Raw genomic sequence first — 56,637 nt, forward strand, 5'->3', positions numbered from 1 at the left:
CACGATGACCGAGCACACCCCGAACACACAGTCCGCCTTGTCAGCTCTGTCCGCTCTGCGGGACCGGGCAGCGCACGGCGTCCCCGGCGCGGTCGACGAGCTGATCCAGCTCGCCGCCGAACTCGGCGATACGACCGAACTGCGCCGCCTCGCGGACGCGGGCCACGCCGACGCGGCCGACGAGCTCATCCAACTCGCCGCCGAGCAGGGCGATCTCGCGGAACTTCGACGCCTCTCGGACGGCGGCAGTGCCACGGCCACCGACCAGCTGATCGAACTCGCCACCGAGCTGGACGACTTGGACGAGCTGCGGCGTCTGGCCGACCGCGGCAACGCCACCGCGGCCGAACAGCTCGCGGAACTGACCGCCGAGTGACCTGAGCCTGCCGTCGGCGAACTCTGTCGCGGACGGCGACGACGCAGGACACCATGAGCAGACGGGCGAGTACTCGGACGTACCGGCCCACCCAGGCATGTGCCCAGCGGCGAGGCAGGAATCCGTAAGCCTCAGCGGGCGGCCTGTCGAGCCTCGCGGATGCAGGTGTCGAGGATGTCGACGGCCGTGTCGACGTCGACGTCGCTGTGGTCCGCCATGGCCTGCAGCCGGAAGCGGGCCGCGTCGGAGGCGACCGCGGGCTGCTCGACGAGATGCGCGACGAGACCGGCCCGGGCGATGAGACCGGAGGCAGTACGGCCGGTGGGCGTGTCGCCGATGAGGACCGGCACGACCGGGCAGACCACGTCGCCCATGACCTCCAGACCGCGCGCCGTCAGTCCCTCGCGCAGCCGGGTGGCGACGGCCGCGACCGCCGTACGCCGCCGGGCACCCTCCGGTGAGGTCACCACGGCCAGGGCGGCCAGCGCCACCGCGGTCTGTACGGGGGTGATGGCGCTGGAGAAGGTCTGGGGACCGCCGAACATCCGCACGTACTCCCGCGCGGACGCCGAGGGCGTGGCCAGGAATCCGCCCGTGGTGGCGAACGTCTTGGAGAACGCGCCGACGACGAAGTCGACCTCGCCGAGGATGCCGTGCACCTCCAGCTGGCCGCCACCGGACTCGCCCATGGCGCCGAAGTCATGGGCGACGTCGACCATCAGCTGAGCGCCGTACTCCCGGCAGATGCCCAGCAGTTCGGCGAGCTGCGGGGTGTCGGAGTCCATGGAGAAGACACCCTCGGTGACGACGAGCACGGCGTTCTTGGTGTCGGTGGCGCGGATGCCCTTCAGGTGGCGCCGTACGGCGTCGTTGTCGAGGTGCCGGAAGAACTCCACGGTGGCCCCACTGGCGGCGGCGCCCTGGCGCAGCGAGTCGTGGGAGAGGCTGTCGAGGAGGATGTGGTCGCGGCGGTGCGTCAACGACCGTATGGTGCCGAAACCGGCCGCCCAGCCGGTCGGGAAGAGCGCCACGTGCTCGGTGCGCAGGGCCTCGCCCAGCCTCGCCTCCAAGGCCTTGCTGATCGGGGTGGCGCCGCCCAGGGCCGGGGAGCCGGCGGTGAGCGGGCCGTAGTCGCGCAGAGCCTGGTGGGCGGCGTCGAGGACGGCGGGGTGCGCGGTGAGGGACAGGTAGTCCTGGCCGCCGAAGTTGGGGCCCCGGGTGACCACTCCGGTGTCCGACACGACGGTGGCACGGGTGCTGAGGCCGGTGTCGTAGCGGCGGAAGTACGGCCACAGATCAGCTGCTTGGCGGTCGAGCTGCCAAGCGAGGTAGGCGTCGTTACGCGTGATCAGATCGGGTCCGGACACCGTGCGGAAGCGCATGATGTCCTTCTCGCGGGCATCGGTCCGCCTGCTGCCGAGCGGCCCGGCCGCAGGGGTGGTGGTGCCGGGCACAGTGGTCGTCATGGTCGGTCGTCTCCTCGGGACGGGCAGGTGAGCCCGCTGTGTGCGTGGGGGGCGCCCCGATCAGGGGCTGCCACGACGCTACGACCGGAATGCCGGACAACTCCTGGCCACTGACGGTCCCTTGATCTGCGGGAAGCCTTTCCTGACGCCGGATTGACGCGGCCGGTGGTTCGGATGCCGCGTCTGCCGGTTGCCGGGCCGGGCACGCCGACGGGAACCGCTGGGGCAACGTGATGCTGAACGGCCTGCTTTACGGCGAAGGATGCCGAAGGATGGCGAAGTATCGATTCAGCGAAGGATTGTGCGCAATGTGGAGGAGGTGTGTGCTTGGTGTGGTTGAATCATGCATAACTTGGCCAAATGGCTTGATCTGATTGCCCGGCTGCCCCTGCCCTCTTTGTCCGGCAGGACTGCCGTGCGCCGTGGTCATGGCCGCCCGAGGCCGGGCGGGGGCGTGCGTCACTTCGAGTCGACGGTGCCGCCTGCCCTCGCGCACGTGAAGGGAACTCGCATGACCGCCACCGTCTCCAACTTTCACTACGGTGCCGTGACACCCGTGGCCGCCTACCTGATGGCCTGCCTCGGTGCGGCACTTGGGCTGCGGTGCACGACGCGGTCGCTGCGACGCCCCCACCGAAGAGCCGGCTGGCTGGCGCTGGGTGCCGTATCGATCGGCTGCGGCATATGGACCATGCACTTCATCGCCATGATCGGCTTCAGCGTCCAGGGCGCTCTGGTCACCTACGACCCGACGAAAACCCTCCTCAGCCTCGCGGTCGCGATCGCCGTCGTCGCCATCGGCGTCTTCCTCGTCGGCTACCGGGGCGGCTCACCGGTGAACCTGGGTGTCGCGGGCACGGTCACCGGGATCGGGGTCGCGGCCATGCACTACCTCGGCATGGCCGCCATCCACACCAACGGCGGCCTGGACTACGCGGTGGGGACCGTGGCGCTGTCCGTCGCGATCGCCGTCGCGGCCGCCACCGCGGCACTGTGGGCGGCCGTCTCCATCCACAAGCTCTGGGCGAGCATGGGCGCGAGCCTGGTCATGGGCGTGGCCGTGACCGGTATGCACTACACCGGGATGGCCGCGGTCTCCGTCCACCTCACCGGCGAGTCCGCTGTCTCTCAGTCGTCCACCGCCCTGCTGTCGTTCCTCCTGGCCATGCTCGCCGGCCCACTCACAGTGCTTCTGATCGCCGGCGCGATCGTCATGTTCGACCCCGACATGATGCTCGGCGACGACGAATGGGACCGGCCGGCGTACACACCGAACGGCGCCGGTGCCGACCTTCCCGTACAGCAAGCCGTACAGCAAGCCGCAGGGCCGTCACAGCCTTACCGCTACTGAGGGCCGATCCGGGACCGGTCCGCTCCCCCGCGGAGTTGCTCGCCCACGTCTCCACCAACGACGACCCGCAGCCCGGCGGCCTGATCGGCTCCGGAACCCTGCCTGACGGCTCGGGCCTGGAGATCGACCGGCGGTTCAAACCGGTGGCGCCGTCACACGCCGACCGCAAGGACCCCGGGATTCTCGCCCAGCAGTGCCCCACCTGAGTCGAGCCCCGGGTTCGGTCCGAGACGGAACGCACCGCCCAGGCTGGGCTGCCCCGGCCGACGCTCACGGCGGCGATCGTGAACACTCCGGTCGGCGCGCCGCCGCCGATCGCGGCCTCGGCGGCGGCGATCGGCGGCGTGTCCAGGTCTCGTCGGCGTCAGGTGCCCAGTGCCGCGAGCACCACCGACTTGGCCTCCTCCTGGATCCGGTGCAGATGGTCCGGGCCGAGGAAGGACTCCGCGTAGATCTTGTAGACGTCCTCGGTGCCCGAGGGCCGGGCCGCGAACCAGGCGTTGGCGGTGGCGACCTTGATCCCGCCGAGGGCGGCGCCGTTGCCGGGGGCCTCGGTGAGCACCGTGGTGACCGGCTCGCCGGCGAGGGTGTCGGCGGTGACCTGGCTCGGGGACAACTTGGCGAGCAGCGCCTTCTCCTCGCGGGAGGCCGGGGCGTCGACGCGCGCGTAGGCGGGGGCACCGAAACGGTCGGTGAGCTGTGTGTAGTGCTGCGACGGCGTGCTGCCCGTCACCGCCGTGATCTCGGAGGCGAGCAGGGCCAGGACGATGCCGTCCTTGTCGGTGGTCCACACCGAGCCGTCACGGCGCAGGAAGGACGCGCCCGCCGACTCCTCGCCGCCGAAGCCGAGCGTTCCGTCGGACAGCCCGTCCACGAACCACTTGAATCCGACCGGGACTTCGACCAGTTGGCGGCCGACGTCCGCCGCGACCCGGTCGATCATGCTGGACGACACCAGCGTCTTGCCGATCCCGGCTCCCGCGGGCCACTGGTCCCGGTGCGAGAACAGGTACGAGATCGCCACGGCCAGATAGTGGTTGGGGTTCATCAGGCCACCGTCCGGCGTGACGATGCCGTGCCGGTCGGCGTCGGCGTCGTTGCCGGTGGCGATGTCGAACCGGTCGCGCTGCTCGATGAGCGAAGCCATGGCGTACGGCGAGGAGCAGTCCATGCGGATCTTGCCGTCCCAGTCCAGCGTCATGAAGCGCCAGGTGGGGTCGGCGAGCGGGTTCACCACCGTCAGGTCGAGCCGGTGCTGTTCGGCGATACGGCCCCAGTAGGCGACGGAGGCACCGCCCAGCGGATCGGCGCCGATGCGTACTCCGGCGGACCGGATCGACTCCAGGTCCAGCACGTTCGGCAGGTCTGCGACATAGCTGCCGAGGAAGTCGTGGCGCCCGGTGCCGGGCGCGGCCAGGGCACGGGCGTACGGGATGCGCCGTACGTCCTTCATGCCGCCGGTGATGATCTCGTTGGCGCGGTCCTGGATCCAGGACGTCGCGTCGGAAGCGGCGGGGCCGCCGTTCGGCGGGTTGTACTTGAAGCCGCCGTCGGCGGGCGGGTTGTGCGAGGGGGTGACCACCACGCCGTCTGCGAGGCCGGACGTACGGCTGCGGTTGTGGGTGAGGATGGCGTGCGAGACGGCCGGGGTGGGAGTGTAGCCGTCGGTCTGGTCGATGAGGACGGTCACGTCGTTGGCGGCGAACACCTCCAGCGCCGTGATCCGCGCGGGCTCGGACAGGGCGTGGGTGTCGGCGCCCAGGAAGAGGGGGCCGTCGGTGCCCTGGGCGGCGCGGTACTCACAGATGGCCTGGCTGGTGGCCGCGATGTGGTCCTCGTTGAACGCCGCCGCGAGGGACGAGCCACGGTGTCCCGAGGTGCCGAAGGCCACCCGTTGCCCGGGTTCGGCCGGGTCGGGGTGCAGCGTGTAGTACGCCGTGACCAGGCGGGCCACATCGATGAGGTCTTCGGGCCCGGCGACCTGTCCCGCTCGCGCGTCCTGCATTTCCCGCTCCTCCGCAAGGGTCGACCGTTGGGTACGTGCCCCATTCTCCCCCGTCCGGCCCGCCGGGACGCCCACCGGGCAGCCGTTGTGGCACGCGCCCGGCGGGTGCGACGATGCACATCGGCGAAAGCACATCGGCGAATGAAGGGACACCGACGTGAGTCACGAGGACCAACGGCCGCCTGCCGCTGTGCTGTTCGACGCCCTGGGCCCCGACTACGAGAAGGCGTTCGCCCAGGCGCCCGCGCATCTGGCCGCGCTGGACTGGCTGATCGAGCGGCTGCCGCCCGCCGCGCGAACGCTGGACGTGGGCAGCGGCACCGGGCGGCCCACCGCCGCCGCGCTCGTCGCGGCAGGGCACACCGTGCTGGGTGTCGACGTGTCGCCCGTCATGGTCGACCTCGCCACGCGTCAGGTCCCCGAGGCGGAGTTCCGCTGCGCCGACATCCGGGAGCTCCCGCTCGATGCGGACTCGTTCGACGGCGTGTGCGTGTTCTTCTCGCTGCTGCAGATGACCCGCGCCGAGCAGTCGGCTCTGACACGGCGGCTGGCCCTGGCCCTGCGGCCCGGCGGGCATCTGGTGCTGGCCACCGTGCCCGCGGACGTGGAGGACTTCGAGGTGGCCTTCATGGGGCAGCCGGTCCGCGCCACGAGCTTCGCCGAGGCGGACTTCGTCGGCATGGCGGAGGCGGCGGGACTGACGGTACTGGCCCGCCACAGCACCCTCTTCGCCCCGGACCACCCCGGCGCCGCGCCCGAGCCCCACATCTTCCTGCACTGCCGCCGCGACGAGACCGGCCGCTGACGCAGAGGCACTCTCCCCACCAGAAGGTCACCGACCTCGACCTGCCCGCGCGGCCCACGGCGGACCGGGCGACCTCGTCGGCCTGTCGCTGCCGGTGTGCGCCTCGGCTGCCGGCCCCCATGGCAGCCGAGGCGCTGTGCTCCCGTTGACGGGCGGGATCCCACTGACCTGCTCGCGCTTCGGCCCGCGACGGCTACGCCCCGAAGCCTCCTGCGGACAGGAGGCCGGACCCTGTGACGTCGAAGGCGTCCGTCCTGCCCCCGTGCGACGCACCCCGGAGACGGCAGGTGTGCCGCGGTACTGATGCGACGGGGGGCGCGTTCTGTTTCACGTGCGCTCGTCCGGTGGCCGACCCGCCGTCAGTTCCTTCTTGTCGGCCATCGACGTGCACGACAGTCATCCCTGTGCGCGCAGGCCTGGACCAATGCCGCGCGACCCTCCATGATGACGTTGCCATGACAACACATGTCTCGGGAGGGTGACCGTGCCCCGAACCTTCATCAGGGCCAGGGCCGCACTGGCCGCCGTACTCCTCGTCGTGACCTTCGCGCCCGTTGCCGAGGCAGCAGGCGTACGGGAATCCGCCGCCGAGGTAGTCGCCGAGCCCGAAATCGCCGCGTCCGCGGCGAACTGGACGCCGCCGCTGAGCACGCGGGGTCGTTGGATCGTCGACGCCAACGGCAACCGCTTCAAGCTGCGGTCCGGCAACTGGCACGGAGCCAGCGGCACCTGGAACGGCTCGGGAAGCGCGGACGCGGACGCCGACCACCACGCGGGGGAGAACTCCGGCCGGATGCCGCTCGGCCTGGACCGTGCCCCCATGGCCGAGATCATCGCCGGTTTCCAGGAGATCGGGATCAACAGCATCCGGCTGCCCTTCTCCAACGAGATGATCCACGACAGCCGTCCCGTCACCGACGGTTCCGTGGCCGCCAATCCCGCCCTGCGCGGCAAGACCCCGCTACAGGTGTACGACGTCGTGGTACGGGAACTCACCGCCGCCGGGCTCGCGGTGATCCTGAACAACCACACCAACACCACCCGTTGGTGCTGCGGGGTCGACGGCAACGAACGCTGGAACGCGAGCCAGTCCGCCGAGACCTGGGAGAACGACTGGCTCCTCATGGCCCGCCGCTACCGGAACAACCAGCGCGTCGTCGGCGCCGACCTCTACAACGAGGTGCGCCGCAACATCCTGGACGACCCCAACTGGGGACTCGGCGACGACCACGACTGGTTCGCCGCCTCGCAGCGCGTCGGTGACCGCATCCTCACGGAGGCCGACCCCGACCTCCTGATCATCGTGGAGGGCATCAACTGGACGGGCATCCCCGTCGACGGACTCTCCCATGAACGCCCCACCCTGGAGCCCGTACGCCGCCTGTCGCACACGCTCGTCGACTCCGGGAAGCTCGTGTACTCCGCCCACTTCTACGACTACACGGGCCCGAACCACAGCGGCGCCACCGATGGGGGTCCCCCCGCTCGAACGAAGTTGAGAGTGGGGGAGGGTGAGACCAGCGACCCCCGGTACCGCGACCTGAGCCCCGCCGAACTGATCAAGGTGCTGGACCGCCAGGCGTTCTTCGTGAGCGCGGAGACCAACACGCACTTCACCGCGCCTGTCTGGATCAGCGAGTTCGGTGTAGGCGGCCGGGACGAGACCGGGAACAAGCAACGGGCCTGGTTCGAGAACTTCGTCGACCACCTGATCAGGACCGACGCCGACTTCGCGTACTGGCCGCTCGTCGGCTGGCACGAGAACCGCAAGGGCAACGGCTGGGCCCTGCTGCACTGGGACTCGGCGGGGCACCGTATGGGCGTCTACGACGGCGACGACTGGCGGGCTGCCGCCTGGACCCGGCTCATCGCGGCCCAGGGCCGCACGGGCCCGGTGGCGCCAGTGTCCGACTGGTCGATGCTCAGCCCCGATCACGGCGACTTCGTCGAGTCGCGGCGGATACGGGCCCTGCCCGACTGGGATTCCGGCGCCCGCAAGGCAGTTTGCCCCGACGGGCAGCGGCTGCTCGGCCTCAGTCACACCGGCAACCGGGGCCTGTGCTCGGACGTGTCCGCGGGCCCTCTGTGGGACCCGGCCGGCGGACATGTGGTGGTCGTCGACGAGCGGTATGTCGGGCCGGGCAACGACTGGGCGTCCGGATACACCAAACTCCAGTGCGCCGACGGCTACTTCCTGACCGGCTACAGCGTCCGCGGTTCCGCCGTCTCCGCCGCGCTGTGCGCGGCCGCTCCGGCCGGCAGGCTCGGCACGGCCGGCCGAACCGTCTGGTTCGACCGCGGCGACAGCAGGGGCTCGGCCGCCAAGGGCGGCGACTTCGCACAGGGCCGCTACAAGGGCCAGTGCGCGGACGACGAGTACGCGGCCGGGATCGCGTACACGGCCCGGGTGGGCTCGGCACGGACTCCGGACGCCCTGTACTGCCGAAAACTGAGCTGACCGGCCGTCGGATGCGGACATCGGGCGGGACGGGACCGGAACACCGCCCACGTCGACGCCGTCATCAGCCGTCGGCGGCGTCCGTGCGCGGCTGGCGGTAGGGCCGGACCGCGCGGCGCGCTATGGCGAAACGGTGGGTCTCCGACGGGCCGTCGTAGATCCGGAACGGCCGCACCTCCCGGTACAGGCGGGCCAGCGGGGCGTCGGCGGTCGAGATGCCGAGGGCCCCGCAGATCTGCACCGCCCGGTCGACCACCCGGTTCACCGCCTCGGCCACGAAGGTCTTGGACACCGAGGTGAGCTGCGAGGCGGCGGCGGATTCGGTGTCCAGCTCCCATGCCGTACGCAGGATCAGGGCGCGGCTCGCCTCGATATCGATCTCGGAGTCGGCCAGCATCTGCTGGACCATGCCGAGGTCGCCCAGCGCCGAGCCGAACGCCATCCGGCTCCCCGCCCGTTCCAGCGCGACGTCCTGGGCGCGGCGGGCCGCTCCCAGCCAGCGCATGCAGTGGGTCGTCCGGGCGGGGCCGAGCCGGACCTGCGCACCCTCGAATCCGTGGTCCACCGCGCCGAGCACCTGGTCCTCCCCCACCACGCACTCCTCGAAGACGATCTCGCTGTGCCCGGCGAAGAGCGACTCGTCGAGGGTCTCGATGTTCCGGACGATGCGCATACCGGGAGTTCCGGCGTCGACGAGGAACATGGTGGCGCCGCCCGGGTCACCGGGGCTGCCGGAGGTGCGGGCCATGACGATGGCGAAGCCCGCGCCATGGGCGCCGGTGATGAACCACTTGCGCCCGTCGATGCGCCAGCCGCCGGGCACCCGGGTCGCGGTGGTCCGCAGGGAGCGGGGATCGGCACCCGCACCCGGAGCCGGTTCGGTCATGGCGAAGCAGGACCGTGTCCCGCCTGCGGCGAGCGGACGCAGATACGCCTGCTTCTGTTCTTCGGTGGCCACCTTCTCCAGCAGGTGCATGTTGCCCTCGTCGGGGGCGGCGCAGTTCAGCGCCAGTGGTCCGAGGAGTGAGTAGCCCGCCGCTTCGAACACCACCGCCTGCCCGCGCAGGTCGAGCCCGTGTCCGCCCCACCGCGTCGGTACGTGCGGAGCGAACACACCCGCCGCACGGGCGGCTTTCTGCAGGGTCTGGCGCAGGTCCTCGGGGGCGTCGTGCACGGACCCGCCGCACTCACGCTCGGCCGGAATGACCACCTCGCGCACGAACTCGGCCGTCGAAGCGGCGAGTTGAGCGACAGTCGGATCGACATCGAACTGGATGGGCACGGGACCTCCCGCCGACAGGCGTACGGGCATCGGCTCCCGTCGCGTCCTAGAAACTGTATAGCTTCTTTAGTATCTTGCCGGGAAGCGCCCGGGACGGAAAGTGCCCGGCGAAGAGAAACACCCTGCATCGGCAAGACGCCAGGAGAAACGTCCATGAGCCTCCACGTGACCACCGAACCGGTCCGGATCGTCCGCCACCACGACGGGGTCGTCGAGGTGAGACTGGACGACCCGGGGCGGGGCAACGCCCTGGACCTCAGGACGTCCGAGGCACTGCGCGACGCGACCGCCGAGGTGGCCGCGGACCCGGGCGGCGCGGTCCTCCTGCGGTCGTCGGGCGGCAGCTTCTGCGTGGGCGGCGACCTGCGCGCGTTCGCCGGCCGCGGTGCGGAGACCGGCACCTATGTGCACGCCGTTGCGAGTGCCGCACACGCCGCGATACAGACCCTGTACGAACTGCCGGTGCCGTTGGTGACCGCCGTGCGCGGCGCGGCGGCGGGCGGCGGCATCGGTCTCGCACTGGTGGGCGACATCGTCCTGGCGGCGCGGTCCGCGCGGTTCCGGCTGGCGTACACGGCGATCGGGCTCACGCCGGACTGCGGGGCGTCATGGTTCCTGCCGCGTCTGGTGGGCCCCCGCAGGGCGGCGGACCTGATCCTCACCAATCGGGTCCTGAACTGCGACGACGCCGAACGGTGGGGCCTGGTCTCCCGGTGCGTGGACGACGAGGAACTGGACGAGACGGCACACCTGACCGCGGCCGAGCTGGCCGCCGGCGCCGCTGACGCACTGCGCACCGCGAAGGGCCTGCTGCGGGCCGGCGCCGGTGACGGCCTGCGCCGCCACCTCGCCGAGGAGGCGCGGTCGATCGGCGCTCTGGCGGACGGCCAGGAGGCCCAGAACCGCATCACGTCGTTCCTCGTTCCGAAAAGTGTTTCTTGAGTTCCTCTTCACTAACATGCCCGCCGGGGCGTAACCTCCGGGCAACACAGAACCGAGCAAAAGGTGTGGCGATGCAATCTGCTGCCGTGAACCTTCCGGACGCTCCCGACGAGCCCCTCACCGAACCCGTCGTCGACCTCGTTCTGCGGGGTATGTGGCGTGGCCGGCCGGAGTCCGAGCACCGTCCGCTGGTCGACGCCGGGCTGGCGATGGTGAAGGGGCCGGTGGTGCTGCCGACCGAGCGTGCCAAGGCCGCCGCCGCGCAGCTCCTGCGGGTTCCCGCCGGTTCCGAGCAGGAGGAGCGGATCACCGCTGCGTACGAGGCGTTCCTGCCGGTCAACCGGAAGATCCGCGATGTGTGCACGGCATGGCAGTGCCGCCCCGACGGCTCCGTCAACGACCATTCCGACGACGTCTACGACGCCCGGGTGCGCGAGTCGCTGGAGGACGTGCACGAGGCCATCCAGCCCGTACTGCGCCGACTGGACCTGGTGCTCGCGGGCAGCGGGCAGTACCTGACGGCCCTGGAGGAAGCCCTCGACCGCTTCGACGACGGCGCGCCCGCGTGGCTGGCCTCGCCCCTTTGCGACTCGTACCACACCGTGTGGATGCGGCTGCACCAGGAGCTGCTGCTCGTGCTGGGAATCAGCCGGGCCGAGGACGAAGTCCGCGAAGAGGAGCTGGTCACGAGGAGCCGGGGTTGAGCGTCACCGACCGCGAGGCGGACCCGCTCGCACAGCCCGGAGCTCCCCTCGCTCCCTCCGGCACCCTCGGAAGCTCGGCAGCCACCGCGCCCCCCGGCCTGACCCTGGTGCCGTACGGACAGGGCCGGATCCGGGGCCTCGACGCCGACGAGCTGGGCGCGCACGGCGCCGCGATGGACCGGCTGGTGGCCCTCGGGCTGCCGGTGGTGCCGGGGCTCACCGTGCCCGCCGGCGCCGCCGCGTCGCTGTGCGGGACCGACATCGCCGAAGCCGCCGTGGCCCTCGTCGAACAGCTCGCGGGGCGGCGCATCGGGGACGCGGCCCGGCCGCTGCTGCTGCGCCTGTCGGCGAGCGCGCCCACCGACATCGCCGGACTCCCGCCCGACCTGGCCTGTCTCGGTATCGCCCCCGACCGTGCCGACGACCTGTGCGCCGTCATCGGGCGTTCGGACGCGCTGTACGAGGTGTGGGCCGCCACCGTGCGCATGATCGCCGAGTACGCCCTCGACGTGCCCGGCGCGGTGCTCGACGACGCTCTCCTGGACGCACCCGCGCCACGGGCACGGATCGAGGTGCTGCTGTCCCTGGTGGCGGAGCACGGCTCCCGGCCCTTCCCCGACGACCCGGCGCAGCAGCTCGCGCTGGCCGCCCGCGCTCTCCTCGCCCGGTGGGACTCGCCGCGTGCGAGGAGGTCCCGGCGCTCCCAGCGGCTGCCCGCCGAGCTGCCGGTCGCCCTGCATGTGCAGGCCCTGCGCATCGGCCCGGCGGACCACTCGGGCTACGGCACGGCCGTCAGCCGCGACCCCGAGACCGGGCGCCTGTCCCCTCAGGGCTCCTTCTTCCGGGGTGTGCGCCGCAGCGCCCCGCCGCCGCACACCGGTGAACCGCTGGACCGGCTGGCGGGCGGCACCGCACTGCTGGAGCACTCCCTGCTCACCCTGGAACGGCATCTGCGCGCACCCGTGTCGGTCGACTTCGAGGTGCGCGACGACGAGATCTCCCTGCTCGCCGCCTCCGCGCAGCTCCGCCCGCCGCTTCGGGCCTCGGTATGTCTGGCCGCCGACCTGGCCCGGGACGGGGCGATCGGCCACGAGGAGGCCGTACGCCGGATCACGCCCGCGCAGGTGCAGGAACTGCTGCACCCCCAGCTCCGGCTGACCGGCGGGGAGAAGCTCCTGGTGAAGGGACTGCCCGCCTCCCCGGGGGCAGCGACCGGCGCGGTCGTCCTCTCCAGCGAACGTGCCCTCGAACTGACCGCCGACGGTACGCGGGTCGTGCTCGTGGCCGCCGAGACGACCCCGGCGGACGTCCCCGGGATGCTGGCCTCCGTCGCCGTACTGACCGGCAGCGGTGGCATCGCCTCGCATGCCGCCGTGGTGGCCAGGGGTGCCGGAAAGCCCGCCGTGTGCGGCGCCGAGGGCTTGCGCGTGGACCTGGCCGCCGGAACGGTCCACTTCGGGGAGCGGGTGGTGCGCGAAGGCGACCCGGTCTCGCTGGACGGCCGTACCGGCGCCGTCTACGCGGGGACCCTGAGCGTCAGCGTCGCCGGACCGCCGCCCGAACTGTCCACCCTGCTGGAGTGGGCGGACGACGCGCGCCGACTGGGCGTACGCGTCAACGCCGACACCGCCGCCGAGGTGGAGACAGCTCTCGCCCTCGGCGCGGAGGGCGTCGGGCTGTGCCGTACGGAACACCAGTTCCTCGGCGAGCGGTTGCCGCTGATCCGCCGCGTGCTCCTGGCCGCCGACCAGGTCGCCCGCGACGAGGCGCTGTCGGCACTGGAACGCGCCCAGTACGAGGACTTCCGCGCGCTGCTTACCGCCGTGGGGAACCGCCCGGTGACCGTGCGCCTGCTGGACGCCCCGCTGCACGAGTTCCTGCCCGCCCCCGGACAGGCTCTCGACGCGGCCGAGGAACAGCGGGCCGACACACTGCGCGAGGCGAACCCGATGCTCGGGCTGCGCGGGGTACGGCTGGCGCTGCTGCACGAGCGGCTCTACCCGGCGCAGGCCGAGGCGCTCTTCACCGCCTGGGCCGAGGTCGCCGCCACCGGGGTCCGGCCGGAGCTGGAGGTGATGATCCCGCTCGTCAGCCTGCCGGAGGAACTCGCCACCGCAGCCACGTACGTACGCGGTGCCGCCGACGCGGTCGCCGCCCGCACCGGGGTGGAGGTCCCGTACCGGCTCGGCACGATGATCGAGACCCCGCGGGCCGCGCTGCTGGCCGGTGAACTCGCCGGGCACGCCGAGTTCTTCTCCTTCGGCACCAACGACCTCACCCAGCTCACCTACGGGTTCTCCCGGGACGACGTCGAGCGCCAGGTGCTCGCCAACTACCAGGAGCGCGGGTTCCTCACCACCAGCCCGTTCGCGCGGCTCGACCCGCACGGGGTCGGCGCCCTGATCCGCCTGGCGGCCGAGCGGGCGCGGGAGGTACGGCCCGGCATCAAGTTGGGCGTGTGCGGTGAGCACGGCGGGGACCCGGAGTCGATCGCGTTCTGCGACGACCTCGGCCTGGACTACGTCTCCTGTTCCGCGCACCGCGTGCCGGTGGCCCGAATGGCAGCCGCGCACAGCGCCCTGCGGGAGCGGGAGCAGTACGACGAGAGCGGGAGCGCACGATGACGAGCACCGTCACCGACGGCACGGCCCTGTCGGACACCGAGCTGGACGACCTGCGCGAGACCGTACGGTCGGTGTGCGCGGACGCCGGCGGCACCGCCGCGGTACGGCGGCTGTCCGAGGAGGCACCCGGTGTCGACGCCGGCCTGTGGGACGCCCTCGGCCGGCAGGTCGGCCTCGCGGCCCTGGGCCTGCCCGAGTCGGCGGGAGGCATCGGCGGCCTCGCCGAGATCGCCGTCGTCTGCGAGGAGTTGGGCAGGACGCTGGCACCCGTACCGCTGCTGTCCTCCACCGTGCTGGCCGGTCAGGTACTCGCCGGCTGCGGTACGGCCGACAGGGCCCTGGCCAAGCTGGCCGAAGGCACCGTGCACGCCCTTGCGGTGGCCGCGCCCGACGGGACGTGGCGGGCCGACGCCGTGCCGGTGGGCGTCTCCTGGCAGGGCAGCGTCCCGCTGCTGGACGGCACCGCGCCGTTCGTCCTCGACGGCGCCGACGCCGAGGCACTGGTCGTGGCAGCGGCCGGGACCGACGGCGTGGACCTCTTCCTGGCCGACCCGCGCGAGCCGGGGGTCACGGTGCGCCGGGTGCCCACCCTGGACCTCAGCCGGGGCCAGGCGGTGGTCTCCTTCTCCGGTGCACGGGTCCGGGCGCTGACCGTCGGCGGCGAGGGGGCGGACGTCGTCTTTCGTGCCCTGGACGTGGCCCTGGTGGCGCTGGCGGCCGAGCAACTGGGTGGCGCACAGGCCGCGTTGGACATGACAGTGGCCCATGTGCGCGACCGTACCCAGTTCGGCCGGGCGATCGGCGGCTTCCAGGCGGTCAAGCACGCCTGCGCCGACATGCTGCTCCAGGTCGAGGCGGCACGGTCGGCCGTGGTGCGCGCGGTCCGGGCCGACGGCTCGCCGCAGGCGCTGGCCGAGGCGGCGGCGGTGGCACAGGCGTGGTGCGGCGAGGCGTTCGTCTCCGTCGCCGCCGAGTGCGTGCAGCTCCACGGCGGGATGGGCTTCACCTGGGAACACGACGCCCACCTGTACTTCCGGCGCGCCCAGTCCGACGCGGTCCTGCTGGGCGGCGCCGCACACCATCGGGAACGGCTGGCCGGCCTGCTGGGCTGGTGACGTAGAAGAAGGGAGCGACGGAACATGACCACCAGGCTCATCGACGAGTCGTTGTTCGAGAACCCCACGAACCCCACGAACCCCGAGTCCCTTGTGCACCTTGAGTTCGACGACGGGGATGCACCGCGTCTCGCGGGCGCCCGCTGCTCCGGGTGCGGAACCGTCGTCTTCCCCCGGCAGGAATCGTGCCCCCGATGTTCCGGTCGGACCATGTCCGCGCACGTACTGCCGGTGAGCGGGCGTGTGTGGTCGTGGACGCGCCAGGCGTTCGCGCCGAAACCGCCGTACCGGGCGCCGACCGAAGGCCATCAGCCGTACCACGTGGGCTATGTGGATCTCGGCGAGGTGCTGGTCGAGGCGCTGCTGACGGTTTCCCGCGCGGAGATCCGGATCGGTCTGCCGGTCCGGCTGACCACCGTGCCCGCGTACCGGGACGACGACGGAACCGAGGTGGTGACCTTCGCGTTCCGCCCGGAACGGGACGGGGAGCGATGAGCCGGCGCGACGACGTGTACGTGGTCGGATGCGGGATGCATCCCTTCGGCCGCGACGAGAGCGTCACCGGAATGGACATGGCCGAGCGTGCGGTACGCGAAGCGCTGGCCGACGCCGGTGTCGGCTGGGAGGATGTCGGCTACGCGGCCGGCGGCTCCGACGTGTCCGGCAAGCCCGACACACTGGTCGGCCGCCTGGGCCTGACCGGCGTGCCGTTCGTCAACGTGCAGAACGGCTGCGCCACCGGTGCTTCGACCGTGCTCGCGGTGGCCAACGCGCTGCGCGCGGGCGAGGCGTCCCTGGGACTCGCGGTGGGCTTCGACAAGCACGAACGGGGCGCGTTCCATGTCTCGGCGGCGCGCTACGGCCTGGGCGAGTGGTACGCCGAGACCGGCATGATGCTCACCACCCAGTTCTTCGCGCTGAAGACCCAGCGATACCTGTACGAGCACGGGATCTCGGAGCGGGCACTCGCGATGGTCGCCGCGCGGGCCTTCCGCAACGGCTCGCACCACCCCCTGGCCTGGCGGCGCAAGCCGCTCACGGAACAGGAGATCCTGGACTCGGCCGAGGTCAGTCCCCCGCTCACCCAGTACATGTTCTGCTCGCCCGGACAGGGCTCGGCGGCCTTGGTGCTGGCACTCGGCGACCGTGCGTTCGACCTGTGCGAACAGCCCGTCAAACTGGCCTCGTTGGCCTTCCGCACCCGGCGGTTCGGTTCGTTCGAGGTGTTCTCGCCCTGGCTGCCGCCGGGACCGCATCACAGCCCGAGCATCGACGCCGCCGAGGCCGCCTTCCGTACGGCGGGGGTGCGGCCCGCCGACGTACAGGTCGCCCAGTTGCAGGACACCGACAGCGGCTCGGAGCTGATCCACCTGGCGGAGACCGGGCTGTGCGGCCACGGCGAGCAGGAGGAGCTGCTGGCCGCCGGGGCCACCGATCCCACGGGCCGGATACCGGTCAACACCGACGGCGGCTGTCTGGCCGGCGGGGAACCTGTCGGCGCCTCCGGGCTCCGCCAGTTCCACGAGGTCGTACGACAGCTGCAGGGCCGCGCTCCCGGTGTGCAGGTGCCGGGCGCTCCCCGGGTGGGCTTCACCCATGTGTACGGGGCGCCCGGGATCAGCGCGTGTTCGGTCCTCACGATATGAAAGGCGGCGGGCAAGCCCTGCGACACGGACACAGCGACAGAACCGCACTGGTGACCGGCGGGGCACGCGGAATCGGCCTGGAGATCGGCCGACAGCTCGCGGACCGGGGACTGCGTGTCCTGGTCGGGGCGAGACAACGGAAGGCGGCCGAGGAGGCGTGCCGCGCCATCGGCCCGGCGGCGCTGCCGCTCGCCCTGGACGTGGCCTCCTCGACGAGCATCGGCGAAGCGGTGCGTGAGGCACGGGAGCTGACCGGCGGGATCGACGTCCTGGTGAACAACGCGGGAGTGTCCCTGGACGGGGAACTGCGGCCCCCGTACGTCGACGAGGACATCCTGCGCGCGACCCTGGACACGAATCTCACCGGCGCCTGGCGCGTGGCGGAAGCCGTCGTGCCTGGCATGGTGGAAGCCGGCTACGGCCGGGTCGTGAACATCACCAGCTCGTACGGTTCGCTGTCGCTGATGGACTCCGGCCGGCACCCCGCCTACCGGATCTCCAAGACGGCGCTCAACGCCCTCACGCGGATGCTCGCGGCCGAACTGGCCGGCACAGGCGTCCTGGTCAACGCCGCCGACCCCGGCTGGACCCGCAGCGGCATGGGCGGCCCGTCCGCCCCGCGCGGGCCGGAGGAGGGTGCGGACACCCCGGTCTGGCTGGCGACCCTGCGCGAGGGCGACGGGACGACGGGCGGGCTGTTCGCCGACCGCAGGCCACTGCCCTGGTGAACCGCCTCAGGTCCCTGACGTGGCCGGCTTCTTCTACTACGTCGGCTGCTGCTCGGTGGCGACAATGCGCAGTGCCAGCGCCCTGACCGCCTCCAGGACGGACCGGGAGGGCAGCTGGGACAGCGGGCCTCCCTCCGCTCGCAGCGCGGTGACGAGCATGGTCGTACTGATCAGGGTGCGGACCGCGAGCGCCTGGGCCGCGTGCCGGGCCTTCGCCGCCCGGGGGCTGCGCGTGGTGCCCTCGGGCAGATAGTCGTAGCCACGCTGGATGTGCCGCTGCTCGAACTCGTCCCGCAGCACCTTGACGTTGCCGTTGGCCGAGGCGACCTGGACCTGGTAGAGCCGGGCCTCGTCGGGGTTGCGTTCCACCCACTCCCACACGGCGTCGATGACGCGGACCAGGCCCTCGGCGTCGCCCGGCTCGGACTCCGGACGGGCCGCTTCCACGACCGCGTTCAGCTGGTCGAAGACCCGACGCATGGCGAGTTCGAGGAGTTCGTCCTTGCCGTCGAAGTGGTAGTAGACGGCCGTGGGCACCACCTGGGCCTCGTCGGCGATGTCCTGGATGCTGGTCTCCGCGAAGCCGCTGCGGCCGAACACCCGCACGGCGGCGGTGATGATGTGCTGCCGCCGCGAGGGTCGGTGGGCGGGCTGCTTGCCGTTCTTCGTGGTGGCCATCATGCTCCCTGCCGGCTGCCGTGACCCCACGTCCGTGGGCGCTGCGTACTGACCAGTGTATCCAGTAAGTCCCAGGGGCCGTCCGCATAATTCCTGCTGCTCATTGGCCTCCGGCGTCCCGAGGTCCCGGCATACTTGACAGCATGACGACATCCGGAACGCGCGCCGCTCACCGCCCCTCGCGCAAGCAGTGGGTGATCGAGGCGGCCACGGAGTTGTTCGCCACGCAGTCGCCGGACGAGGTGACGGTGGCCGACATCGCCGCTCGGGCCGAGATGACCTCGGCGGCGGTGTACTACCACTTCTCCTCCAAGGACCAGGTCCTGGCGGCGGCCATGCGGGCGTTCGCCGCCGCGCTGCGCGAGCAGTTGCAGGCGATCACGCAGGCCCACGAACCCGGCTCGGACATCGGAGCGTCCGTCACCACGCTGCTGGCCTGGATGGGCGAGTACCGGTCCGCCGCCACCGTGTTCTTCGTGTCGTCGGCCGGCATGAGCCAGGACGCGGAGGCGCTGCGCCAGGAGAGCCGTACGGAGTTGCTGGAGGAGCTGGTGCGGCTGATCCGCAAGGCCCGCACGTCCGTCACCGACGCCGAGGCGGCGGTGATCGGCCTGGGCCTGCTGGCGCTGCTGGAGACCGCGGCGATCTCGCAGGTCCGGGGTGACGACGTGTACCGGTCGCTGGGGCACCGTTCCTTCGTCCGCGAGGTCGGCGATCTCGCGGAGCGGATCACCGACCCGGCCACATAGGCCTCGCGGACTTCGGTTACCTCGGTTACCTCGGATCACACCAACAGGCGGAGGGGCTTGCTCAGCAGCTCGCCGACCGTGCGGAGGTATTCGGCGGCGGGTGCCCCGTCGACGGCGCGGTGGTCGAAGGTGAGGCTCAGGGTGAGCACCCGCGTCCGCAGCGGCCTGTCGTCCACCCACTCGACACCGTCCCTGAGCCTGCCCACCCCGAGGATCCCGACATTGCCGGGATTGATCACGGGAGTGAAGAAGTCGACGCCGTAGCCGCCGAGCGAGGTGACGGTGAAAGTGGCCCCTTCCAGTTGGGCGGGGGAGATCCGCCCCTCCCGCGCGGCCTGGGCCAGGGCCTTGGACCGGCGGGCGATCTCGGGCAGCGGCAGTGTCACCGCGTCCTCGATCACGGGCACCATGAGGCCGCCCGGAACGGCCACGGCGAAGCCCAGGTGGATACCTTCGAGGAGATGGATGCCGTCCTCCCGCACCGTCGCGTTGAGCAGCGGGTGCTCGCGCAGGGCGAGGGCGGCGGCCTTCAGCAGGAAGTCGTTGAGGCTGGGCACCGGCAGCTCGCTGTCGGCCCACTCCTCCTTGAGTCGGTCCCGCAGGGACACCACGGCGTCCATCCGCACCTCGTAGCCGTGCGTCAGCTGGGCCATCTCCTGGAGGCTGGCGTGCATCCTGCGGGCGATCGTGCCGCGCATCCCGGTGAGCGGGAGGACGTCGCCGGGCTGCGGAGCCGCCGCGTTACGGCGGACAGGCGCCGGAGTGACGGCGTCGAGGTCGGACCGACGGATCCGGCCGCCGGGCCCCGTGCCGTTCACCTCGGAGAGGTCGATGTCCCGTTCCTTCGCCAGCTTGCGGACCAGCGGCGAGGAAGGGGTGACGCCCGGCGGAACCGGAGCGACGAGGTCGGCGGGGAGCGCCGCGAGGAACTCCTCCACGTCCTCGGAGACGATCCGGCCGCCCGGCCCCGTGCCGCGTACGGCGGCGAGGTCGATGTCGGCGACCCCGGCGACGCGCCGGGCGTTCGGAGAGGACAGCAGCCGGTGACCGTTGCCGTTCGCGGAGGGCGCCGCGGCGGCAGCGCCGGTCCGGGGGGCCGCACCCGTGCTCGTGAGGGGCGACGGGGCGCCCGTACCCACAGCGGCGCCGGTGGCAGGAACGGCGGTCGCAACCCCGCCGCCCCCGTCCGGGGCAGGCGCGGCAGTCGTACCCGCACCGCCGACGCGGGCGGGCGGCGCGCCCAGGCCCACGGGGCCACCGTTCGGGGCGGAACCTGCGACCGGGTCCGCGCCGGACCCGGACCCGGCGGGCATCGGCGTACCCCCCGGCTCCGGTGGCTGCTCGCCCTCGGCGAGCAGCCAGCCGATGAGAGCCCCGGCCGGCAGGGTGGCGCCCGCCGGGACCACAGGGTGGAACAGTCCCCCGGCCTCCGCCTCGACATCCACGTCGACCTTGTCGGTGGCCAGCCGCAGCAGCGCGTCGCCCTCGGCGACGGCCGTGCCGGTGGACACCAGCCATTCGTCGATCGTGCCTTCCTGCATGGTCAGGCCGATCTTCGGCAGCAGAACCTCGACCGCCACGTCGGTCACGACCTTTCGAGGAGACGCCGGCAGCCCTGGGCGATACGGGCGCGATCGGGCACGTACGCCTTCTCCAGGACGGGGGAGAAGGGGACCGGCGAGAAGGGGGCGCCGATGCGCAGGACCGGCGCGTCGAGGTAGTCGAAGACGACGTCCTGGATCTGGGCGGCGATCTCCGCCCCGAGCCCGCCGAAGGTGACGGCCTCGTGCACCACGAGCACGCGGTTGGTGCGGCGGACGGAGGCGAACATCGTCTCGGTGTCCAGCGGCTGCACGGTCCGGGGGTCGATCACCTCGATCTCCACGCCCTCGGCGGCGAGTTCGTCGGCCGCCGCGAGGGCCTCCCCCACCATCCGGCCGAGGGCGATCACGGTGACGTCGGAGCCCTGCCGCGCGGTGTGCGCCTGCCCCAGCGGAATGCCGTAGATCTCCTCGGGCACCTCCCCGGTGCTGCCGAGCAGGACCTTGTTGAGCATCACGACGACCGGATTGTCGTCCCGGATGGCCGAGACGGTCAGGCCCTTGGCGGTGTACGCGTCGCTCGGCATCACCACCTTGAGGCCGGGCACATGGGCCAGCCACGCCTCCAGGCTCTGGCTGTGCTGGGCCGCCGCGCCGAGGCCTGCGCCGGAGGCGGTGGTGATGGTGAGCGGCACGGACAGGCCGCCGCCGAACATGTACTTCATCTTGGCCGCCTGGTTGACGATCTGGTCGAGGCAGACGCCGATGAAGTCCATGAACATCAGGTCGACGACAGGTCGCAGACCCCTGGCGGCGGCTCCCACACCCAGGCCGACCAGGGCAGCCTCGGAGATCGGGGTGTCGATCATGCGGCGGGGGCCGAACTCGTCGAGCAGGTTGTCGAACATGCGGAACACTCCGCCGTATCCGGCGACGTCCTCGCCCGCGACGAACACGTTCTCGTCCTCGCGCATGGCCTGCGCGAGGCCCTCGTTGAAGGCCTTGACGTAGGTGAGTTTGCGCGTGGCGACGGCCGGCGCTCCGTTGGTGGTGGTCGTGACGGTCGTGGCTGTCATGGCGGTCATCCCGAGTAGACGTTGAGCAGCAGGTCGGCGGGGTCGGGCAGCGGGCTCGCCTCGGCGTACGCGATGGCCTCGGCGATCTCGTCGCGGGTGCGCTGCCATACGTCGTCCAGCTCCGTACGGGTCGCGGTGCCGTCGGCGACCGCACGGGCCTCGATCAGGTCGATGGGGTCGCGGGTCCTCCACTCGGCGACCTCCTCGGCCGAGCGGTAGGGGTGCCGCAGGCCCTTGACGCCTTGGTGGTCGAAGAAGCGGTAGGTCTTGGCCTCGATCATCATCGGGCCCTCGCCACGCCGGGCCCGTTCTACGGCCTCGACGGCGGCTCGGTGGACGGCGACCGCGTCCATGCCGTCGACGATCACACTGGGCATGCCGTAGGCGGCGGCCCGGTCGGCGACATCGGTGAGCAGCATGTGCGCGGACTGCGGGGTGAACTCGGCGTAGCCGTTGTTCTCGCAGACGAAGACCACGGGCAGGCCCAGGATCGCGGCCATGTTGGCGCCCTCGTGCCAGGCGCCGATGTTGGTGGCACCGTCACCGAAGAAGGTCACGGCGACGTTGTCCTCACCCTTGTAGCGGGCGGCGAAGGCGGCGCCCACGGCGATCGGGACGCCGGCTCCGACGATGCCGTTGGCGCCGAGCATGCCGCGGGTGAGGTCGTTGATGTGCATGCTCCCGCCGCGGCCGAGGCAGGCGCCGGTGACCCGGCCGTACAACTCGGCGTACATCTCGCGGAAGCCGACGCCCTTGGCCACGGCGTGTCCGTGGCCACGATGGGTGGAGGTGATCTGGTCGTCGTCGCGCAGGGCTGTCATCACGCCGGCGGCCACGGCTTCCTGACCGACATAGAGGTGCAGGAATCCGGGCAGCTTGCCCGCCTCCATGAGTTTGCCCGCCTCGGTCTCGAACAGCCGGATGCGCACCATGCGCTCGTGCAGGTCCTTGATGACCCGCGGGCTGATCTGTTCGCTGACCGGCGGGTTCACCTGCGGGGTTACCTGCGGGGTTACCTGCGGGGTTACCTGCGGGGATTTCTTCGACGCCGTCGACGCTCGTTGAGCCATCGTCCGCCCCTTCGTCCGAGGGAGGTTGCCAAGCAATCGGACTTACTTGTACTGGTCTACAGTAACCAGCTTGGGGCACCTTACTGAACAGCGTCTCTAATTACTATGCCCTTGACCCGGGTTGCCGCCCCGCGCGTCCACCAACTCCACGGCATTGCCCTCCGGATCAGCCCAGAAGCTGATCCGCCGACCGCGCGCGAGGACGACGGCCGGGTCCGACAGCGGCCGGGCGCCCGCAGTCGACAGCGCCGCCACCACCGGGTCCAAGCCGTCCAGATGGAAGGTGAGATACGCCAGCCCCGGGCGCCCGGCCGACAAGGGGGGCGCATACGCCGAGACCGGGACCGGCCCCTGGTCCGACCCCTGGTCCGGCCGGGGAAGGATCAACTTGACACACCCCCCGGAGGGCACCCGCAGCCAGACCACCAGAAGCTCGCCGCCGAGCCCGGCCGGACCTCCGATCGACTCCGGTACGCGCGAGCGGCGCTCGACCCGGCAGCCGATGACGTCGCAGTAGAAGCGCTCCATCAGCCGCACGTCCCGCACCACCACTCCCACCTCGAACGGCAGGGTCATGACCATCACACCCACCCCCATGACACACCGGGCGACGACTTCGACACTTTCTATTGACAGAGCACACTAAGTCCTGTTGTCGTTTCGGACACAACCCAGCCGTCGCATTCCGAAGCCGGTCACCGGCTCGCGGCTGGAAGGATTGTGAGGACATCGTGGTCCAGACCAGTTCACCGGAGCTTCGGGAACCAGGTACTGAGCGCAGGTCGCCGACCTCGGCCCCGTCTGCCGCCCCGACCCCCGAATACTCGTCGTGGATCAGCCAGGACCGGTCCACCGACGCGGCGTCCGAGACGATGCGGCGGGAGGCCGCCGAGCTCGTCGAGCGGGTGATGGCGCACTACCGCGCCAACACCACGCACGAGGCCGACGGCCAGTGGACGGAACCCGTGGCCAACTACCTCGACGCCGACCGCTGGCAGCGCGAGACGGACGCCGTCCACCGGAGCGTCCCTCTTCCGCTCGCCATGTCCGCCGAGCTGCCCGGACCGAACACCTACAAGGCGATCGACGTGCTCGGCATCCCCGTGCTGATCACCCGCGACCGGCAGGGCACCGTACACGCGATGATCAACGCGTGCCGGCACCGGGGAGCCAAGCTCCTCGAACCCGGCTGCGGGGTCTCGAAGCGGATCACCTGCCCTTACCACTCCTGGTCCTACGACCTGGCCGGGGAGCTGCGGGGCGTGTACGCCGAGAAGACCTTCGGCGGGGTTCCGCGCGAGGGCCGCAGCCTCATCAGGCTCCCGGCCGGAGAACGCGCGGGCATCGTCTTCGTCTCACTGGACCCGGCGGCCGAACCCGACCTGGACGACTGGCTGGGCGATCTGCTGCCGCTGCTGGAGGGCCTCCGGCTGGCGGAGTGCCACCACTACTCCACCAGCGCGCTGACCAGTCCGAACTGGAAGGTCACCCTCGACGGGTATCTGGAGACGTACCACTTCGCCTCGCTGCACCCGAAGACGGTGTTCGAGACGAACCTCTCCAACATGATGGCCCACGACACCTGGGGCCCCCACCAGCGCATCGCGCCCGCCCTGCGCCCCATCGCGCAGGCGGTCGACCTGCCGCCGGACCAGCGGGACCCCGGGGAGTGTGTCGGCCCCATCTACTGGCTCTTCCCGGGCCTCGCCATCGCCGGCGGCTGGCGCCAGAAGATCGCCGTGTCCCTGGTACTCCCCCGGACGGCTACCGAGTCGGTGACCCAGCAGATCATCCTGCTGCGCGAACCGGCGGTCACCGACGAGGAACGCCAGACCGCCGACAGGTTCGGCGAGTGGTTCCACGAGGTGGTTCGTGACGAGGACTACGCGACCACCTACGGAGTCCAGCAGGGTCTGAAGGCCCTGGCCGGCACCGATTTCGTCTTCGGACGCAACGAGCCCGGACTCCAGCACCTGCACCGCACCATTCACCAGCACCTGGACAGTGGCGCAACAGCAGCCCCCAGAGCCGCCAGGTGAGCAACCAACAAGACTCGCGGGAGAACACCATGGTGGCTACGGGCAGCCTCGACGGACGTGTCGCGGTGATCACGGGCAGCACGCGCAGTATCGGCCGCGCCATCGCCGAGGCCTTCCTGGCCGACGGCGCGACGGTCGTCGTCAGCGGCCGTTCCGAACTCAAGGGAAAGCAGGCCCTGGAGGAGATGGGCGCCGGGGACCGGGCCGTCTTCCACCCCTGCGACGCGAACAGCCAGGAGGACATCGAGGGCCTCGCCGACTTCGCCGCCGAGCGCTTCGGCAGGCTCGACATCTGGGTCAACAACGTGGGCGGCAGCTCCGGCTTCGCCCCGATCCACCAGCTCAGCGACGAGGCGTGGCACGACGCCCTCAACCTGAACATCAACGGCTACTTCTACGGCACCCGCCGGGCACTGCCGAAGATGCTGGAGGGCGGCTGGGGCCGCATCATCAACATCTCGTCGGTGGAGGGCAAGCAGGCCAACAAGCCCGCGATCAGCCACTACATCACCAACAAGCACGCCATCCACGGCCTGACCAAGGCGACCGCCTTCGAGTACGGCACCCAGGGCATCACCTGCAACGCCATCTGTCCCGGCGCCGTCGACACCGACCTCATGCGGGCCGCGGGTCCCGCCGCGGCGGAGGCCGAGGGCATCTCGTACGAGGAGTGGCTGGGCCGGTTCGCCGAGCATGCCGCCACCAAGCAGATCACCACGGTGGAGCAGGTCGCGGCGGTCGCGGCACTGCTCGCGAGCGAGGCGGGCGCGGGTATCACCGGCACGCTGATCAGCGTCGACGGCGGTACGGCACAGTGGTAGGCGGGGCAGTGGCAGACGGGCCAGGCGCGGGTACGGACGGCGGGAGACCTCGGTCATGAAGAGCTGGATCACGGACTGGCAGCGCAGTGAGCGGCTGCCGCACTACACCCGGGCCAACGCGGGCGAGACCCTGCCGGACCCCGCCAGCCCGCTGGGCTGGACCCTGGTCTGGGGGCGCGGCCTGCAGGGCTGGCGCAACGGCTTCGTCGGGTTCGGCATCTACCGCGAGGAGGAGGTGGCCGGCCCCCGACCGCCGTTCGTCGGCATGTTCGGCGGCCACTTCTATCTGAACCTGTCCCACATGCGGCTGTTCGGCATCCGGATGGGCCAGACGGCGGACCAGATCGACGCGGCCTTCGTCGGCCGGCGCTCCGACACGCCGGTGTACGTGGCACACCCGGACGACCAGGACGCGGAGCTCACCGGCAAGGCGGGCGCGACGCTCGGGCGGATGCTCGGCCAGGCCGGCTTCCCCGAGGCCGACGCGGACCGGGCCCGGCTGCGCGCCCTGCGCCACTCGCGCCCCGACCTGACACAGCTGTCCGACGCCGAACTGGTGTCGTACGCACGGTCGTTGCTGGACGAGGTGGAGACGACCTTCCAGCGGCACGTCGAGTCGTCACTGCCCGCGTCCGTCGGACCGGCGATCCTGGATCCGCTGTGCGCGAGCGTGGACCGCCCCGGCGCCATGCTCGACCTGATCGGCGGTCTGGGCGACGTCGACTCCGCCTCCCCCTCGACGGGGCTGTGGACGCTGTCCCGGCAGGTGGCGGCCTCGGCCGAGCTGACCGCGCTGTTCGACCGGGGCACGGCCGCGGTGGAGCAGTCGCTCGACGCCGCGACCGGGGACCTGAAGGCGTTCCGTGACGCCTTCGAGGAGTTCCTCGCGGAGTCCGGCGACCGCGGCCCCAACGAGTGGGACATCCACGCGCTGTCCTGGGAGGCGGCGCCCGTCCAGGCGCTGGCCCTGGTCGACCGGATCCGGCACAGCGCCGCCGACGACTCCCCGGCCGTCCGCCGAACGCGGCTGACCGAGGGGCGTGAGCGGACGGCGCGGGAGATCCGGGCCGCGCTGCCCGAGGAGACGCAGCCCATGTTCGACGCCGGCATGCACGCCTCCCAGGTGTGGATCCCGGCCCGCGAGCGCACCAAGGCGAACTGCGTCACCGTCGTCAACGAGATCCGCATGGCCGTACGGGAACTCGGTCGCCGGGGTGCCGAGGCCGGCCTCTTCGCCCGGCCCGAGGACGTGATGATGCTGCTGGACACCGAACTCGACGACTATGTCGCCGCCCCGGAGATCTTCGGCCCCGTGATTGCCCAGCGACTCGACGAGTACGCGGGCCTGCACGAGCTGGAGCCGCCCTTCTTCGTCGCCGAGGACACACAGACCGAGATCGACACCTGGCCGCGCCGCGCCGAGGAGCGGACCCCGGCTGCCGTCGAGGGCGATGTGCTCGGCGGTGTGGGCGGCAGCCACGGCACCTACACCGGCAGGGTGCGGGTGGTCACCGACCCGGCCTCGTGCGAGGCGCTGGAGCCCGGGGAGGTGCTGGTCGCGCCGATCACGGACGCGGCCTGGACCCCGCTGTTCCTGGTCGCCGGTGCGGCCGTGGTGGACGTGGGCGCGCTCAACAGCCACGCCGTGGTGGTCTGCCGCGAGCTGGGCATCCCGGCCGTGATCTCCGTCGAGAGCGGGACGCGACGGCTGCGGGACGGCATGCTGATCACGGTCGACGGCGAGCGGGGCACGGTCACCGTGGACAGTGTCCCGGTGCCGCTCGGCAACTGAGTACTCCGCGGGCCCGTCGCTGCTTTCCCCGTCAGCGGCGGGCCCGCGGTCACGATCGCGAGAGGAACGCGTGACTCCCATGGCTGAGGAAATCGTCGTCGCCGGCTGGATGGACTACGAGCCCGGCGACCGCGGCACGATGTTGGAAGCCCTCGTCGAGCTGGGTCGGCGGACCCGAGAGGAGGAGCCCGGCTGCCTGGACTACGCCATGACCGCCGATCCCGGCGACGAGCGGCGGATCCGGGTGTATGAACACTGGACCTCCCAGCGGGCCCTCGACGAGCACTTCGCCACCCCGCACATCAAGGAGTTCAGGGCGGCGTCGGCCGGGCTGACCCGGGTGGGCGTCTCGTTGCAGGTCCACACGGTCGCCGAGTCCCGGCCCATGCGCTGAAACGGCTGAGACGGCGCCCCCGTCGGGGGCGCCGTCTCAGCCGTTTCAGTCCCCCAACCGCACCAGCATCTTCCCGACGTTGCCCCCGCCCAGCAGGGACAACAGCGCCCCCGCGGCGTTCTCCAGGCCGTCCACGACCGTCTCTCGCGCGGTGATCCGGCCCTCCGCGAGCCATCCCGCGACCCGCTGCTCGAACTCCGGTCGCAGGTCGTCATGGTCGCGGACGATGAAGCCGCGCAGGGTCAGCCGCTTGAGGACCGCCTGGATCAACTGGTTGATGTCGGCGGACCGTTGGCCGGACGGTCGGTCACCGCCGAACTGCGACATCATGCCGCACAGGGCGACCCGGCCACCGGTGCGCAGCGCGTGCAGGGCGGCGGCGAGCTGCTCACCGCCGACGTTGTCGAAGTACACGTCGATGCCGTCGGGTGCCAGTCGGGCCAGCGCGTCGCGCACCGGCTCGGCACGGTAGTCGGCGGCGGCGTCGTAGCCGAACTCCTTCACCAGCAGGGCGCACTTGTCGGGCCCTCCGGCGGTGCCGATGACACGGTCCGCGCCCAGCAGTCGCGCGAACTGGCCGGCGGCGGTGCCGACGGCGCCGGCCGCCGCCGAGACGAAAACGGTGTCGCCGGGGCGCAGCTCCGCGATCCGGGTCAGACCCACGTACGCGGTGAACCCGGTCTGCCCGAGCAGGCCCAACCAGGTCGGCAGCGGGGCGAGTTGGGGGTCGATGCGGCCGGCGCCGTCGGTGTCCGCCGCGTCCAGCACGGCCCGCTCCCGCCAGCCGAGCTGGTGGCGTACGTACGTGCCTGGCGGCACTGCGGCGCAGCGGCTCTCCTCGACGACGCCGAGGGCACGGCCGTCGAGCGGCGAGCCCGGGGTGAAGTTGTGCGTGTAGTGCTTCTCGGTGCTCTCCAGGCGCCCGCGCATGGACGGGTCGACGCTCATGTAGAGGTTGCGCACGAGCAACTGCCCCTCCCCCAGGGGTGGCAGCGGGCGTTCCTCGACGGCGAAGTCGGTGGTGAGCGGTTCTCCGTCGGGCCGACGCACCAGGCAGACCACCCGGGTCGTACGAGGCGGCGTCACGGGATCACTGCTCCGGCTGCGGAGGCGTACGCCGCTGGGCGAGGCGCCCGACCCAGCCGGCCATCTGGAGGTCGGCGTGGCGCAGTTCGCCCGACTGCCACCGGGCCTGGAAGTCGAAGACCCCCCGCGCCCCGGTCCTGGGGTCGGTGACCTCGACCAGTCCGTCCTCGGTGAGCCGGTACACCTGCCCGGTGAGCGGGTGGATCACTTGCTTGGACACGGGGGCCTCACTCCTGCACTCGGCGGCGCACGCCGCGCTTGGTCACGGTCACCGGGCCCTCGACCCTGAGCCGGCAGGCGAGCCGGGTCAGGCCGTCCACCGGCCTGCGCAGGGCCTCGATGCCCTCGCGTTCCAGCGGGCCCACCGGGGAACAGTTCTCGGCGCCCTCCTCCACCTGGACGAAGCAGGTACGGCAGGTGCCCTTGCCGCCGCAGACGGTGGGCCAGCGGTAGCCGAGGCGCTGTGCGGCGGTGAACAGGTCCTCGCCGTCAAGGACTTCGAGCTCCTCGCCCAGGGGCCTGACCGCCACCCGGTGGGTCACTTGTCCATCCACCGGTCGAGCGTCCGGTTGAAGTGGCGGATGCGGCTCTCCTGGTAGTTGGCGAGCGTGATGCCGGGCTTGCGCATCGCCTTCAGACCCTGCTGGACGTAGGGCAGGTTCTCGCAGTCCTGGTCGAAGACCGGCCCGAGCACACCGAGTTCGGGGATGTCGGCGAAGAGCATGTCCTCCGGCACCCAGCGGATCTTCGCCGGGGGCGGCGTCTGACCGGGCTGCTTCGGGGACGACATGAAGATGATCTCGGCGGTGCAGGAGTCCGGATCGAGGCCGTTGGGCCTGAACCGGTAGATGATGTTCGACTTGGCGCCGCCCCAGGGATTGAAGTTGGGGAACAGCAAGTAGTTGATGGCGTCCATCAGTTCGGTGTCCGGAGTCTTCGAGAAGTCCTGCGTCGAGGTGGCCGCGAGTTGTGCGCGCATCCGCTCGGCAAGGACCTGACGGGCAGTGCCGCCGGTCGGGACCGCCGGCATTTCCTCGCCCTCCCCCATCACCAGGTCGCGGCCCTGAGCGGCAGCGTAGAACGCGCGCGAGTCGTAGAAGGTCTCCAGGACGTCCTGCTCCGTGACGGAGTCCGCCACGTGCGGGCTCGGCGCGCCCTGGATGTTGATCATCCGGTTCCAGTTCGGCTGATCCGCCATGACGTCGTACTGCGAGTTGGCGTCGGCGAGCCACGGCAGCATCTGCGGGTGCGTGGCGATCACATGGAAGGACTCGATGAAAGCGTCCTGCGCGACCTTCCAGTTGCAGGGCAGCACCTTGGCGATGTGCAGCGACTTGTAGCGGTTCTCCAGCGGCCAGATGTAGTACTCGTCGAAGGTGCCGCGGTAGCTGTCGAAGGACTCGGCGTACGGGTCCATGTTGATGAAGACGAAGCCGCGCCAGGTGGCCACCCGGGCCTCGGGGAGGGCGAACTTCTCCGGGGTGACGTGCGGGAAGTCCCAGGCGCAGGGCGGGGTCCGCATCGTGCCGTCGAGGTTCCAGGCGAAGCCGTGGAACGAGCAGCGGAACTCGCCGACGTTGCCGCCGCTCGTGCGCAGTTTGCGGCCCCGGTGCAGACAGACGTTGACGTAGGCCCGGATCTCGTCGGGGGCCGTGCGGACGACGATCAGGGAGTCGTCGCCGATCTCGTAGACCTCGTGGTCGCCGACCTCGGGTATCTCGCTCTCCAGGCAGGCGAACTGCCACACGCGCCGCCAGACCTGCCGCATCTCGCGTTCGGCCCACTCGCGGGACGTGAAGCGGGCGGTGTCGATGTCCTCGCTGCCCAGGTGGTCGTTCCGCTCGAACCGCAGGGCGGGGGGAACGGGGCGGCTGTCCTGGTCGAGGTAGTCCTGGACCGTGGGCCCGGGGCACCGTGCGGTGGCCGGCTCCGATGTTGCGTCCATCATCTCTCCTCCGGCAGAAACTTTAGAGTGAGTGTAGTTACCAGTCACGGCCGGGAGCAACACTCCTGCCGGTGACGAGGCTCGATCCACCCGAGGTCATGACCAGATTCCAGCGTAATCATGGAATTTCTTGCGGCGACCCTCTCCCCAAGCTCGCTGGGGCATGTCACACTCCGACCCACTTGAGGCTGTAGTGCCTCAAAAGTTTCTCGTCCTGGGACGATCTCTTCCCGTCCCGGCCCAGCACCGCGGCGTTCCCGCCCGGGGCACCACAGAATCGGTCCGCCTGACCGAGCCGACCGCCGCGAACGCGCAAGCGACGCGGGTCACGGCAGCGCAGGCGACACACCTCGGGAGTACTCAACGATGAGTTCCAGACCCCGCCGCGCGGTCCGCCGCGCGCTCACCGCGATCGTCCCCGTCACCTCCCTGCTCACGCTGGCGGCGTGCGGCAGCGGCACCACCCCCGCCGCCGACTCCACACAGGCGGCGGCAGCAGGCTCCCCCGGCCTGACGGCGGCCCGCGCGGCCCTGGCGACGTTCTCCGAGCGCCCGGCCGCGATCTCCGTGACCCAGCCCGTCGGCAAGCCGATCCCCAAGGGCAAGAAGATCGACTTCATCCTCTGCGGCGTCCAGTCCTGCAAGGACCTCGCCGACTTCTTCACCGAGGCCGCCGGGGAACTCGGCTGGCAGGTGAAGCAGATCGCCACCCAGGGCACCCCGGAGTCCGTCCAGGCCGCCTACGAACAGGCCCTGCGCGACAAGCCGGACGCCGTCATCGCCTCCGGCTTCCCGCGTGCCGTCTATGCCAAGCAGCTCGCCCAGCTGAAGGCCGCCGACATCCCCGTCGTCCAGTCGAACGCCGACGACGTGGTGGGCGACGGCATCTCCCTGCTGAAGAACGGGCCGGACGACGTCGGCATCCAGGGCGAGATGCTCGCCTCCTGGGTGGTGTCGAACAGCGGCGCCAAGGCCGACACCGTGTACTTCGATCTGCCGGCGTACACGATCCTCAAGCCCGTCAAGGACGCCTTCGCCGCCAAGTACAAGGAGTGGTGCGCCGGTTGCGGGCTGGACAACGTGGACGTGCCGATCACCTCGGTGGGCAAGGACATGCCGGACCGTGTGGTGTCGTACCTCCGCTCGCACCCGAAGGTGACCCATGTCGTCTTCTCGCTGGGACTGCTCAACGTAGGAGTGCCAGCCGCGCTGAAGACCGCCGGCGTCACCGGCAAGCACATCGTCGTCAACGTCGGTGACGCGCAGAACTACCAGTACATCCAGAGCGGTCTCACCGACGGCGCGATGGCGCTGAACTCGCACGAGACGGCGTGGCTCCAGGCCGACGCGCTGGCCCGGCACTTCACCGGCCAGTCCATGGACGTGGACCAGCAGGCGGCGCTGCCCAACCTGCTCGTCACCAAGGACAACCTGCCTTCGGCCGACGGCGACTTCCCGATCGTCGAGGACTACCAGAAGCAGTTCAAGGCGCTGTGGGGACTGAGTTGACCGGGCCCGTGCGGACCGGTCCGGTGCTGCGGGTGGCCGCCCTGTCGAAGAGATTCGGCGGCACCCAGGCCCTCGACGACGTCGACCTGGAGGTCGCGCCCGGCGAGATCCACGCCCTGATCGGGCCCAACGGCTCCGGCAAGTCCACCCTGATCAAGATCCTCGCCGGCTACCACCACGCGGAGCCGGGCGCGGTGGCCGAACTCGACGGCGAGCCCTTCGACCTCGGCCAGGTCACCGCCTCCCGCCACGACCGGCTCCGCTTCGTCCACCAGGAGCTGGGCCTGGTGGGCGAGTTGAGCGCCATCGACAACCTCGCCCTCAGTCACGGCTTCGCCCGCACGGCCCTCGGCAACATCCGCTGGGCGGAGATGGAGAAGCGGACGACCGCCCTCGTCGAGCGGTTCGGCCTCGGCATCGACGTACGCCGGCCCCTGGCGACGGCGACCCCCGTCCAGCGCACGGTGGTCGCCATCGCCGCCGCGCTCCAGGGCTGGGAGGGCCGCCGCGGTGTCCTGGTGCTCGACGAACCCACCGCCGTACTGCCGCCCGGCGAGGTGGCCCGGCTGTTCGACATCGTGCGGGAGGTCCGCGACGCCGGGGCCGGCGTGCTGTACGTCTCGCACCGGATGGACGAGATCTTCGCGCTCGCCGACCGGGTCACCGTGATCCGCGGCGGACGCAGGATCGCCACCCGCCCGGTGGCCGAGCTGACTCCGCGCACGCTGGCGGAGCTGATGGCGGGCGAGGAGATGGAGACCGGCCACCGTCCGGCGCCTCCTTCCGATGTCGCCGCCGAACCCGTGCTGGAGGTCCGCGACCTGTGGGCCGGTCCGCTGCAGGGCGTCGGCTTCGACCTGGCCAGGGGCGAGCGCCTCGGCATCACGGGCCTGGTCGGCTCCGGCCACGAGATCGTGCCGTACGCGGTGTGCGGGGCCCATGCCGGGCGGGTGAGTGGCAGGCTGCGGCTGCCGGAACGCTCCGAGCGGTGGACCGAGGCGCGTGACGCCGACGGACTGGGCCTTCCCCTCGTCCCGGCGGACCGGGCGGGCGAGGGGGTGATCGGCGACTTCTCGGTCGGCGAGAACCTCACCCTGCCGCTCCTCGACCGGCTGCGCGCCCGCTCCGGGCGGCTGCGCCGCCGCCGCGAGTCCGCCCTGGCGGAGGACTGGATCCGGCGGGTCGGCGTGCGTTCGGCCGGTCGCGGGGCCCGGATCACCACGCTCAGCGGCGGCAACCAGCAGAAGGTCGTCATGGCCCGCTGCCTGGCCCAGCGCCCACCCGTACTGACGCTGTGCGAGCCCACGGCGGGCGTGGACATCGCCACCCGCCTCCAGCTGTACGACCTGATAGAGCGTCAGGCCGACGAGGGCATGGGCGTCATCGTGTCGTCCTCCGACACACAGGACCTGCTCGCGCTGTGCACCCGCGTCCTGGTGGTGCGGGACGGCCGGATCGCACGGGAGATCAGCGGCCGGGACATCACCGAGTCCGCCCTCGTGCACGCCATGGAAGGAACCGAGTGACATGACGTCCACCCCGACCCGGGCGGCGGAGCTCCCGCCGTCCGCACCGGAGAGCTCCGCTGTGTCCGTGCCCGAGGCAGTGGTCCGACGGGCGGTGACCGCCCTGTCGTTCCGCAACATCGGCGCCGTGTACGTGTGGCTGGTCATCGTCGTGCTCTTCTCCGCGTGGGCGCCGGACACGTTCCCGACCACCATCACGGTCAAGCAGGTGCTGAACGGCAACGCCGTGGCAGGCCTGGTGGCACTCAGCGTCGTACCGCCGCTGGCCGCACGGGTCTTCGACCTGTCGATCGCCTACACCATGTCGCTCACCAGTGTGCTGACCGCGCATTTCATGGTCTCCAGCGGACTCGGGCCCGGTACGGCCATCGCTCTGGCGATGGCCGCCGCGCTGCTGGTCGGAGTCGTCAACGGAATCGTGGTGGTGGTTCTGCGCGTCGACTCGTTCATCGCCACCCTGGCCACCGGCGCGCTGATCCAGTCCCTGATCACCATGGTCACCAACGACAGCTCGATCACCGGTGTGCAACTGCTCGCCAAGCCGTTCGCGAGCATCGCCCAGTTGGACGTGGGCGGCCTCACCCTGCCGGTTCTGTATCTGCTGCTCGCCGCCCTCGCCATCTGGTTCCTGCTGGAACACACCGCCACCGGACGCCGGTTGTACGCGACCGGCTTCAACGCCGACGCGGCCCGGCTGCAGGGGGTGCGCACCGACCGGCTGCGCTTTCTGACCCTGGTGGCCTCCGCGCTGCTCTCCGGTTTCGCCGGCGTCGTCTTCGCGTCCGCGGTCGGCTCCGGTTCGCCGACCGCGGGCACCCCGTATCTGCTGTCGGCGTACGCGGCCGCGTTCGTCGGGGCGACCCAGTTGCGCGCGGGCCGCTTCAACGCCTGGGGCACGGTTCTCGCGGTCCTGCTGCTCGGCACGGGCATCACAGGGCTCGGGCTCGCCACCAGCGCGCAGTGGGCCGCGAGCCTGTTCACCGGCTCGGTCCTCATCGTGGCGCTGGTCCTCACGGGCGGCCGGATCGCCTTGCCGGCCGTACTTCGCCGCAGAACGGGGACCCGGCCGGACACGACCACCAGTAAGGAGAGTCGAGGATGAAGGCAGTTCAGTACCGACGGGTGGGGCACGCCCCCGAGGTCGTGGAGGTGCCGGTGCCCGAACCCGGCGCGGGCCAGGTGCTGTTGAAGGTGACGGCGGCGGGAATCTGCCACTCCGATCTGGCGGTGATGGGCTGGCCCGAGGAGCAGTTCCCCTACCCGCTGCCCATGGCACTCGGTCACGAGGGTGTCGGGACGGTGGCGGCGCTGGGCGCCGGTGTCACCGGCGTGGCGGAGGGCGAGGCGGTGGCGGTGTACGGCCCATGGGGTTGCGGCCGTTGCGCCAAGTGCGCCGAGGGCAAGGAGAACTGCTGTCCGCACGCGGCCGGGCTCGGCATCCTGCCGCCGGGGCTCGGCTCCCCCGGCGCCCTGGCCGAGTACATGCTCGTGGACTCGCCCCGGCACCTGGTTCCGCTGAACGGACTCGACCCCGTACAGGCGGCGCCCCTCACCGACGCCGGGCTGACCCCGTATCACGCGATCCGCAGATCGCTGCCGAAGCTGCTGCCCGGCAGCACAGCGGTGGTGATCGGCGTCGGCGGTCTGGGGCACATCGCCGTGCAGCTGCTCCGCGCACTCACCCCGGCCCGGGTGGTCGCCCTCGACGTGAGCGAGGAGAAGCTGGAGCTGGCCGGAAAGGTGGGCGCCCACGAGACTCTGCGCTCCGACGGCGAGGCGACCGCACGGATCCGGGCACTCACCGGCGGTACGGGAGCGGAGGTCGTCCTGGACTTCGTCGGAGCCGAGGCGACCTTGGCCGTCGCCGCCGCGTCGGTGGCGGTGGAGGGCGATGTGACCGTCGTCGGCCTCGGCGGGGGCACGCTGGCCGTCGGTTTCGGGGGCGGGCTGCCGTTCGAGGTGTCGGCGTCCTTCCCCTACTGGGGCAGCCGGCCGGAACTCATGGACGTCCTCGAACTCGCACGGCGGGGGCTCGTGTCCGCCCACGTCGAGACCTTCACACTGGACCAGGCGCCTGAGGCGTACGAGCGTCTGCACGCGGGTGACATCAATGGCCGGGCCGTGGTGCTGCCACACGGTTGAGCGCGGCGCGCGGGCCCAGCGACTATTTCGCCCCCGCCGCCCTTACTCGTCCCAACCTCGGGGGCACTGCCCCCAAACCCCCGCTCCTCAAGCGCCGGAAGGGCTGGCATCCCAGCGTCGGCCGACATTTCCAGCCCGTCCGGCGTTTGAGGACGAGGCCCCTTCAGGGCCGAAGCGGGGGTCTGGGGGCGGCAGCCCCCAGTGGGGGTCCCCCCTCTGGGGGAGGGACGGGTAGGGGCGGCGGGGGCGAAAAACCGCCGCCCGCCACCACCCGCTCCACACACCGCCGCAGCACCGTCAAAAACTCCGGCGTCTGCCACGGCCCCGCGTCCACGCGCCCGGTGTCGTCCACGCCGAGGTCCTGCATGTCGTAACGGCCCCGGCAATGGCCGAGGGTGAAATAGCAGACCTCGCCGAGCCCGTGCCGCTTCAGGTACAGCACCGGCCTGGGCGCACTGTCGAGCGCCACCGTGTCGCCCTCGGCAAAACCCCGGCACGGCCCCGTGTACTCGGCGTGCAGCAGCACCTCCAGCTCCCCGTGCAGCTCGCACACGTACAGCTCGTCGGTGACCGTGAACGGCCCGATCCCGGCGACCAGCGGATGGTCGGACCGGGTCACCCGCACCTCGTACTGCGCGATCGGCGGGTGGGCCAGGAACTGGCTGCCGAGCACCTCGGCCAGCTCCCCGAGGAGCCGTGGAGTCGTGAACACCCGCGGCCCGTCACTCGGCGACGAGTCGGTCACCTCGATCACCGAGTTGGTGCCGTGCAGGGCGAGCCAGCGCCCGCCCCGCTCGACGAACCGGGCCAGTGCGGCCCGCTGCGCCGGGCCGGGCCGGACGTCGCAGGTGTAGGTGACCAGCAGGTCGGCCCGGTCGAGGGCGGCCACACAGTCGTAGTCCTGGTACACCGTGGTGCGCACCCGCGGATGCTCGCCGAGCAGCTCCAGCAGCCCCAGCCGCGCGTGGTCGAAGTCGTGCCACCGGCCGCCACAGACGAGCACGGCGTCCAGGCGGCCGGCCGGGCCCGCCACGGCTCAGTACTGGACGCGGGTGAGCAGCCCGCCGTCCACCACGAGGTTGACCCCGACAACGAAGGAGCCGGTCCGCCCGAGCAGGAACGCCACCGCGGCGGCCACGTCCTCCGCGGTGCCGTAGCGGCCGATGGGCAGCTTGGCCAGCACCTCCTCGTACACCTCCGGGCGGCCGGTGCGGATGGTCTCCCAGGCGCCGCCGGGGAAGTCGATCGGGCCGGGCGAGACGGTGTTGACGCGGATGCCCTTGGGCGCGAGGGAGTGCGCGAGGGCCGAGGCGTGCTGGACGACGGCCGCCTTGAGCGCGGAGTACGAGTTCGCGCCGGCCGGGCGCGCGGTGTCCGAGGCGTTGGTGGTGCCGATGGCAACGACGGCGGCCCGGTCCGAGGCCTCCAGGTGGGGAAGGGCCGCGTCGACGAGTCCCGCGAACGGGATCAGGTCGCCGCGCAGGCTGGCCTCCCAGGACTCGGGGCCCTTCACGTTGCCGGCCGACACGTTGGACACCAGCAGGTCGAGCCCGCCGAGTTCACCGGCCGCCCGCTCCACGAAGCCCGCGAGGGCGGCCGGGTCGGTGACGTCGACCGCCTCCGCGAAGACGATGGCCCCCTCGCCGCGCAGTTCGGCGACTGCCTTGGCCAGCCCTTCCTCACCCCGGGCGCACAGGGCCAGCGCACAGCCCTCGGCCGCGAGTGTTCCGGCGATCGCCCGGCCGATGCCCCGGCTCGCGCCGGTCACCAGCGCCTTCGCGCCTGTCAGTCCCAGATCCATGGATGTCACTCCTTTGTGAGATGAGTCTTCTAGTTGCCGGGAAGCTGCGAGAACGGCGCCCGGTCCACCCGCGGCTCCGGCGGCAGTTTCAGCACCCGTTCGCCGATCAGGTTGCGCTGGATCTGGTCGGTTCCTCCGGCCAGCCGGTAGCCGGGGGCGCCGAGCAGATGCCGGGTCCAGGCGAAGGTGCCGGGTTCCCCGGTGTCGGCGCTGATCCGGGCTCCCATCAGCTCGGCGGCGACCTGTCCCGTACGGGTGAGCAGGTCGGAGGCCATGAGCTTGGTCAACGACGCTTCGGGCCCCGGCCGGCCGCCGGCGGCGCTCGTCCTGGCGACGCGGTCGACCGTGGCCGCGCGCAGGGCGGCACGTACGTACAGGTCGGCGAGGCGCTGGCGGACCAGCGGATCGCCGGTGCGGTCGAGCGAGCGGGCAAGCGCGAGTACGTCCGAGAAGGTCCCGCCCTTGCGGCGGTTGCCGCTTCCGGAGGCGGTCCGTTCGAAGGCGAGGGTGGTGGTGGCGACCTCCCAGCCCTGGCCGGGGCGTCCGATCCGGAGCCGGTCCGGGACGCGTACGCCGCTGAGGAACACCTCGTTGAAGGAGGCGCCGCCGCTCATCTGCCGGATGGGGCGCACCTCCACCCCGGGGGCGTCCATCGGGACCAGGAAAGCCGTGATGCCGGCCTGTTTGACGACGTCCGGGTCGGTACGGGCGAGCAGCAGACCGTAGTCGGCGAACTGGGCGCCCGAGGTCCACACCTTCTGACCGTCGATCACCCACTCCTCGCCCTCTTGGCGAGCGCGGGTACGTACGCCCGCGAGGTCGGATCCGGCACCGGGTTCACTGAAGAGCTGGCAGGCCAGCAGGTCGGTGCGCAGGAACGCCCGGGCGTGCTCGTGGAGTTGCTCGTCCGTCCCGAACAGCGAGACGGCCATCGCGACCAGCCGCACGGTGACGCTGATCAGCTCGGTGGACGGCGGCACCTCGAAGGCGGACTCCTCCTGGGCGAAGACGGCCACATGGGCGGCGGTCAGGCCCGCGCCGCCCTTGTCGACGGGGAGGGTCAGTGCCTGGTAGCCGGCGTCGAAGCGGGCCCGCTGGTAGGCGCGGCAGCGCTCCAGCAGCAGGCGTTCCTCGCCCTCGGGGAGGTTGTGGAACACGGCGAGGTCGGCGGTCTCCGCGGCGAACTCCGGCGCTCGCGCCGGTTCGAGCACGGTGGCCAGCCACTGCCGGACCTGTGCGCGCCATGCGTCCGGATCGGGCTGGGACATGGCTCCTCCTCGGTCACTTACCAGACGACAGATGCAGTAACGGGGAGGGGCTGCGTGCGCCTATCCCGCTGAATCATGCGGGAATACCTCCGTCTGGGATCAGAGTGTTCCGTACTTTCTTGATAAACGCTACAGTCTCCGCATCCCCTCTCCCCTCGAATCGGGAGAGGCCCGCGGAGCCGCCGGAGGAGCCATGTCGCTGCTGCCACTCGACCGTCGCGCCCAGGAGACACCCGACGAGCCCGCCTTGGCGGACGACCTGGGCGTGCTGTCCTGGTCCGCCCTCGCCGACCAGGTGGCGCGGGCTGCGGTCCGGCTGCTGGAGTTCGCGCCGGGCCCCGACGACCGGGTCGCCGTCCTGGGTGACAACGCCATCCCGACGCTCGTGGCCCATCTGGCGGGTCTGCGCGCCGGAGTGGGGACCGTGGCCGCGTCCCGGAACCTCACGTCGGGTGAGCTCGTCGACCAGATCATCGACGCGGGCGTGACCGGGATCATCGCCGGACCCGTCGGCGCGGGTGCCGCCCTCGACGCGGCCCGGGAACTGGGTCTGCCGGTCGTGACGCACGGCACCCCTGAGACCGGGCACGCCTTCGACTGGGAGCTGTGGCTGGGCGCCGCCCCCGCCGAGATCACTCTCCCGACGGACCGTCCCGCCCGGCCCCCGCTCGTCTACACCTCGGGCACCACCGGCCGCGCGCGCGGCACCGAGGTGCGCTGGGTGAGCGGCCCGGTCGCCGACAGCTCCGCCTACCTGGCCGCGATGTCCGCCCGGCCGGGATTCCCGCCGGGAGCGCACCTGGTGTGCGGCCCCCTCCAGCACAACGCGCCGCTGACCTCGCTACGGCATCTGGCGGCCGGTCAGCCGGTGGTCGTCCTCGGCAGATACGACGCGGAGACGTTCCTCAGCCGGGTGCAGAAGTGGCGGATCTCCTCGACGGTGATGGTGCCCACCCACTTCCAACGGCTGCTCGCTCTCCCGGACGAGGTCCGCGCCCGGTACGACGTCTCCAGCCTTGAGCAGGTCTCCCACACCGGCTCCGCGTGTCCGCCGGACGTGAAGCGAGCCATGATCGACTGGTTCGGGCCGGTGCTGACCGAGTCGTACGGCGCGAGCGAGGCGGGAACGGTGGCCCGCATCAGCAGCACCGAGTGGCTGGCGCACCCGGGCTCGGTCGGGCGGGTCCGGCCCCCGTTCGAGGTGCTGGTCACGGACGACGCCGGCGAGCAACTGCCGTCCGGCGAACGCGGGTTGCTGGCCTTTCGGGCGCCCGACGACCAGGGCGTCCGCTACCACGCGGACCCGGACAAGACCAAGGCCGCCTACCTCTCCCCCGGCGTCTTCACGCTCGGCGACATCGGCTACGTCGACGCGGACGGTTTCATCTTCATCACCGACCGGGCCGCGGACGTCGTGGTCTCCGGCGGCGTGAACCTGTATCCGGCCGAGAGCGAGGCGGTCCTGCGGCAGCACCCGGCGGTCGTCGAACTCGCGGTGATCGGCGTGCCCGACCCCGACTTCGGCGAGGCGCTGCGGGCGCTGGTCGTGGCGGCGGGAGACGAACCGCCGACCGACGAACTGGACAGCTTCTGCCGCGAGCGCCTCGCCGCCTACAAGTGCCCGAAGTCGTACGAGTTCGTTCCCGAACTCCTGCGCAACGCGATGGGCAAGCTCGACAAGCGCGCGATGCGCCGCCCCTACTGGAGCTCGGAACGGACCATCGCCGGCTGAGTGTCCCCTCCCCCTACCTGTACGAAGGATCGTCCATGACCGAACTCCTCCTCATCCGGCACGGCCTCCCGACGTCGGGAGTGTTCGACCCGGGGCTGTCACCGGAAGGCACCATCCAGGCCGAACGCCTCGCCGCCTGGCTCGCGCACGAGGACATCGACGCCCTCTACTCCAGCCCGTTCCGACGTGCCCGCGAGACGGCGGCGCCCCTGGAACGCCTCACCGGCATGACCGCCACCGTCCTCGACGACCTGCGCGAGTGGGACACGGACGTGTCCCAGCCCTACACGCCGCCGGAACAGATCGGCACGGACGATCCCCGGGCGGCGGCGCTCACCGAGGGACGCTACGAGGACTTCGTGCCCGACCTCGACTGGGACGCCTTCCGGGCGCGTGCCGTGCGGGCCATGACCACGATCTTCGACGCCCAACCCGGCGGACGGGTGGCGGTCGTGTGCCACGGCGGCATCACCAACACCTATCTGGCGACGGTGCTCGGCCTGCCCGCGATGTTCTGGTTCCACCCGGGCTACACGTCCGTCAGCCGGGTGCGGCGCATGCCCGGGGGCCGGATCGTTCTGCACTCGGTGAACGAGACGGCCCACATGACCGCCGAACGTGCCGTCGACGCGGTCGCCTGACCGTTCCGTCGCGCTTCCGTCCCACACCCCAGGAGGTTCCGGTCATGCCCGGATCCGTCATCGTCGCCGGAGCCAGAACGCCCGTCGGCAAACTGATGGGCGCCCTGAGCACCCTGTCCGCGGTCGATCTCGGCGCCCACGCCATCGGTGCGGCGCTGTCCGCCGTCCGCCTGGACCCGGCAGCTGTGGAAGCCGTCGTCATGGGCCATGTCGTGCAGGCCGGGGCCGGCCCCAACTCGGCACGCCAGGCCGCGATCCACGCCGGCATTCCGTTCTCCGTCCCCGCGAGCACCGTCAACAAGCTCTGCCTGTCCGGTCTGCACGCCATCGCCCTGGCCGACCTCATGATCACCTCGGGCCGGCACGAGGTGGTCGTAGCGGGCGGCATGGAGTCCATGTCGGGCGCCCCGCACCTGCTGCGTGGCTCCCGGACCGGCTGGAAGTACGGCTCGGCCGCGATCGAGGACGCCCTCGACCGCGACGCCCTGGTCTGCGCCTTCGACGGCGTCTCCATGGGCGCGGCCACCGAGCGCTATCAGCAGCCGTTCACCCTGAGCCGCGAGGAACAGGACGAGTACAGCGCGCTGTCGCACCAACGGGCCGCCCACGCCCAGGAGTCGGGCGCGCTGGCCGAGGAGATCACCCCCGTCACGATCGCCGGACGCCGGGGCGAGACCCTGGTGGGCACCGACGAGGGCGTACGGCCGACGAGCACCGCCGAGAGTCTCGGGCGCCTGAAGCCCGCCTTCTCCGGCACGGGCACGATCACCGCCGGCAACTCGTCACAGCTCTCCGACGGCGGCGCGGCCGTCGTCGTGATGAGCGCGGAACGCGCCCGGCGGGAGGGCCTGACCCCGCTCGCCGAGATCGGCGCGTACGGCACGGTCGCCGGCCCCGATCCGTCGCTGCTCGTCCAGCCGGCCGGCGCGGTCCGCGACGCCCTGCACCGGGACGGCCGGCTGAAGGCCGCCGACCTGGACCTGTTCGAGATCAACGAGGCGTTCGCCGGAGTGGCCCTGGCCTCCGTACGCGAGCTGGGCCGCCCCCTCGACAAGGTGAACGTCAACGGCGGTGCGATCGCGCTCGGGCACCCGGTCGGCATGACCGGAGCCAGGCTGGTGCTGACCCTCGCGGCAGAACTGCGGCGGCGCGGAGGCGGCAGCGGAGCGGCGGCCCTGTGCGGGGGCGGCGGCCAGGGCGACGCGCTGTTGCTGCACGTACCGACGCAGACCTGAACCCCGGAGCTGAACCATCATGAACGACCAGTTGCCCCCGGCCCCGACGACCCTCACGGTGGCCGCCCGCACCCACGCCGCGGACGGCGTCGTCTCCCTCACCCTGCGCCGCCCCGACGGCGGAACGCTGCCCGCCTGGGCACCGGGCGCCCACATCGACGTACTGCTGAACGGCGGGAACGGCGACGAGGGCGAGCTGATCCGTCAGTACTCGCTGTGCGGAGACCCTGCCGACCGCGCGGCCTGGCAGATCGCCGTTCTGCGCGAGCCACAGGGCCGAGGCGGCTCGGCGTACGTCCACGACCATCTGCGCGAAGGCGCCACCGTGCGGGTCCGCGGGCCGCGGAACAACTTCCCGCTGCGGCCCGCCGCCCGCCAGTTGTTCGTCGCCGGGGGCGTCGGTATCACGCCCATCCTGCCCATGGTCGAGGCCGCCGAGGCCGCGGGTGCCGACTGGCGTCTGCTGTACGGCGGCCGTACCCGGACCTCCATGGCGTTCCTGGACCGCCTCGCCCCGTACGGAGACCGGGTGCTCGTCCGTCCGCAGGACGAGTTCGGCCTGCTGGACCTCGCCGCGCACCTCGGCGTGCCCGAGGCGGACACCCTGGTGCACGCCTGCGGTCCCGAACCCCTGCTGCAGGCGGTTCAGGAGCGGTGTGCGGGCTGGCCGCCCGGCACGCTGGGCGTGGAGCGGTTCGCTCCGGCCCGGACGGCCGAGGCCGGGGACGGGGGCGCGGCCGAGGCGTTCGAGGTGGAGCTCGCCCGTTCCGGGCTCACCCTCACCGTGCCGGCGGACCGCTCGGTGCTCGAAACCGTCGAGGCGGCGGGAATCGCGGTCGACTTCTCCTGCCGGGAGGGCACGTGCGGCACCTGTGAGACCGACGTACTCGACGGCAAGCCCGACCACCGCGACTCGCTGCTCACCGAGGACGAGCGGGCCGCCGGCGACACCATGCTCATCTGTGTGTCGCGCTCGTACGGGGGGCGCCTGGTCCTCGATCTGTGACGACGATCGCGTCCAGGGACGACCAGAGCACCCCCGTACCCCTTCGGTCGGGCACTACCCCGGCCTGGCGGCCGGGGAGGCCCTCATGAAGGTGCCGCGCCGACCCGTGCACCCGGTTCGGGACCGGAACCGGGGTGACGGGCCTGGTGGCGGGCAGTTCAGTACTGCTCGGTCTCCACGAAGCCGCCGTCCGCGTCGTTGTCCGCACCGAAGGCGTCGGCGGCGGCGGTCGGGTTGAATCCGGGCGGGCTGTCCTTCAGGGCCAGGCCCATGTCGGCCAGCTTCGCCTTGACCTCGTCGATGGACTTCGCACCGAAGTTGCGGATGTCCAGCAGGTCCGCCTCGGAGCGGGCGACGAGCTCGCCCACCGAGTGGACGCCCTCGCGCTTCAGGCAGTTGTACGAACGGACGGTGAGGTCCAGCTCCTCGATCGGCAGCACCAGATCGGCGGCGAGGGCGGCGTCCGTCGGGGACGGGCCCATGTCGATGCCCTCGGCGTCGATGTTGAGCTCACGGGCAAGCCCGAACAGCTCGACGAGCGTCTTACCGGCCGACGCCATGGCGTCACGGGGACGCATGGCCTGCTTGGTCTCGATGTCGACGATCAGCTTGTCGAAGTCGGTGCGCTGCTCGACACGCGTGGCCTCGACCTTGTACGTGACCTTGAGAACCGGCGAGTAGATCGAGTCGACCGGAATACGCCCGATCTCCTGACCGACCTGCTTGTTCTGCACGGCGGAGACGTAGCCGCGACCGCGCTCGACGGTCAGCTCCATCTCCAGCTTGCCCTTGCCGTTGAGCGTGGCGAGGACGAGGTCGGGGTTGTGCACCTCGACACCGGCCGGCGGCGCGATGTCGGCGGCGGTGACGACGCCCGGGCCCTGCTTGCGCAGGTACATCACGACCGGCTCGTCCTGCTCCGAGGAGACGACCAGCTGCTTGATGTTGAGGATGAGGTCGGTGACGTCCTCCTTGACGCCCGGCACGGTGGTGAACTCGTGCAGGACACCGTCGACGCGGATGGACGTGACCGCCGCACCCGGGATCGAGGAGAGGAGCGTACGACGCAGGGAGTTCCCGAGGGTGTAGCCGAAGCCCGGCTCCAGCGGCTCGATGACGAACCGGGAGCGGAACTCGTCGACGACTTCTTCGGTCAGGGATGGACGCTGAGCAATCAGCACGGGGTGTTGCCTCCAGTGGTTTGGCGCCCAATATGTGACGCCATAGACGTAGAGGGTACGGGCGCCAAGGACCCTGCGGACTCCACAGCGGCCGAACGGCCCGTGTCCCGAGCCGGCGAGGAGACTTTCAAACCTCCCGTCCGACCACCGAGCGCTAGGCGTTCCGGGCCGTGACGGAACAGCCGCTGGGCGCGGACGACGGCACGAAATACCTGTTCAGGGCGTTGTAGCCGTCACGTTGGCGGCTCCCAGGGCCGCCCAGAGCACGGTGGGCACCTCCCGGCACGACGAGTCGGGCGTTCCGGCACCAGCCGGAGTTCCCAAATGATTGACTCCGCTATCGGCGAAGTGACGGAGGCGAAACCCTCGGTATCCGCGGCGCCAAGAGCTGATCAGGCCCGACGTCCCCACCGGACGCGGCATCCAGGACCCGTCCGACCAGTGACAGCACGCGGAAGGAGTGCCGCCCGGTGCCTGCCTGTGACCGACAAAAGCTGTGCAACCGGCAGAGACGGTGCGCAGTTGTGTCGTACGGCGGTCGCACCCCGGACGCATCTGCGCAGGAGCGTCACACAGGCTGCACACGCACTCTCGAAAGCCTCGCTACGTTTGCTCCCGGCTCGCTCACCCGTGCGAGAGTAAACACAGGAAGACCGTAGATGGACTACTGCTCCACGTGCTGTCGGCATCTCAACGGCGCCCTCGCGTGCCCCGGGTGCGGCGCCTACGCGCCGGACATCGTTCCCCTCGCCGACGCAACGCCCGCCCCGGCCTCCGCGACGGACGCGGTAACGCGGCAAGCCCCTGTCCACCTGTGGAACGACGCGGAGTCCGGCGCCGAGGAAGCCCAGCGATACGGCCAACCGCCGCAGGATCACCCGTACGACAGCTCGGACGCCCCCTCACCCGCGCCGAATGGCCGGGCGGCGCGGCGTCGTCAGCGGGAACGCTGGAAGAAGACGCAGCGCAGAGCTTTGGTCGCCACCGCGGTCGCACTGGTCGGCGGAGGCATGACCGCCTTCTCGCTGAACCGCCAGGCACCGGACCGGACGCAGGCGGCCTCCGCGCCGGACAGGGAGACCATGGGAGGCGCGGAGGAGCAGCTCACGGATCCCACGCCCGTCTCGTCGACGCCGACCGACACGCAGCGGGCGAAGCACACCTCGTCCGCCACCCTGCCCTCCGCGCCGGACGCGCCGCACGAACAGGCCGCGGCCACATCCCAGGCCACGCCGGCGACACAGGTGATCCGCCGGCAGGGCGTCACGGTTCCCCTCGCGGCGATGACGGCCTCGGCCGATTCGCAGTCGGCCTCCACCGCCTCCGATGCCACGGACACCGTTACGGAGACCACGGCCTCATCCACCCCCTCGGCCACCGACAGCACCACCACGTCGGGCACGGACACCTCGTCGGCAAGCGCCTCGCCGTCCGAGTCGTCCGAGTCCTCCTCGACGTCCTCGTCGTCGGAGCTCTGTCTGCTCGGACTGGTGTGCGTCAGCTGATCACGTGCGCCCGGGAGGCCGGTCGGCGCCCGCGGGTTACGGCCGGCCCGCTCCCGGCACGGTGACCTGGAGGGTCAGCACCTGGCCCGTGCCGGGCGCCACCAGCTCGGGCTCGGTCATGCCCTGCCATTGCGCCGCCACGATGAACAAGGTCGTCCCGTCGGGACCGCCCAGTGCGCAGGCGAAACAGCCACGGTCCAGTGCCACGGTCTGCAGCACCGTCCCGCCCTCGGCGACGCGCACGCACCGCCGGTTGGGGACGTCGGCGTACCAGACGGCGTTCCGCGCGTCGACGCAGATACCGTCCGGGGTGCCCTGCCCGAGGTCGGCCCAGACACGTCGGTCGGACAGCGCGCCGTCCGTGTCGATGTCGAAGGCCACCAGGTTGTGGCGGTAGGAGTCCGCGACGATCAGCGTGGAGTTGTCCGGGGTGACCGCCATACCGTTGGGAAACGCGATGTCGTCGGCCACCTGGCGCACGGAGCCGTCGGGTGTGGCCAGGTGGACGAAACCGGGCTTGACCGCCTCGCCTGCCATCGGGTCGAAGCCGGCGCGGTTGACGTAGGCGTTGCCTCGGCCGTCCACCACGATGTCGTTCCAGCCGGGCCGGCCGAGGTCCGCGTGTGTGACCAGGGTGCCGTCCGGCTCCCGGCGCAGCAGCAGCCCGTCGGGGGACGAGACGATCACGAGCCGGCCGTCCGGCAGCCAGGCGGTGCACAGCGGCAACGACGCCACCTGGGCGATCACCTCGCTGCGGCCGGCGAGGTCGACGGAGATGACCTCGCCGGCGGACCAGTCGGAGAAGTACAGGCGGTCGCCGTGCCAGCGCGGAGACTCCAACAGTCCCCTGCCCGTGAGCAGTGTCCGTACCTCGGTCATCGTCACCACAGCCCTTCGCCTGGCCGGTCGTGCGCCGGCGCCTCCACATCTATACGAACACCGGGTGGCCGGCTCGGCAGGCTCCCCGAAGCCCGGGGCTGGGGAGTCGGCCGCGGGGGCTGTCGAGCGCGGCCGACTCCTGTGCGTACGGCTGTCAGCTGATGCGGTGCACTCGCTGGGTGGTGAGCTCGTAGCGGGCGCCGACGATGGTCAGTGCGCCCGAGTCCACCTTCGCGGCGAGGTCCGGCTCCGCCGCGAGGCGTGCACGTATGAGCCGTATGTTGGCGTCGATCGTCGCGTCGACGCGCGCGTCGCCCGTCTTGCTGTGATCGATGGCCGGGCTGATCTGGTCGGCCAGGTACTGGATGTGGGCGGGCAGCTTCCCGCCCGACTCGTCCGCCTGGACCGTCGCCTTCACCGCTCCGCACGACTGGTGGCCGAGCACCATGAGCAGGGGGATCCCCAGTTCGAGCACGCCGTACGCGAGGCTGCCGAGCACGGCCTCGTCGAGGACCTGACCCCCGCTGCGTATGGTCATCAGATCGCCGAGACCCTGGTCGAAGACCATCTCCGGAGGCACCCGGGAGTCGATGCAGCCGAGGACGAGAGCGAAGGGGTGCTGACTGGTCGTCAGTGCCTGCCGGACAGCGGGGGACTCGTCGGGGTGCTGCTGACGGAAGGTGCGCCAGCGGCGGTTGCCCGCGGACAGCTCCCGCAGCGCCTCCTCGGCGGTGGTGGGCCGCTTTCGCGGAATGGCGGTGGGGGGTGCGGCGACCGCGGGTTCGGCGCCGATGGCCAGGCCTGCGCCGAGAACGGCGGTCCCGGTGAGCGCGGCGCGCAGGAGCGAGCGCCGGGCGGGGGGTGTCGCGCCGGGGACCGGGGCGACGGATGCCGTCCGCTGCGGGTGGACGGCGGTGTGGGGTGCTGGGTCAGAGTTCACGGAAGGGAACGTATGTCCGGCCCGACGCCGTTCCGTTCGGGTTGCCGGTTCATGATCAAACGTTGAACCGTTCTTGACGGCTCCGAGGGATTCCCTTGGCCAGGGCGCGAGTTGCGGGCCGGCGCCTCGGTCCTCCCGCAACAACCACCCGACCGGCGTACAGCTCACTACCATCGAACACCGGACGGTGACGCCTTCGTCCGCTGCTGATTCCCGCGTACCCGCATGTCCGCATGTCCGCGCATTCCGATCGCAGGGAGCTCCATGAGATCCGGTCGATTACGCACCCGCGCCACAGCCGCCGCAGTCACGCTCGCACTCCTCGCAGTCGGCTCGGGCCAGGCGTTCGCGCACACCCCCTGGCCACCAGTACCACCGCAGTACACCGCCGTCGACCTCGGCACCCTCGGCGGGAGCGGCAGCTACGGAGTCGCGCTCGACCGCGACACGGTGGTCGGCAACTCCGAGACCGCCGGCGCCGAGTGGCACGCCTTCGCGTACGACCGCTCCACGCACGTCATCACCGATCTCGGCACGCTCGGAGGCAGTTCGAGCAGCGCGGTCGGCGTCCAGGGCCGCCATGTCATCGGCAACGCCACGCTGGCCGACGGCAATCGGCGCGGGTTCGTCTATGACCTGCGAACCCGCCGTATGCAGGCGCTGGGCACCTTCGGCGGCACCGACAGCCAGGTCACGGCCATCAGCAGCGGCCACACCGTGGTGGGCAGCGCCAGGACACCCGGCAACCAGAGCACGCACGCCTTCGTGTACGACATACGCACCGACGTCATGACCGACCTCGGCACCCCGGCCGGACCGGCGGGGGTCAGTAGCCCGATCGGGATCTCCCAGGGCCGCTTCGTCGCGGGAACCTGGAACGTCCCCGGGGCTCAGTACGACGGAGGCCGGCCCTTCGTCTACGACCTGCGCACCCACGTCATGACCGACGTCGGCGTCCACGGCGGTGTCCACAGCAAGGCCACCTCGTTCAGCGGCCACACGATCGTCGGCATCACCCAGCCTCAACCCAGCAGCGGCACGGGCGAGTTGCCTCCCGTTCACGGCTTCGCCTACGACATCCGCACCGGGATCTGGACCGACCTCGGCGCCGAGATGGCCTCCCAGCCACTCGTCACCGGGCACACCGTCGTCGCGAGCAACCGCCCTGCCGCGTACGCCCTGGACCTCACCACCCTGACCGTGACGCCCTTCGGTCCGGGGCCCGGCAGAACCGGCATCGACGGGGTCAGCGGACAGCTCGTCGTCGGGGAAGCCTTCCCCGGCCCCTTCTGCTACGTGTATCGCATCGACACCCAGCGCCTCACGCAGCTGCACGCCCTGGGCGGCGTCCAGGCGACGGCAAGCGGTGTCGACCGGCACGGCTCCGTCACCGGCTCCAGCGCCACCGCGCCGCCGGACCCTTCCACTCCCGACGGGCCCTACCACGCCACGCTCTGGACCCTCTCCGTCACCTGACACCCGTACCACGGGCCGCCCGCGGTACCGCTCCGGGCGGCAGCGGACACCCGTGAACGGCGAACCGAAGCCGCACCGTGCCGGAGGCGACAATCCAGCGCGGTGCGGTGGTCCTGCGAGGTCAGGTCACCTGGCGTTGAAGCTGTACGACCCCGCCCCGGCCCGGTATACCTTGTGGGCCGCACCGCCCGACGTGTCGTTCCGTACGAAGGTGACGCCCCGGGGCGCGGTGACGGGCCTGTCCTGAGTGGGGGCCCAGATCTCCGCGTCCGTGTTGTACGGGATGGTGACCGCCAGGTCGATCCGGCCGTCCGGGCGGCGGCGCCACTCCGAGCACACCGTGCCGCGCACGGTGTCGATCGCGGCTCTGACGTGGTCGAGGGTCGCCGGTGCCAGGTCGGTGCCCTCTGTGCCCTCTGTGCCCTCGGTGTTCTTCGGGACGCGGCTGTTGACCCCAGAGCCTGCAATGCCACGGCCTTGCCGACCGTCTCGTCCTCTGGCCGGCACTCGCGGCCTTCTCGGCGTCAACAGCGGACAGATTCGGCCGCCGGACGGCAAGTAGGCGACATGCGGGGACGGGCAGGGAGCGGATGCGCTGGGATGACCCGAACCATCACGGAACCATCGAAAGCGGCCGGGTGAGGCGTACATGCGCGACTTTGTCGAGGCGGAGTCAGCACAAGCAGCAGGAGTCGGTCGTCCGGATGCGTGCCCGTGCGGCACGGTGGTTCGCGACGGTGGGCCGGGAGAGGCGGAGGAACGGTTTCGCGGGCTGCTCGAAGCCGCGCCGGACGCCATGGTCATCGTCGACGGCACCGGGACCATCAGACTGGTCAACGCCCAGACCGAGGCCGTCTTCGGCCACCGGCGCGAGGAGTTGCTCGGTCGACCGGTCGAGGTGCTGGTGCCGCACCGTTTCCGCAGCCATCACACCCGGCACCGCGACGACTACGCGGTCAACCGGCAGGTACGTCCGATGGGCGCCGGTCTCGAACTGCACGGGCTGCGCAAGGACGGTACCGAGTTCCCCGTGGAGATCAGCCTCAGTCCCCTGGAGACCGCCGACGGACTGCTCATGTCCGCCGCCGTCCGCGACGTCAGTGACCGCAGGGCCGCCGAGGCGCGGATCAACGAGCTCGCCGCGATCGTCGAGTCGTCCCAGGACGCCATCCTGGCCAAGACTCTCGACGGGCACATCACCTACTGGAACGCCGCCGCGCACCGGCTTTACGGCTACTCGGCCGAGGAGGTCATCGGCCGGCACGTGACCCTGCTCGCCCCGCCCGGGGCACGGGACGAGATCGACGTCCTCCTGGAGCGGTTGCGCGACGGAGAGAAGGTCGAGCACTTCGAAACGCTGCGCCTCACCAGAACCGGAGTGCTGCTGGACGTCGACGTCACGCTGTGGCCGACCCGGAACACCCACGGCAAGGTGGTCGGCGCCTGCGCCATCGTGCGGGACATCAGCGACCGCAAGCGCGCGGAGGCCGAACTCACCACCCTGTACGAGCAGCAGCGCCACATCGCCCTGACCCTGCAACGCAGTCTCATGGGTACGCCGCCCGCCATCCCGGGCCTGGCGACGGCCAGCCGCTACCGGCCCGCGACCCAGGGCGCGGGCGTGGGCGGCGACTGGTTCGATCTGGTGCCGCTGGGCGCCGGCCGCGTCGGCGTCCTGATCGGCGACGTGATGGGCCGCGGTCTGGAAGCCGCCGCGGTCATGGGCCAGTTACGCTCGGCCGCGCACGCGCTCGCCAAGACCGACATGCAGCCCCGCCAGCTCATGCAGGCCCTCGACGCGGTCGTCGCCGACCTCGCCGTACCCGACCAGCTCGTCACCTGCTGCTACCTGGTCATCGCGCCGGACGCCGGGTCCGTGACCGTCTGCTCCGCCGGCCATCTGCCGGTCCTCGTCGTCGGCCCCGGCAACGGTGTCCGCAGCCTTCCCACGCCCGTCAACGCTCCGCTCGGCGTGGGCGGCATCCTCTACGAACAGTCCTGTGAGGCCGTCCCGCCGGGCGCGACCCTCGTCCTCTACACGGACGGTCTTGTCGAAACCCCGGGCAGCGACATCGAGGACCAGGTCGACGAACTCACTGCCGTCCTCGACAGGTTCTTCAGGGACACTCCCTGTCTGGAAGCGGCCGCCGACCATGTGCTCGCCGCCCTGCTTCCCGACCCGGAGAGCCACAACGACGACGTCACCCTGCTGTTCGCCCAGCTCCCGGCCGCACCGCTGACCACCCTGACCACCGGACTTCCCGCCGTCGCGACGTCCGTACGGGAGGGGCGCGCGTTCCTCCACAAAGCTCTCGTCTCCTGGGGCTGCGCCGCAGCGGCGGACAACGCCCTCCTGCTGCTCGCCGAAATCCTGACCAACGCCGTGCTGCACGCCGAGGGCCCCCTCGGGCTGCACCTGAGCCGTTCCGACTCCGACCTGACGGTCGAGGTGAGCGACCACAGCCCTCAGCTCCCCCAGCCCCGCCTGGCAACCGCGGACGACGAGTCCGGGCGGGGCCTGCTCCTCGTCCGCGCTCTCGCCGACAACTGGGGCGTCCGCCCCACCGACGAGGGAAAGACCACGTGGTTCACCCTCAAACTGTGACTGTGACTGTGCCGCACAGCGTCCGGGCCGACGCAGTGCGCTTCGGCGATGTGGGCGGCCTCCCGGGCGATGCGGGAAGCATGACCGTCGCGATGTCCTCCGCCGACTCCAGCAGGCTCAACTCCGGTACGCCGTCGCCCGGATCGGGGTTCCAGCGGCCCGCCCGACCTCCCCCCACCGGAAGCCGAGCGGGCCGCCGGGGATCACCGGTTCGCCGGTGACCCCGTCCAGGACGACCGTCTTGAACGCCGCGTTCTCCTTGAGACGGTGCCGTCCTCGGCGTGCGGGCATCCGGCCCTCTCCGGCGTCCCGCCGGCCGTGCCGCCCGGTCTCCTCGCTCTCCATGGGTGTGAACGGTAGGCGGCGCCGCGTACGCGCACCCTGGGCCGAACGGCCCTGTCCCTGAGCCCGTCCGGCCCTGCGGGGAGCAGGCGCACCGCGCCGGAGGTCCTGGCCCGGTGAGCCGCCGGTCCCGGTCCCGGGCGGGCTTCGGCCCGTCTGCGGCAATGACCGTCACGCTCGAGCCGGTCCTGGGTCTGGGCCTGGGCCTGGGCCTGGGCCTGGGTGGCGATGACGGCGGTCTGGACGCGCCGCTGCACTCCGAGTTTCGTCAGCAGCCGGGAGACGTGGTTCTTCACCGTCTTCTCCGCGTGGGAGAGCCGCCGGTCGATCCGACGATTGGTCAGTCCCTCACCGATCAGGGCCAGGATCTTCCGCTCCCGGTCGGTCAGGCCCGGCAGTACCTCCGGTTGCTCCTGCGGCTGCCGGCCCTCGCGGAGGCGGGTCATCAGCTTGGTGGTGGCGCTCGGGCCGAGCAGGGACTGAAACACGCACCAGGGTCTGCTCCGGGTCCGGTCGGCCCTGGGCCCGACCGGAACCAGGGGCCGAACGGCCCTGGCGCGCGGATCGCGGGCGCCGTTCCAATGGCCTGATCGCCCTGCCCTTGGCCGCGTCGGACAGCGTCCGGCAAGCCACGGCAGGACCGCAGCCGCCCACGTCCTCGAAGGGACCCGAAGACGCCGTACCGGAGAGCCGAAGAGTGAGTGCCGAATCCATACGGAGTCCTGCCATGCGCCCCGACCACACCCGGCCGAGCCAGGTCGGCCCCCGCCAGAGCATCGGGCTCGACGACACCGAGGCGCTGCGGCTGCTGGGCACCGTGTCCCTGGGCAGGATCGTCTTCACCCGGCACGCGTTGCCGTCCATCCGCCCGGTCAACCATGTGCTGGTCGACGGCGACATCGTCATCCGCACCCACGAGGGCGCGGCCCTGACCTCCCGCACCCGCGTAGCCGGCAGTCGCGGCGTCGTCGTCGCCTACGAGGCCGACGCCATCGATCCGGACACACACCTCGGCTGGAGCGTGGTGGTCACCGGCTACGCCCACCTGGTGACCGACCCGGCCGAACTCGCCTGTTATCAGACCCTGTTGCACCCCTGGGTACAACAGGCGACGGATCACGCGGTCCGCATTCACCCCGATCTGGTCACCGGAATCCGACTCACCGCGGTGGAGCCGCCGTGAGGCTCCCGGGTGAGCCGTCCGGGCCACGGTGACGTACGGCGACATGCGCGGGCCGCAGGCGCTGCGCCCACCGGCCCCGGTCAGGGCGCGGGTCGCGCCTTCGACCGGGTTCCGTCGGAGCCGTCAGGACGAGAGGTCGACGCCGTACATGGTCCGTCCGCCGATGAGTTCCCGTCCGGTCACCAGCTCGGGCTCGATGCGGACGAAGACCTCATCGAGCGAGGGCGCCCAGGAACTCGGGCCGGTCCGGATCAGCCGCTCGTGCTCGGCGGGGTCGGTCACCACGGCGGCTGAGCCGGTGACGACGACGCTCCAGCCGGAGTGGGTGACCGCGTCGACCTCGTCGGCCTCGAAGGCGACCACCGTCCCGTCGATCGCGAACACCAGTTCCGAGTCCGCAGAGGTGCGCAGCAGCACCGCGTCGTCGTGGTCCAGGCCGAAGTTGACCGGGAGGACCGCCGGCAGGGCGTGGCGTGTGTGGACGATGCGGCCGACAGGTGTCCTGGCCAGCAGGCGCAGGCACTCCTGCCTTTCGAGTTCGCGGAATCCGTCGTTGGGATACATCAGCCAGTCCGTCTCTCGCCTGGTGCGGCGGTCTTGCGGGAAGGGTCCATCGTGCGCCGGGCGGGAACCGGGGGGTGAGGGGCCATCGGTCCCGGTCACGCCGGAGAACGGCCCCCGCCCCAGGGCCTGCGGTACGCCTGCTCGGCGGGCCCGCACGTGTTGCCGGAATCCGTCACAGCCGGGGGGTGTCCCCGCGCCGGCACGCTCCGGAGGTGCACGCCCGCCTGCCGGAGTCCCGTCGTCGTCCCCGGCGCGGCGGACCGACCCGACGGCACGGCGCGGCCCACTCGGACGCCGTCCGGCAGCGGGTGCACGGGGTGCGGGGTGCGCGGTTCGTCGCCGGTCAGTACGGTGCTGCTGTCCTGGTGTTCGCCCGGGCATCGTGACTCCCCGAGTCATCGACGTGGGTCCCGGACGGTGGAGGCTGCATGGCCGGCAAGAAGACGACGACGCTGCCGCGCAAGGTGTACGAGCCGGAGCTGCTGCGCCTGCAGACGGAGCTGGTGAAGCTGCAGGAGTGGGTACGTGCGGAGGGCGCCCGGCTGGTGGTCGTGTTCGAGGGCCGGGACGCGGCGGGCAAGGGCGGAACCATCAAGCGTGTCGCGGAACACCTCAATCCTCGGGTGGCCCGGATCGCGGCGCTGCCGAAGCCGACCGAGCGGGAGCGCACGCAGTGGTACTTCCAGCGGTACGTCGAGCAGCTGCCGGCGGCCGGGGAGATCGTGCTGTTCGACCGCAGTTGGTACAACCGGGCGGGCGTCGAGCATGTGATGGGCTTCTGCACGAAGGAGGAGCACCAGCTGTTTCTCCGGCAGTGCCCGGTCTTCGAGCGGATGCTGACCGAGGCGGGCGTTCTGCTGCGCAAGTACTGGTTCTCGGTGAGCGACGCCGTGCAGCAGGAGCGGTTCCGCCAGCGCCTCGACGACCCGACCCGGCGCTGGAAGCTCTCGCCGATGGACCTGGAGTCGATCACCCGCTGGGAGGCGTACTCCCGGGCCAAGGACGAGATGCTGGTCCACACCGACATCTCCGAGGCCCCCTGGTACGTCGTCGAGAGCGACGACAAGCGCCGGGCGCGGCTGAACATGATCGCCCACCTGTTGAGCACTCTCCCCTACCACGAGGTCCCGCCGCCGGTGCTGGAGCTGCCGCACCGGCCGCCGTCGACCGGGTACGTGCGTCCGCCGCGTGATCTGCAGACGTACGTCCCCGATCACACGGCGGACCTCTGAACCCGTGCACGCCGGTCGAGTGCCGCGCGGGCGCACCAGCACGGGGGGCGGTGGTCTCGTGCGCGGAGCACCGCAAGGCGCCGTCCGTCCGTGGATCATGAGGTGATACGACAGAAGGAGGCCCATGTCCCAGAGCTCGGGCAGACCCGTTCCCTTGTGGCACCGTCTGACGCCGGGGCTCCATGCGCTCCTCGGCTACCGGCGTGCCTGGCTGCGCGGGGATCTGCTGGCCGGGGTGACGGTGGCCGCGTATCTCGTGCCGCAGGTGATGGCGTACGCGGGTGTGGCCGGTCTGCCGCCGGTCGCCGGTCTGTGGGCGATCCTGCCGGCGCTCGCCCTGTACGCCCTGTTCGGGTCCTCGCGTCTGCTGTCGGTCGGGCCCGAGTCGACGACCGCGCTGATGACGGCGACCGTGGTCGGCCCGCTGGCCGCCGGTGATCCGGGCCGCTACGTCACACTGGCCGCCACCCTGGCGGTCACGGTCGGGCTGCTGTGTGTCGTGGCCTGGGCGGTGCGGCTGGGCTTCGTCGCGGACCTGCTGTCCCGGCCGGTCCTGGTCGGTTACCTGGCGGGCGTGGCACTGATCATGATCGTGGACCAGTTGCCGAAGCTCACCGGCGTCAGCACCACGGGCTCCGCCTTCTTCCCCCAACTGTGGTCGTTCGTACGGCATTTGTCGCAGATCCACCTGCCCACGCTGCTGTTCGCCGTGATCCTGCTCGCCTTCGTCCTCGCCGTTGCCCGCTTCTTCCCCGCCGTGCCCGGCCCTCTGCTGGCCGTGGTCCTCGCCACGACGGCCGTGGCCGTCCTCGGCCTCGACGACCACCACGGGATCAGGGTGATCGGCGAGGTCCCGGCGGGCCTGCCCGGCCTGGCCGCCCCCGACCTGGCCGAGCTGCCCCGTCTCGTGCTGCCCGCCCTGGGTGTCCTCCTCGTCGGTTACACCGACTTCATCCTCACCGCGCGTGCCTTCACCGGCCGCACCGCCGCCGACGACGACGGCCCCGGGCACGACGCCAACCAGGAACTGCTCGCCCTGGGCGCGGCCAACCTCGGCGCCGGGGCGGTGCACGGTTTCCCGGTCAGCAGCAGCGCCAGCCGCACCGCGCTCGCCTCCTCGGCGGGCGCCCGTTCCCAGGCGTACTCCCTGGTCGCCGCCGCGGTCGTCCTCGCCGTC

The 56,637-nt window shown here is 71.3% G+C and carries 52 protein-coding genes and 1 pseudogene (1 of these 53 cut by a window edge); 32 read left to right on the top strand and 21 right to left on the bottom strand.

Going from position 1 to position 56,637, the window contains the following annotated elements; all coding sequences use genetic code 11:
* The first annotated feature begins 4 nt into the window (after positions 1-4).
* Positions 5-376, top strand: coding sequence for a hypothetical protein (locus tag G3I71_RS50380; RefSeq protein WP_203731046.1), 372 nt, complete (start codon positions 5-7; stop codon positions 374-376).
* A 131-nt stretch (positions 377-507) separates the two neighbouring features.
* On the opposite strand, the gene G3I71_RS22580 is transcribed toward G3I71_RS50380, so the two are convergent.
* Positions 508-1,842, bottom strand: coding sequence for an aminotransferase class I/II-fold pyridoxal phosphate-dependent enzyme (locus G3I71_RS22580; RefSeq protein ID WP_164316646.1), 1,335 nt, complete (start codon positions 1,840-1,842; stop codon positions 508-510).
* A 511-nt stretch (positions 1,843-2,353) separates the two neighbouring features.
* Here G3I71_RS22580 and G3I71_RS22585 point away from each other — a divergent pair.
* Both G3I71_RS22585 and G3I71_RS22590 read left to right on the top strand, forming a co-directional pair.
* Positions 2,354-3,193 carry an MHYT domain-containing protein gene (locus tag G3I71_RS22585; protein ID WP_164316647.1) on the top strand — a complete coding sequence of 280 codons (840 nt, stop codon included), beginning with the start codon at positions 2,354-2,356 and terminating at the stop codon, positions 3,191-3,193.
* A 35-nt stretch (positions 3,194-3,228) separates the two neighbouring features.
* Positions 3,229-3,399: a hypothetical protein gene (locus tag G3I71_RS22590; RefSeq protein ID WP_164316648.1), complete on the top strand. Its 171-nt coding sequence runs from the start codon at positions 3,229-3,231 to the stop codon at positions 3,397-3,399.
* A gap of 158 nt (positions 3,400-3,557) precedes the next feature.
* On the opposite strand, the gene pgm is transcribed toward G3I71_RS22590, so the two are convergent.
* Positions 3,558-5,198 (bottom strand): phosphoglucomutase (alpha-D-glucose-1,6-bisphosphate-dependent), encoded by a 1,641-nt coding sequence (gene pgm / locus G3I71_RS22595; RefSeq protein WP_164316649.1) that lies wholly within the window; start codon positions 5,196-5,198, stop codon positions 3,558-3,560.
* Between the two features lie 157 nt (positions 5,199-5,355).
* Between pgm and G3I71_RS22600 the strand changes: the two genes are divergently transcribed.
* Together G3I71_RS22600 and G3I71_RS22605 are read left to right on the top strand one after the other, a co-directional pair.
* Positions 5,356-6,003 carry a class I SAM-dependent methyltransferase gene (locus G3I71_RS22600; protein ID WP_164316650.1) on the top strand — a complete coding sequence of 216 codons (648 nt, stop codon included), beginning with the start codon at positions 5,356-5,358 and terminating at the stop codon, positions 6,001-6,003.
* Positions 6,004-6,487: 484 nt separating this feature from the next.
* Complete coding sequence (locus G3I71_RS22605; protein ID WP_164316651.1) at positions 6,488-8,461, top strand: cellulase family glycosylhydrolase; 1,974 nt, start codon at positions 6,488-6,490, stop codon at positions 8,459-8,461.
* 64 nt (positions 8,462-8,525) lie between these two features.
* Here the strand turns inward: G3I71_RS22605 and G3I71_RS22610 are convergent, their stop codons facing one another.
* Positions 8,526-9,743 (bottom strand): acyl-CoA dehydrogenase family protein, encoded by a 1,218-nt coding sequence (locus tag G3I71_RS22610; RefSeq protein ID WP_164316652.1) that lies wholly within the window; start codon positions 9,741-9,743, stop codon positions 8,526-8,528.
* Positions 9,744-9,896: 153 nt separating this feature from the next.
* Here G3I71_RS22610 and G3I71_RS22615 point away from each other — a divergent pair, with 153 nt between their 5' ends.
* The 7 genes from G3I71_RS22615 to G3I71_RS22645 all read left to right on the top strand — a co-directional run bounded on the left by G3I71_RS22615 (position 9,897) and on the right by G3I71_RS22645 (position 17,502).
* On the top strand, positions 9,897-10,685 hold the full coding sequence (locus tag G3I71_RS22615; protein WP_164316655.1) for an enoyl-CoA hydratase/isomerase family protein: 789 nt from the start codon (positions 9,897-9,899) through the stop codon (positions 10,683-10,685).
* An 86-nt stretch (positions 10,686-10,771) separates the two neighbouring features.
* The gene (locus G3I71_RS22620; RefSeq protein WP_164316656.1) at positions 10,772-11,389 is read left to right on the top strand and encodes a hypothetical protein; all 618 of its coding nucleotides are present in this window, start codon (positions 10,772-10,774) and stop codon (positions 11,387-11,389) included.
* Positions 11,386-14,013, top strand: coding sequence for a putative PEP-binding protein (locus G3I71_RS22625; protein ID WP_164316657.1), 2,628 nt, complete (start codon positions 11,386-11,388; stop codon positions 14,011-14,013). Before G3I71_RS22620 ends, G3I71_RS22625 begins: the two co-directional genes overlap by 4 nt.
* Positions 14,010-15,128: an acyl-CoA dehydrogenase family protein gene (locus tag G3I71_RS22630; RefSeq protein ID WP_164316658.1), complete on the top strand. Its 1,119-nt coding sequence runs from the start codon at positions 14,010-14,012 to the stop codon at positions 15,126-15,128. The genes G3I71_RS22625 and G3I71_RS22630 overlap by 4 nt, the downstream gene beginning before the upstream one ends.
* Before the next feature lie 24 nt (positions 15,129-15,152).
* Positions 15,153-15,623: a Zn-ribbon domain-containing OB-fold protein gene (locus G3I71_RS22635; RefSeq protein WP_164316659.1), complete on the top strand. Its 471-nt coding sequence runs from the start codon at positions 15,153-15,155 to the stop codon at positions 15,621-15,623.
* Positions 15,620-16,774, top strand: coding sequence for a thiolase family protein (locus tag G3I71_RS22640; RefSeq protein WP_164316660.1), 1,155 nt, complete (start codon positions 15,620-15,622; stop codon positions 16,772-16,774). Before G3I71_RS22635 ends, G3I71_RS22640 begins: the two co-directional genes overlap by 4 nt.
* 50 nt (positions 16,775-16,824) lie before the next feature.
* A complete protein-coding gene (locus G3I71_RS22645; protein WP_343243039.1) occupies positions 16,825-17,502 on the top strand; it encodes an SDR family NAD(P)-dependent oxidoreductase in 678 nt (225 codons plus the stop codon).
* Between the two features lie 36 nt (positions 17,503-17,538).
* Here the strand turns inward: G3I71_RS22645 and G3I71_RS22650 are convergent, their stop codons facing one another.
* Complete coding sequence (locus G3I71_RS22650; RefSeq protein ID WP_164316662.1) at positions 17,539-18,183, bottom strand: TetR/AcrR family transcriptional regulator; 645 nt, start codon at positions 18,181-18,183, stop codon at positions 17,539-17,541.
* Between the two features lie 140 nt (positions 18,184-18,323).
* Here G3I71_RS22650 and G3I71_RS22655 point away from each other — a divergent pair, with 140 nt between their 5' ends.
* Positions 18,324-18,929 (top strand): TetR/AcrR family transcriptional regulator, encoded by a 606-nt coding sequence (locus G3I71_RS22655; protein ID WP_164316663.1) that lies wholly within the window; start codon positions 18,324-18,326, stop codon positions 18,927-18,929.
* A 35-nt stretch (positions 18,930-18,964) separates the two neighbouring features.
* Here the strand turns inward: G3I71_RS22655 and G3I71_RS22660 are convergent, their stop codons facing one another.
* The 4 genes from G3I71_RS22660 to G3I71_RS22675 all read right to left on the bottom strand — a co-directional run bounded on the left by G3I71_RS22660 (position 18,965) and on the right by G3I71_RS22675 (position 23,192).
* A complete protein-coding gene (locus G3I71_RS22660; RefSeq protein ID WP_164316664.1) occupies positions 18,965-20,518 on the bottom strand; it encodes a 2-oxo acid dehydrogenase subunit E2 in 1,554 nt (517 codons plus the stop codon).
* Positions 20,515-21,546, bottom strand: a complete 1,032-nt coding sequence (locus G3I71_RS22665; RefSeq protein WP_164316665.1) for an alpha-ketoacid dehydrogenase subunit beta — start codon at positions 21,544-21,546, stop codon at positions 20,515-20,517. Before G3I71_RS22665 ends, G3I71_RS22660 begins: the two co-directional genes overlap by 4 nt.
* Before the next feature lie 5 nt (positions 21,547-21,551).
* Positions 21,552-22,616, bottom strand: coding sequence for a thiamine pyrophosphate-dependent dehydrogenase E1 component subunit alpha (locus G3I71_RS22670; RefSeq protein WP_239149295.1), 1,065 nt, complete (start codon positions 22,614-22,616; stop codon positions 21,552-21,554).
* A 96-nt stretch (positions 22,617-22,712) separates the two neighbouring features.
* Positions 22,713-23,192, bottom strand: coding sequence for a VOC family protein (locus tag G3I71_RS22675; protein ID WP_239149296.1), 480 nt, complete (start codon positions 23,190-23,192; stop codon positions 22,713-22,715).
* A 155-nt stretch (positions 23,193-23,347) separates the two neighbouring features.
* On the opposite strand from G3I71_RS22675, the gene G3I71_RS22680 reads away from it, so the two are divergent.
* From G3I71_RS22680 to G3I71_RS22695, 4 genes are all read left to right on the top strand, one after another.
* The gene (locus tag G3I71_RS22680; protein WP_164316666.1) at positions 23,348-24,655 is read left to right on the top strand and encodes an aromatic ring-hydroxylating dioxygenase subunit alpha; all 1,308 of its coding nucleotides are present in this window, start codon (positions 23,348-23,350) and stop codon (positions 24,653-24,655) included.
* Positions 24,652-25,476, top strand: a complete 825-nt coding sequence (locus G3I71_RS22685; protein ID WP_343243040.1) for an SDR family oxidoreductase — start codon at positions 24,652-24,654, stop codon at positions 25,474-25,476. The genes G3I71_RS22680 and G3I71_RS22685 overlap by 4 nt, the downstream gene beginning before the upstream one ends.
* A gap of 55 nt (positions 25,477-25,531) precedes the next feature.
* Entirely contained in the window at positions 25,532-27,268 is a 1,737-nt protein-coding gene (locus tag G3I71_RS22690; RefSeq protein WP_164316667.1) for a PEP-utilizing enzyme, read from the top strand.
* Between the two features lie 79 nt (positions 27,269-27,347).
* On the top strand, positions 27,348-27,662 hold the full coding sequence (locus G3I71_RS22695) for a putative quinol monooxygenase (RefSeq protein WP_164316668.1): 315 nt from the start codon (positions 27,348-27,350) through the stop codon (positions 27,660-27,662).
* Positions 27,663-27,707: 45 nt separating this feature from the next.
* Here G3I71_RS22695 and G3I71_RS22700 read toward each other — a convergent pair whose 3' ends face one another.
* The 4 genes from G3I71_RS22700 to G3I71_RS22715 are packed head-to-tail and all read right to left on the bottom strand — an operon-like array spanning position 27,708 to position 30,696.
* On the bottom strand, positions 27,708-28,748 hold the full coding sequence (locus tag G3I71_RS22700; RefSeq protein WP_164316669.1) for an NADP-dependent oxidoreductase: 1,041 nt from the start codon (positions 28,746-28,748) through the stop codon (positions 27,708-27,710).
* Between the two features lie 4 nt (positions 28,749-28,752).
* The gene (locus G3I71_RS22705; RefSeq protein ID WP_164316670.1) at positions 28,753-28,968 is read right to left on the bottom strand and encodes a transposase; all 216 of its coding nucleotides are present in this window, start codon (positions 28,966-28,968) and stop codon (positions 28,753-28,755) included.
* 7 nt (positions 28,969-28,975) lie between these two features.
* Positions 28,976-29,302: a 2Fe-2S iron-sulfur cluster-binding protein gene (locus G3I71_RS22710; RefSeq protein WP_229695357.1), complete on the bottom strand. Its 327-nt coding sequence runs from the start codon at positions 29,300-29,302 to the stop codon at positions 28,976-28,978.
* Positions 29,287-30,696, bottom strand: coding sequence for an SRPBCC family protein (locus G3I71_RS22715; RefSeq protein ID WP_164316671.1), 1,410 nt, complete (start codon positions 30,694-30,696; stop codon positions 29,287-29,289). The genes G3I71_RS22710 and G3I71_RS22715 overlap by 16 nt, the downstream gene beginning before the upstream one ends.
* Positions 30,697-31,059: 363 nt before the next feature.
* Here G3I71_RS22715 and G3I71_RS22720 point away from each other — a divergent pair, with 363 nt between their 5' ends.
* The 4 genes from G3I71_RS22720 to G3I71_RS22735 are packed head-to-tail and all read left to right on the top strand — an operon-like array spanning position 31,060 to position 35,870.
* Positions 31,060-32,202, top strand: a complete 1,143-nt coding sequence (locus G3I71_RS22720; protein WP_164316672.1) for a substrate-binding domain-containing protein — start codon at positions 31,060-31,062, stop codon at positions 32,200-32,202.
* A complete protein-coding gene (locus G3I71_RS22725) occupies positions 32,199-33,728 on the top strand; it encodes a sugar ABC transporter ATP-binding protein (protein WP_164316673.1) in 1,530 nt (509 codons plus the stop codon). The genes G3I71_RS22720 and G3I71_RS22725 overlap by 4 nt, the downstream gene beginning before the upstream one ends.
* Before the next feature lies 1 nt (position 33,729).
* Positions 33,730-34,830: an ABC transporter permease gene (locus G3I71_RS22730; protein WP_164316674.1), complete on the top strand. Its 1,101-nt coding sequence runs from the start codon at positions 33,730-33,732 to the stop codon at positions 34,828-34,830.
* The gene (locus tag G3I71_RS22735) at positions 34,827-35,870 is read left to right on the top strand and encodes an NAD(P)-dependent alcohol dehydrogenase (protein ID WP_164316675.1); all 1,044 of its coding nucleotides are present in this window, start codon (positions 34,827-34,829) and stop codon (positions 35,868-35,870) included. The genes G3I71_RS22730 and G3I71_RS22735 overlap by 4 nt, the downstream gene beginning before the upstream one ends.
* A 163-nt stretch (positions 35,871-36,033) precedes the next feature.
* On the opposite strand, the gene G3I71_RS22740 is transcribed toward G3I71_RS22735, so the two are convergent.
* From G3I71_RS22740 to G3I71_RS22750, 3 genes are read right to left on the bottom strand one after another with little or no spacing between them, the layout of a single operon-like run.
* On the bottom strand, positions 36,034-36,903 hold the full coding sequence (locus G3I71_RS22740; RefSeq protein ID WP_343243041.1) for a ThuA domain-containing protein: 870 nt from the start codon (positions 36,901-36,903) through the stop codon (positions 36,034-36,036).
* A 3-nt stretch (positions 36,904-36,906) separates the two neighbouring features.
* Complete coding sequence (locus G3I71_RS22745) at positions 36,907-37,671, bottom strand: SDR family NAD(P)-dependent oxidoreductase (RefSeq protein ID WP_164316676.1); 765 nt, start codon at positions 37,669-37,671, stop codon at positions 36,907-36,909.
* A gap of 29 nt (positions 37,672-37,700) precedes the next feature.
* Entirely contained in the window at positions 37,701-38,939 is a 1,239-nt protein-coding gene (locus G3I71_RS22750) for an acyl-CoA dehydrogenase family protein (RefSeq protein WP_164316677.1), read from the bottom strand.
* Positions 38,940-39,132: 193 nt separating this feature from the next.
* Between G3I71_RS22750 and G3I71_RS22755 the strand changes: the two genes are divergently transcribed.
* The 4 genes from G3I71_RS22755 to G3I71_RS22770 are packed head-to-tail and all read left to right on the top strand — an operon-like array spanning position 39,133 to position 43,553.
* Positions 39,133-40,671: an AMP-binding protein gene (locus tag G3I71_RS22755; RefSeq protein ID WP_164316678.1), complete on the top strand. Its 1,539-nt coding sequence runs from the start codon at positions 39,133-39,135 to the stop codon at positions 40,669-40,671.
* A 35-nt stretch (positions 40,672-40,706) separates the two neighbouring features.
* Positions 40,707-41,312 (top strand): histidine phosphatase family protein, encoded by a 606-nt coding sequence (locus G3I71_RS22760; RefSeq protein ID WP_164316679.1) that lies wholly within the window; start codon positions 40,707-40,709, stop codon positions 41,310-41,312.
* 44 nt (positions 41,313-41,356) lie between these two features.
* On the top strand, positions 41,357-42,547 hold the full coding sequence (locus G3I71_RS22765; protein WP_164316680.1) for an acetyl-CoA C-acyltransferase: 1,191 nt from the start codon (positions 41,357-41,359) through the stop codon (positions 42,545-42,547).
* 19 nt (positions 42,548-42,566) lie between these two features.
* Positions 42,567-43,553, top strand: coding sequence for a PDR/VanB family oxidoreductase (locus G3I71_RS22770; RefSeq protein ID WP_164316681.1), 987 nt, complete (start codon positions 42,567-42,569; stop codon positions 43,551-43,553).
* A gap of 158 nt (positions 43,554-43,711) precedes the next feature.
* Here G3I71_RS22770 and G3I71_RS22775 read toward each other — a convergent pair whose 3' ends face one another.
* A complete protein-coding gene (locus G3I71_RS22775) occupies positions 43,712-44,734 on the bottom strand; it encodes a DNA-directed RNA polymerase subunit alpha (RefSeq protein ID WP_055531818.1) in 1,023 nt (340 codons plus the stop codon).
* Positions 44,735-45,393: 659 nt separating this feature from the next.
* Here G3I71_RS22775 and G3I71_RS22780 point away from each other — a divergent pair.
* On the top strand, positions 45,394-46,239 hold the full coding sequence (locus tag G3I71_RS22780) for a hypothetical protein (protein ID WP_164316682.1): 846 nt from the start codon (positions 45,394-45,396) through the stop codon (positions 46,237-46,239).
* A 36-nt stretch (positions 46,240-46,275) separates the two neighbouring features.
* Here G3I71_RS22780 and G3I71_RS22785 read toward each other — a convergent pair whose 3' ends face one another.
* Together G3I71_RS22785 and G3I71_RS22790 are read right to left on the bottom strand one after the other, a co-directional pair.
* Positions 46,276-47,118, bottom strand: coding sequence for an SMP-30/gluconolactonase/LRE family protein (locus G3I71_RS22785; protein WP_164316683.1), 843 nt, complete (start codon positions 47,116-47,118; stop codon positions 46,276-46,278).
* A gap of 154 nt (positions 47,119-47,272) precedes the next feature.
* The gene (locus tag G3I71_RS22790; protein ID WP_164316684.1) at positions 47,273-48,058 is read right to left on the bottom strand and encodes a carbonic anhydrase; all 786 of its coding nucleotides are present in this window, start codon (positions 48,056-48,058) and stop codon (positions 47,273-47,275) included.
* 264 nt (positions 48,059-48,322) lie between these two features.
* Here G3I71_RS22790 and G3I71_RS22795 point away from each other — a divergent pair, with 264 nt between their 5' ends.
* Positions 48,323-49,534, top strand: a complete 1,212-nt coding sequence (locus G3I71_RS22795; RefSeq protein WP_164316685.1) for a hypothetical protein — start codon at positions 48,323-48,325, stop codon at positions 49,532-49,534.
* Between the two features lie 126 nt (positions 49,535-49,660).
* Here G3I71_RS22795 and G3I71_RS51300 read toward each other — a convergent pair whose 3' ends face one another.
* Positions 49,661-50,041, bottom strand: coding sequence for an alpha-L-rhamnosidase C-terminal domain-containing protein (locus G3I71_RS51300; RefSeq protein ID WP_343243042.1), 381 nt, complete (start codon positions 50,039-50,041; stop codon positions 49,661-49,663).
* A gap of 217 nt (positions 50,042-50,258) precedes the next feature.
* Here G3I71_RS51300 and G3I71_RS22805 point away from each other — a divergent pair, with 217 nt between their 5' ends.
* Positions 50,259-52,139, top strand: a complete 1,881-nt coding sequence (locus G3I71_RS22805; RefSeq protein ID WP_343243043.1) for a PAS domain S-box protein — start codon at positions 50,259-50,261, stop codon at positions 52,137-52,139.
* Between the two features lie 557 nt (positions 52,140-52,696).
* On the opposite strand, the pseudogene G3I71_RS22810 reads toward G3I71_RS22805, so the two are convergent.
* Positions 52,697-52,963: pseudogene (locus G3I71_RS22810) on the bottom strand (response regulator transcription factor); the annotation flags it as partial.
* A 245-nt stretch (positions 52,964-53,208) separates the two neighbouring features.
* Here G3I71_RS22810 and G3I71_RS22815 point away from each other — a divergent pair.
* A complete protein-coding gene (locus tag G3I71_RS22815; RefSeq protein ID WP_203731055.1) occupies positions 53,209-53,664 on the top strand; it encodes a pyridoxamine 5'-phosphate oxidase family protein in 456 nt (151 codons plus the stop codon).
* 123 nt (positions 53,665-53,787) lie between these two features.
* On the opposite strand, the gene G3I71_RS22820 is transcribed toward G3I71_RS22815, so the two are convergent.
* Positions 53,788-54,228 (bottom strand): pyridoxamine 5'-phosphate oxidase family protein, encoded by a 441-nt coding sequence (locus G3I71_RS22820; protein ID WP_164316687.1) that lies wholly within the window; start codon positions 54,226-54,228, stop codon positions 53,788-53,790.
* Positions 54,229-54,440: 212 nt separating this feature from the next.
* Here G3I71_RS22820 and G3I71_RS22825 point away from each other — a divergent pair, with 212 nt between their 5' ends.
* From G3I71_RS22825 to G3I71_RS22835, 3 genes are all read left to right on the top strand, one after another.
* The gene (locus G3I71_RS22825) at positions 54,441-54,614 is read left to right on the top strand and encodes a hypothetical protein (RefSeq protein WP_164316688.1); all 174 of its coding nucleotides are present in this window, start codon (positions 54,441-54,443) and stop codon (positions 54,612-54,614) included.
* A 42-nt stretch (positions 54,615-54,656) separates the two neighbouring features.
* The gene (ppk2, locus tag G3I71_RS22830) at positions 54,657-55,460 is read left to right on the top strand and encodes a polyphosphate kinase 2 (RefSeq protein WP_164316689.1); all 804 of its coding nucleotides are present in this window, start codon (positions 54,657-54,659) and stop codon (positions 55,458-55,460) included.
* Between the two features lie 124 nt (positions 55,461-55,584).
* Positions 55,585-56,637 carry the 5' portion of a SulP family inorganic anion transporter gene (locus G3I71_RS22835; protein ID WP_164316690.1) on the top strand. Its footprint extends 669 nt past the window's final position, so the window shows 1,053 of its 1,722 coding nt (coding positions 1-1,053); the start codon lies at positions 55,585-55,587; its stop codon lies off the right edge, out of view.

This window comes from Streptomyces sp. SID12501, assembly GCF_010550245.1.
Taxonomy (GTDB): domain Bacteria; phylum Actinomycetota; class Actinomycetes; order Streptomycetales; family Streptomycetaceae; genus Streptomyces.

What these genes read in the sequence shown, in the direction of transcription:
- G3I71_RS22635 (WP_164316659.1), top strand. Translation starts at nt 15,153, where the DNA reads ATGACCACCAGGCTCATCGACGAGTCGTTGTTCGAGAACCCCACGAAC.
- G3I71_RS22630 (WP_164316658.1), top strand. Translation starts at nt 14,010, where the DNA reads ATGACGAGCACCGTCACCGACGGCACGGCCCTGTCGGACACCGAGCTG.
- G3I71_RS22580 (WP_164316646.1), bottom strand. Translation starts at nt 1,842, where the DNA reads ATGACGACCACTGTGCCCGGCACCACCACCCCTGCGGCCGGGCCGCTC.
- G3I71_RS22615 (WP_164316655.1), top strand. Translation starts at nt 9,897, where the DNA reads ATGAGCCTCCACGTGACCACCGAACCGGTCCGGATCGTCCGCCACCAC.
- G3I71_RS22585 (WP_164316647.1), top strand. Translation starts at nt 2,354, where the DNA reads ATGACCGCCACCGTCTCCAACTTTCACTACGGTGCCGTGACACCCGTG.
- G3I71_RS22755 (WP_164316678.1), top strand. Translation starts at nt 39,133, where the DNA reads ATGTCGCTGCTGCCACTCGACCGTCGCGCCCAGGAGACACCCGACGAG.
- G3I71_RS22750 (WP_164316677.1), bottom strand. Translation starts at nt 38,939, where the DNA reads ATGTCCCAGCCCGATCCGGACGCATGGCGCGCACAGGTCCGGCAGTGG.
- G3I71_RS22770 (WP_164316681.1), top strand. Translation starts at nt 42,567, where the DNA reads ATGAACGACCAGTTGCCCCCGGCCCCGACGACCCTCACGGTGGCCGCC.
- G3I71_RS22735 (WP_164316675.1), top strand. Translation starts at nt 34,827, where the DNA reads ATGAAGGCAGTTCAGTACCGACGGGTGGGGCACGCCCCCGAGGTCGTG.
- G3I71_RS50380 (WP_203731046.1), top strand. Translation starts at nt 5, where the DNA reads ATGACCGAGCACACCCCGAACACACAGTCCGCCTTGTCAGCTCTGTCC.
- G3I71_RS22760 (WP_164316679.1), top strand. Translation starts at nt 40,707, where the DNA reads ATGACCGAACTCCTCCTCATCCGGCACGGCCTCCCGACGTCGGGAGTG.
- G3I71_RS22695 (WP_164316668.1), top strand. Translation starts at nt 27,348, where the DNA reads ATGGCTGAGGAAATCGTCGTCGCCGGCTGGATGGACTACGAGCCCGGC.
- G3I71_RS22815 (WP_203731055.1), top strand. Translation starts at nt 53,209, where the DNA reads ATGCGCCCCGACCACACCCGGCCGAGCCAGGTCGGCCCCCGCCAGAGC.
- G3I71_RS22765 (WP_164316680.1), top strand. Translation starts at nt 41,357, where the DNA reads ATGCCCGGATCCGTCATCGTCGCCGGAGCCAGAACGCCCGTCGGCAAA.
- G3I71_RS22675 (WP_239149296.1), bottom strand. Translation starts at nt 23,192, where the DNA reads ATGACCCTGCCGTTCGAGGTGGGAGTGGTGGTGCGGGACGTGCGGCTG.
- G3I71_RS22650 (WP_164316662.1), bottom strand. Translation starts at nt 18,183, where the DNA reads ATGATGGCCACCACGAAGAACGGCAAGCAGCCCGCCCACCGACCCTCG.
- G3I71_RS22640 (WP_164316660.1), top strand. Translation starts at nt 15,620, where the DNA reads ATGAGCCGGCGCGACGACGTGTACGTGGTCGGATGCGGGATGCATCCC.
- G3I71_RS22730 (WP_164316674.1), top strand. Translation starts at nt 33,730, where the DNA reads ATGACGTCCACCCCGACCCGGGCGGCGGAGCTCCCGCCGTCCGCACCG.
- pgm (WP_164316649.1), bottom strand. Translation starts at nt 5,198, where the DNA reads ATGCAGGACGCGCGAGCGGGACAGGTCGCCGGGCCCGAAGACCTCATC.
- G3I71_RS22715 (WP_164316671.1), bottom strand. Translation starts at nt 30,696, where the DNA reads ATGATGGACGCAACATCGGAGCCGGCCACCGCACGGTGCCCCGGGCCC.
- G3I71_RS22795 (WP_164316685.1), top strand. Translation starts at nt 48,323, where the DNA reads ATGAGATCCGGTCGATTACGCACCCGCGCCACAGCCGCCGCAGTCACG.
- ppk2 (WP_164316689.1), top strand. Translation starts at nt 54,657, where the DNA reads ATGGCCGGCAAGAAGACGACGACGCTGCCGCGCAAGGTGTACGAGCCG.
- G3I71_RS22690 (WP_164316667.1), top strand. Translation starts at nt 25,532, where the DNA reads ATGAAGAGCTGGATCACGGACTGGCAGCGCAGTGAGCGGCTGCCGCAC.
- G3I71_RS22785 (WP_164316683.1), bottom strand. Translation starts at nt 47,118, where the DNA reads ATGACCGAGGTACGGACACTGCTCACGGGCAGGGGACTGTTGGAGTCT.
- G3I71_RS22655 (WP_164316663.1), top strand. Translation starts at nt 18,324, where the DNA reads ATGACGACATCCGGAACGCGCGCCGCTCACCGCCCCTCGCGCAAGCAG.
- G3I71_RS22665 (WP_164316665.1), bottom strand. Translation starts at nt 21,546, where the DNA reads ATGACAGCCACGACCGTCACGACCACCACCAACGGAGCGCCGGCCGTC.
- G3I71_RS22820 (WP_164316687.1), bottom strand. Translation starts at nt 54,228, where the DNA reads ATGTATCCCAACGACGGATTCCGCGAACTCGAAAGGCAGGAGTGCCTG.
- G3I71_RS22670 (WP_239149295.1), bottom strand. Translation starts at nt 22,616, where the DNA reads ATGGCTCAACGAGCGTCGACGGCGTCGAAGAAATCCCCGCAGGTAACC.
- G3I71_RS22720 (WP_164316672.1), top strand. Translation starts at nt 31,060, where the DNA reads ATGAGTTCCAGACCCCGCCGCGCGGTCCGCCGCGCGCTCACCGCGATC.
- G3I71_RS22780 (WP_164316682.1), top strand. Translation starts at nt 45,394, where the DNA reads ATGGACTACTGCTCCACGTGCTGTCGGCATCTCAACGGCGCCCTCGCG.
- G3I71_RS22745 (WP_164316676.1), bottom strand. Translation starts at nt 37,671, where the DNA reads ATGGATCTGGGACTGACAGGCGCGAAGGCGCTGGTGACCGGCGCGAGC.